Source organism: Pseudonocardia sp. P-1, assembly GCF_058111925.1.
Genome location: NZ_CM176614.1, coordinates 2,998,513 through 3,054,773 on the forward strand (window position 1 = coordinate 2,998,513; position 56,261 = coordinate 3,054,773).

At 73.8% G+C, this 56,261-nt stretch carries 55 protein-coding genes and 1 tRNA gene (2 of these 56 only partly in view); 33 read left to right on the forward strand and 23 right to left on the reverse strand.

The window, feature by feature from the left end; translation table 11 throughout:
- Positions 1-621, forward strand: partial view of a M18 family aminopeptidase gene (locus AC0GKK_RS14670; protein WP_224403906.1) — the end only. Its footprint begins 645 nt before the window's first position; only the last 621 of its 1,266 coding nucleotides appear in the window; its start codon lies off the left edge, out of view; its stop codon occupies positions 619-621.
- Positions 622-630: 9 nt separating this feature from the next.
- Here the strand turns inward: AC0GKK_RS14670 and AC0GKK_RS14675 are convergent, their stop codons facing one another.
- Positions 631-1,038, reverse strand: a complete 408-nt coding sequence (locus tag AC0GKK_RS14675) for a YccF domain-containing protein (protein ID WP_476653343.1) — start codon at positions 1,036-1,038, stop codon at positions 631-633.
- A gap of 111 nt (positions 1,039-1,149) precedes the next feature.
- On the opposite strand from AC0GKK_RS14675, the gene AC0GKK_RS14680 reads away from it, so the two are divergent.
- Genes AC0GKK_RS14680 through AC0GKK_RS14690 form a run of 3 tightly spaced genes read left to right on the forward strand, consistent with a single transcriptional unit; the run spans position 1,150 to position 2,777 of the window.
- A complete protein-coding gene (locus AC0GKK_RS14680) occupies positions 1,150-1,980 on the forward strand; it encodes an oxygenase MpaB family protein (protein WP_224403907.1) in 831 nt (276 codons plus the stop codon).
- 60 nt (positions 1,981-2,040) lie between these two features.
- Positions 2,041-2,508: a DUF2975 domain-containing protein gene (locus AC0GKK_RS14685; protein WP_208818653.1), complete on the forward strand. Its 468-nt coding sequence runs from the start codon at positions 2,041-2,043 to the stop codon at positions 2,506-2,508.
- Positions 2,508-2,777, forward strand: a complete 270-nt coding sequence (locus tag AC0GKK_RS14690; RefSeq protein ID WP_208818654.1) for a helix-turn-helix domain-containing protein — start codon at positions 2,508-2,510, stop codon at positions 2,775-2,777. Before AC0GKK_RS14685 ends, AC0GKK_RS14690 begins: the two co-directional genes overlap by 1 nt.
- Here AC0GKK_RS14690 and AC0GKK_RS14695 read toward each other — a convergent pair.
- Positions 2,761-2,910, reverse strand: a complete 150-nt coding sequence (locus AC0GKK_RS14695) for a hypothetical protein (RefSeq protein WP_346102441.1) — start codon at positions 2,908-2,910, stop codon at positions 2,761-2,763. The genes AC0GKK_RS14690 and AC0GKK_RS14695 overlap by 17 nt on opposite strands.
- A 30-nt stretch (positions 2,911-2,940) precedes the next feature.
- Between AC0GKK_RS14695 and AC0GKK_RS14700 the strand changes: the two genes are divergently transcribed.
- Positions 2,941-3,342, forward strand: a complete 402-nt coding sequence (locus AC0GKK_RS14700; RefSeq protein ID WP_208818656.1) for a DUF6924 domain-containing protein — start codon at positions 2,941-2,943, stop codon at positions 3,340-3,342.
- A gap of 62 nt (positions 3,343-3,404) precedes the next feature.
- Here AC0GKK_RS14700 and AC0GKK_RS14705 read toward each other — a convergent pair whose 3' ends face one another.
- Entirely contained in the window at positions 3,405-3,905 is a 501-nt protein-coding gene (locus AC0GKK_RS14705) for a DinB family protein (protein ID WP_489881866.1), read from the reverse strand.
- A 94-nt stretch (positions 3,906-3,999) separates the two neighbouring features.
- Between AC0GKK_RS14705 and AC0GKK_RS14710 the strand changes: the two genes are divergently transcribed.
- Positions 4,000-4,437 carry an SRPBCC family protein gene (locus tag AC0GKK_RS14710; RefSeq protein ID WP_405420436.1) on the forward strand — a complete coding sequence of 146 codons (438 nt, stop codon included), beginning with the start codon at positions 4,000-4,002 and terminating at the stop codon, positions 4,435-4,437.
- 53 nt (positions 4,438-4,490) lie between these two features.
- Positions 4,491-4,913 (forward strand): DUF6194 family protein, encoded by a 423-nt coding sequence (locus AC0GKK_RS14715; RefSeq protein ID WP_489881867.1) that lies wholly within the window; start codon positions 4,491-4,493, stop codon positions 4,911-4,913.
- A 55-nt stretch (positions 4,914-4,968) separates the two neighbouring features.
- Here the strand turns inward: AC0GKK_RS14715 and AC0GKK_RS14720 are convergent, their stop codons facing one another.
- Together AC0GKK_RS14720 and AC0GKK_RS14725 are read right to left on the reverse strand one after the other, a co-directional pair.
- Positions 4,969-6,294: an ISL3-like element ISPfr2 family transposase gene (locus tag AC0GKK_RS14720; RefSeq protein WP_489881868.1), complete on the reverse strand. Its 1,326-nt coding sequence runs from the start codon at positions 6,292-6,294 to the stop codon at positions 4,969-4,971.
- 284 nt (positions 6,295-6,578) lie between these two features.
- Positions 6,579-6,890, reverse strand: coding sequence for a putative quinol monooxygenase (locus AC0GKK_RS14725; protein ID WP_154076176.1), 312 nt, complete (start codon positions 6,888-6,890; stop codon positions 6,579-6,581).
- A gap of 107 nt (positions 6,891-6,997) precedes the next feature.
- Between AC0GKK_RS14725 and AC0GKK_RS14730 the strand changes: the two genes are divergently transcribed.
- Together AC0GKK_RS14730 and AC0GKK_RS14735 are read left to right on the forward strand one after the other, a co-directional pair.
- The gene (locus AC0GKK_RS14730; protein WP_482636257.1) at positions 6,998-7,939 is read left to right on the forward strand and encodes a GlxA family transcriptional regulator; all 942 of its coding nucleotides are present in this window, start codon (positions 6,998-7,000) and stop codon (positions 7,937-7,939) included.
- A gap of 599 nt (positions 7,940-8,538) precedes the next feature.
- Complete coding sequence (locus AC0GKK_RS14735) at positions 8,539-8,874, forward strand: tyrosine-type recombinase/integrase (protein ID WP_489881869.1); 336 nt, start codon at positions 8,539-8,541, stop codon at positions 8,872-8,874.
- Between the two features lie 87 nt (positions 8,875-8,961).
- Here the strand turns inward: AC0GKK_RS14735 and AC0GKK_RS14740 are convergent.
- Positions 8,962-9,047 (reverse strand) — tRNA-Ser (locus AC0GKK_RS14740).
- A gap of 23 nt (positions 9,048-9,070) precedes the next feature.
- Positions 9,071-9,805: a class I SAM-dependent methyltransferase gene (locus tag AC0GKK_RS14745; RefSeq protein WP_489881870.1), complete on the reverse strand. Its 735-nt coding sequence runs from the start codon at positions 9,803-9,805 to the stop codon at positions 9,071-9,073.
- Between the two features lie 81 nt (positions 9,806-9,886).
- Here AC0GKK_RS14745 and AC0GKK_RS14750 point away from each other — a divergent pair, with 81 nt between their 5' ends.
- On the forward strand, positions 9,887-10,753 hold the full coding sequence (locus AC0GKK_RS14750) for an AraC family transcriptional regulator (RefSeq protein ID WP_489881871.1): 867 nt from the start codon (positions 9,887-9,889) through the stop codon (positions 10,751-10,753).
- 80 nt (positions 10,754-10,833) lie between these two features.
- On the forward strand, positions 10,834-11,769 hold the full coding sequence (gene ypfJ / locus AC0GKK_RS14755; RefSeq protein WP_251783211.1) for a KPN_02809 family neutral zinc metallopeptidase: 936 nt from the start codon (positions 10,834-10,836) through the stop codon (positions 11,767-11,769).
- Here the strand turns inward: ypfJ and AC0GKK_RS14760 are convergent.
- Positions 11,766-12,458, reverse strand: a complete 693-nt coding sequence (locus tag AC0GKK_RS14760; RefSeq protein ID WP_482636250.1) for a GNAT family N-acetyltransferase — start codon at positions 12,456-12,458, stop codon at positions 11,766-11,768. The two genes, ypfJ and AC0GKK_RS14760, sit on opposite strands and share 4 nt — an antisense overlap.
- 54 nt (positions 12,459-12,512) lie before the next feature.
- On the opposite strand from AC0GKK_RS14760, the gene AC0GKK_RS14765 reads away from it, so the two are divergent.
- From AC0GKK_RS14765 to AC0GKK_RS14790, 6 genes are all read left to right on the forward strand, one after another.
- Complete coding sequence (locus AC0GKK_RS14765; RefSeq protein ID WP_346102419.1) at positions 12,513-13,499, forward strand: NAD(P)H-quinone oxidoreductase; 987 nt, start codon at positions 12,513-12,515, stop codon at positions 13,497-13,499.
- Positions 13,500-13,514: 15 nt separating this feature from the next.
- Positions 13,515-14,063 carry a bacterial proteasome activator family protein gene (locus AC0GKK_RS14770; RefSeq protein WP_224403916.1) on the forward strand — a complete coding sequence of 183 codons (549 nt, stop codon included), beginning with the start codon at positions 13,515-13,517 and terminating at the stop codon, positions 14,061-14,063.
- Between the two features lie 87 nt (positions 14,064-14,150).
- The gene (gene wzm / locus AC0GKK_RS14775; RefSeq protein WP_083474460.1) at positions 14,151-15,017 is read left to right on the forward strand and encodes a galactan export ABC transporter permease subunit Wzm/RfbD; all 867 of its coding nucleotides are present in this window, start codon (positions 14,151-14,153) and stop codon (positions 15,015-15,017) included.
- 6 nt (positions 15,018-15,023) lie between these two features.
- Positions 15,024-15,776, forward strand: a complete 753-nt coding sequence (wzt, locus tag AC0GKK_RS14780) for a galactan export ABC transporter ATP-binding subunit Wzt/RfbE (protein ID WP_083657998.1) — start codon at positions 15,024-15,026, stop codon at positions 15,774-15,776.
- Entirely contained in the window at positions 15,773-16,678 is a 906-nt protein-coding gene (gene glfT1 / locus AC0GKK_RS14785) for a galactofuranosyltransferase GlfT1 (protein ID WP_073573814.1), read from the forward strand. The genes wzt and glfT1 overlap by 4 nt, the downstream gene beginning before the upstream one ends.
- 177 nt (positions 16,679-16,855) lie before the next feature.
- Positions 16,856-17,869 carry a type IV toxin-antitoxin system AbiEi family antitoxin gene (locus AC0GKK_RS14790; protein ID WP_489881872.1) on the forward strand — a complete coding sequence of 338 codons (1,014 nt, stop codon included), beginning with the start codon at positions 16,856-16,858 and terminating at the stop codon, positions 17,867-17,869.
- 24 nt (positions 17,870-17,893) lie between these two features.
- On the opposite strand, the gene AC0GKK_RS14795 is transcribed toward AC0GKK_RS14790, so the two are convergent.
- The gene (locus tag AC0GKK_RS14795; protein ID WP_179761409.1) at positions 17,894-18,349 is read right to left on the reverse strand and encodes a GtrA family protein; all 456 of its coding nucleotides are present in this window, start codon (positions 18,347-18,349) and stop codon (positions 17,894-17,896) included.
- Positions 18,350-18,509: 160 nt separating this feature from the next.
- Here AC0GKK_RS14795 and AC0GKK_RS14800 point away from each other — a divergent pair, with 160 nt between their 5' ends.
- From AC0GKK_RS14800 to AC0GKK_RS14815, 4 genes are read left to right on the forward strand one after another with little or no spacing between them, the layout of a single operon-like run.
- Positions 18,510-19,121 (forward strand): hypothetical protein, encoded by a 612-nt coding sequence (locus tag AC0GKK_RS14800; protein WP_100879197.1) that lies wholly within the window; start codon positions 18,510-18,512, stop codon positions 19,119-19,121.
- Entirely contained in the window at positions 19,118-19,435 is a 318-nt protein-coding gene (locus tag AC0GKK_RS14805) for a transcriptional regulator (protein ID WP_489881873.1), read from the forward strand. Before AC0GKK_RS14800 ends, AC0GKK_RS14805 begins: the two co-directional genes overlap by 4 nt.
- Complete coding sequence (locus AC0GKK_RS14810; protein WP_489881874.1) at positions 19,432-20,304, forward strand: ABC transporter ATP-binding protein; 873 nt, start codon at positions 19,432-19,434, stop codon at positions 20,302-20,304. Before AC0GKK_RS14805 ends, AC0GKK_RS14810 begins: the two co-directional genes overlap by 4 nt.
- The gene (locus AC0GKK_RS14815; RefSeq protein WP_178376629.1) at positions 20,301-21,041 is read left to right on the forward strand and encodes an ABC transporter permease; all 741 of its coding nucleotides are present in this window, start codon (positions 20,301-20,303) and stop codon (positions 21,039-21,041) included. The genes AC0GKK_RS14810 and AC0GKK_RS14815 overlap by 4 nt, the downstream gene beginning before the upstream one ends.
- A gap of 15 nt (positions 21,042-21,056) precedes the next feature.
- Here AC0GKK_RS14815 and AC0GKK_RS14820 read toward each other — a convergent pair whose 3' ends face one another.
- Together AC0GKK_RS14820 and AC0GKK_RS14825 are read right to left on the reverse strand one after the other, a co-directional pair.
- A complete protein-coding gene (locus AC0GKK_RS14820; RefSeq protein ID WP_405420450.1) occupies positions 21,057-21,659 on the reverse strand; it encodes a DUF1707 SHOCT-like domain-containing protein in 603 nt (200 codons plus the stop codon).
- 17 nt (positions 21,660-21,676) lie between these two features.
- Positions 21,677-23,473: a hypothetical protein gene (locus AC0GKK_RS14825; protein ID WP_482636247.1), complete on the reverse strand. Its 1,797-nt coding sequence runs from the start codon at positions 23,471-23,473 to the stop codon at positions 21,677-21,679.
- 52 nt (positions 23,474-23,525) lie between these two features.
- On the opposite strand from AC0GKK_RS14825, the gene dprE1 reads away from it, so the two are divergent.
- Both dprE1 and dprE2 read left to right on the forward strand, forming a co-directional pair.
- A complete protein-coding gene (gene dprE1, locus AC0GKK_RS14830) occupies positions 23,526-24,932 on the forward strand; it encodes a decaprenylphosphoryl-beta-D-ribose oxidase (RefSeq protein ID WP_489881875.1) in 1,407 nt (468 codons plus the stop codon).
- Positions 24,933-24,952: 20 nt separating this feature from the next.
- Positions 24,953-25,708: a decaprenylphospho-beta-D-erythro-pentofuranosid-2-ulose 2-reductase gene (dprE2, locus tag AC0GKK_RS14835; protein ID WP_405420457.1), complete on the forward strand. Its 756-nt coding sequence runs from the start codon at positions 24,953-24,955 to the stop codon at positions 25,706-25,708.
- Between the two features lie 12 nt (positions 25,709-25,720).
- Here dprE2 and AC0GKK_RS14840 read toward each other — a convergent pair whose 3' ends face one another.
- The 3 genes from AC0GKK_RS14840 to AC0GKK_RS14850 form a co-directional block, all read right to left on the reverse strand.
- Positions 25,721-26,371 carry a nitroreductase family protein gene (locus AC0GKK_RS14840; RefSeq protein ID WP_489881876.1) on the reverse strand — a complete coding sequence of 217 codons (651 nt, stop codon included), beginning with the start codon at positions 26,369-26,371 and terminating at the stop codon, positions 25,721-25,723.
- Positions 26,372-26,381: 10 nt separating this feature from the next.
- A complete protein-coding gene (locus tag AC0GKK_RS14845; protein ID WP_489881877.1) occupies positions 26,382-27,068 on the reverse strand; it encodes a class I SAM-dependent methyltransferase in 687 nt (228 codons plus the stop codon).
- Positions 27,069-27,309: 241 nt separating this feature from the next.
- The gene (locus AC0GKK_RS14850) at positions 27,310-29,484 is read right to left on the reverse strand and encodes an acyltransferase family protein (RefSeq protein WP_489881878.1); all 2,175 of its coding nucleotides are present in this window, start codon (positions 29,482-29,484) and stop codon (positions 27,310-27,312) included.
- A gap of 330 nt (positions 29,485-29,814) precedes the next feature.
- Between AC0GKK_RS14850 and AC0GKK_RS14855 the strand changes: the two genes are divergently transcribed.
- Positions 29,815-33,039 (forward strand): arabinosyltransferase domain-containing protein, encoded by a 3,225-nt coding sequence (locus tag AC0GKK_RS14855; protein WP_489881879.1) that lies wholly within the window; start codon positions 29,815-29,817, stop codon positions 33,037-33,039.
- Between the two features lie 55 nt (positions 33,040-33,094).
- Positions 33,095-34,999: a glycosyltransferase gene (locus AC0GKK_RS14860; protein ID WP_489881880.1), complete on the forward strand. Its 1,905-nt coding sequence runs from the start codon at positions 33,095-33,097 to the stop codon at positions 34,997-34,999.
- On the opposite strand, the gene AC0GKK_RS14865 is transcribed toward AC0GKK_RS14860, so the two are convergent.
- The 5 genes from AC0GKK_RS14865 to AC0GKK_RS14885 all read right to left on the reverse strand — a co-directional run bounded on the left by AC0GKK_RS14865 (position 34,956) and on the right by AC0GKK_RS14885 (position 43,010).
- A complete protein-coding gene (locus tag AC0GKK_RS14865; protein ID WP_489881881.1) occupies positions 34,956-35,615 on the reverse strand; it encodes a hypothetical protein in 660 nt (219 codons plus the stop codon). The two genes, AC0GKK_RS14860 and AC0GKK_RS14865, sit on opposite strands and share 44 nt — an antisense overlap.
- A gap of 61 nt (positions 35,616-35,676) precedes the next feature.
- Positions 35,677-38,604 (reverse strand): arabinosyltransferase domain-containing protein, encoded by a 2,928-nt coding sequence (locus AC0GKK_RS14870; protein WP_489881882.1) that lies wholly within the window; start codon positions 38,602-38,604, stop codon positions 35,677-35,679.
- Complete coding sequence (locus tag AC0GKK_RS14875) at positions 38,601-40,604, reverse strand: glycosyltransferase (RefSeq protein ID WP_489881883.1); 2,004 nt, start codon at positions 40,602-40,604, stop codon at positions 38,601-38,603. The genes AC0GKK_RS14870 and AC0GKK_RS14875 overlap by 4 nt, the downstream gene beginning before the upstream one ends.
- A gap of 181 nt (positions 40,605-40,785) precedes the next feature.
- On the reverse strand, positions 40,786-41,901 hold the full coding sequence (locus tag AC0GKK_RS14880) for an iron-containing alcohol dehydrogenase family protein (RefSeq protein ID WP_489881884.1): 1,116 nt from the start codon (positions 41,899-41,901) through the stop codon (positions 40,786-40,788).
- Entirely contained in the window at positions 41,898-43,010 is a 1,113-nt protein-coding gene (locus AC0GKK_RS14885) for a mandelate racemase/muconate lactonizing enzyme family protein (RefSeq protein WP_476653312.1), read from the reverse strand. Before AC0GKK_RS14885 ends, AC0GKK_RS14880 begins: the two co-directional genes overlap by 4 nt.
- Before the next feature lie 170 nt (positions 43,011-43,180).
- On the opposite strand from AC0GKK_RS14885, the gene AC0GKK_RS14890 reads away from it, so the two are divergent.
- The gene (locus AC0GKK_RS14890; protein WP_253067714.1) at positions 43,181-43,963 is read left to right on the forward strand and encodes an IclR family transcriptional regulator; all 783 of its coding nucleotides are present in this window, start codon (positions 43,181-43,183) and stop codon (positions 43,961-43,963) included.
- On the opposite strand, the gene glf is transcribed toward AC0GKK_RS14890, so the two are convergent.
- Positions 43,964-45,190 carry a UDP-galactopyranose mutase gene (glf, locus tag AC0GKK_RS14895; protein ID WP_489881885.1) on the reverse strand — a complete coding sequence of 409 codons (1,227 nt, stop codon included), beginning with the start codon at positions 45,188-45,190 and terminating at the stop codon, positions 43,964-43,966.
- A 109-nt stretch (positions 45,191-45,299) separates the two neighbouring features.
- Between glf and AC0GKK_RS14900 the strand changes: the two genes are divergently transcribed.
- The 4 genes from AC0GKK_RS14900 to AC0GKK_RS14915 all read left to right on the forward strand — a co-directional run bounded on the left by AC0GKK_RS14900 (position 45,300) and on the right by AC0GKK_RS14915 (position 52,390).
- Positions 45,300-47,384: a DUF6541 family protein gene (locus AC0GKK_RS14900; RefSeq protein ID WP_489881886.1), complete on the forward strand. Its 2,085-nt coding sequence runs from the start codon at positions 45,300-45,302 to the stop codon at positions 47,382-47,384.
- A 135-nt stretch (positions 47,385-47,519) separates the two neighbouring features.
- Positions 47,520-49,736 carry a DUF6541 family protein gene (locus AC0GKK_RS14905; protein WP_489881887.1) on the forward strand — a complete coding sequence of 739 codons (2,217 nt, stop codon included), beginning with the start codon at positions 47,520-47,522 and terminating at the stop codon, positions 49,734-49,736.
- A 27-nt stretch (positions 49,737-49,763) separates the two neighbouring features.
- A complete protein-coding gene (locus AC0GKK_RS14910) occupies positions 49,764-50,528 on the forward strand; it encodes a class I SAM-dependent methyltransferase (RefSeq protein ID WP_073573795.1) in 765 nt (254 codons plus the stop codon).
- A gap of 2 nt (positions 50,529-50,530) precedes the next feature.
- Positions 50,531-52,390 carry an arabinofuranosyltransferase gene (locus AC0GKK_RS14915; protein ID WP_489881888.1) on the forward strand — a complete coding sequence of 620 codons (1,860 nt, stop codon included), beginning with the start codon at positions 50,531-50,533 and terminating at the stop codon, positions 52,388-52,390.
- A gap of 4 nt (positions 52,391-52,394) precedes the next feature.
- Here the strand turns inward: AC0GKK_RS14915 and AC0GKK_RS14920 are convergent, their stop codons facing one another.
- The gene (locus tag AC0GKK_RS14920) at positions 52,395-52,793 is read right to left on the reverse strand and encodes a VOC family protein (protein WP_489881889.1); all 399 of its coding nucleotides are present in this window, start codon (positions 52,791-52,793) and stop codon (positions 52,395-52,397) included.
- Between the two features lie 30 nt (positions 52,794-52,823).
- Positions 52,824-52,970: a hypothetical protein gene (locus AC0GKK_RS14925; RefSeq protein WP_489881890.1), complete on the reverse strand. Its 147-nt coding sequence runs from the start codon at positions 52,968-52,970 to the stop codon at positions 52,824-52,826.
- On the opposite strand from AC0GKK_RS14925, the gene AC0GKK_RS14930 reads away from it, so the two are divergent.
- The 3 genes from AC0GKK_RS14930 (at position 52,957) to AC0GKK_RS14940 (ending at position 55,325) form a co-directional block, all read left to right on the forward strand.
- A complete protein-coding gene (locus AC0GKK_RS14930; RefSeq protein ID WP_489881891.1) occupies positions 52,957-53,838 on the forward strand; it encodes a glycosyltransferase family 2 protein in 882 nt (293 codons plus the stop codon). The two genes, AC0GKK_RS14925 and AC0GKK_RS14930, sit on opposite strands and share 14 nt — an antisense overlap.
- Before the next feature lie 149 nt (positions 53,839-53,987).
- A complete protein-coding gene (locus tag AC0GKK_RS14935; protein ID WP_489881892.1) occupies positions 53,988-54,200 on the forward strand; it encodes a hypothetical protein in 213 nt (70 codons plus the stop codon).
- A gap of 636 nt (positions 54,201-54,836) precedes the next feature.
- Complete coding sequence (locus tag AC0GKK_RS14940; RefSeq protein ID WP_489881893.1) at positions 54,837-55,325, forward strand: DUF8728 domain-containing protein; 489 nt, start codon at positions 54,837-54,839, stop codon at positions 55,323-55,325.
- Positions 55,326-55,391: 66 nt separating this feature from the next.
- Here the strand turns inward: AC0GKK_RS14940 and AC0GKK_RS14945 are convergent, their stop codons facing one another.
- Positions 55,392-56,261 carry the 3' portion of a glycosyltransferase family 2 protein gene (locus tag AC0GKK_RS14945; protein ID WP_489881894.1) on the reverse strand. 21 nt of this gene lie beyond the right edge of the window, so 870 of the gene's 891 nt are visible here — the last part of the coding sequence; the start codon falls outside the window, past its right edge; the stop codon is at positions 55,392-55,394.

Sequence of the window (56,261 nt, forward strand, 5' to 3'; positions counted from 1 at the left end):
CGCGACGACGAGCTGCTCGCCGCCCCGCGGCTGGACAACCTGGCCTCGGTGCACGCCGGGATCAGCGCGCTGCTCACCGCCGTCGAGCGCGACCCGGGCACCGTTCCGGTGTTCGTCGGCTTCGACCACGAGGAGATCGGCTCGGCCAGCGCGACCGGCGCGGCCGGGCCGCTGCTGGAGACGGTGCTGACCCGGCTGGCCGGCGGTTTCGACTCCCGGCACGCGGTGTTCGCCCGCTCGCGCTGCCTGTCGGTGGACGTCACGCACGCCGCGCACCCCAACCACCTGGACAAGCACGACCCGGACCACCTGTCGGTGCCGAACCGGGGGCCGTCGCTGAAGGTCAACGCGGTGCAGCGCTACGCCACCGACGCGCCGGGTGCGGCCGCCTGGAAGCGGGCCTGCCGCACCGCGGACGTGCCGAACCAGGTGTTCGTCTCGAAGAACACCGTGCCGTGCGGATCCACCGTCGGGCCGATCATGGCGACCCGGCTGGGCATCCGGACGGTCGACGTCGGCATCCCGGTGCTGTCGATGCACTCGGCGCGTGAGCTGTGCGGGGTGCACGACCCGGGCCTGCTGGCCCGGGCGGGTGTGGAGTTCCTGACCGACGCCGGCTGAGGCCCGCAGTCAGCGCAGCACGGGCCGCCCCGGCATGGAGGTGTCGCTGTCCACGATCCGCGACCCCAGCGGCAGCAGCGACACCGGGATGAGCTTCAGGTTCGCCCAGGCCAGCGGCAGGCCGACGATCGTGACCGCCAGCGCGATCGCCGTGCCGATGTGGCCGATGACCAGCCACCAGCCGAACAGCACGATCCACAGCACGTTGCCGATGGTCGACGCCGCCCCCGCGGTGGGGAGGCGCACGACGTCGCGGCCGAACGGCCACAGCGCGTAGAGCCCGATCCGGAACGAGGCGATCCCGAACGGGATGGTCACGACCAGCACGCAGGCGACGATCCCGGCGAGCATGTAGCCGAGGAACAGCCAGAAGCCGGAGAGGACCAGCCAGACCACGTTCAGGATGAGGCGGAGCATGGCTCCGGCATGCCCGAGCTGTCCGGTTCCCCCTCCGGGATGTCCCGGAGGCCGACCCCGGATCCGGTGATCGACGTGCGCTCCCGCCCCGCGCGGGGTGTCCTGGAACACATGGTGGATCACGGTCTGTTCGGCCCCCGCTCGGTGACGTGGCGGGTGCACCTCGAACCCGTGATGTGGGTCGCCGGGATGCGCGCGCTGCTGCTGCAGTCACTCGACCCGCGGGTGATGCGCGGGACGTACCAGAACTCGGCGCTGTTCGACCCGAAGAAGTCCTACGCGCGGTTCCGGCGGACCGTCGAGTTCGTCGGGACCCGCACGTTCGGACCGCGGGCCGACGTCGACCGGGCCGGCGCCCGCGTCCGCCGACTGCACGCCGGGCTGCGCGGGCACGACCCCGACAGCGGCGAGAGCTACCGGATCGACGCCCCGGAGGGCCTGCTCTGGGTGCACGCTGCAGAGATCGAGTCCTACACCGACGTCGCCCGCCGGTCGGGTCTGCTCGACGACGACTCGGCGGACGCCTACGTCGCCGAGAGCGTCCGGGCCGCCGAGGTGGTCGGCATCGACCCGGCGACCGTGCCGTCGTCGGTGGCCGAGATGGCCGAGTACATGGCCGCGGTGCGTCCCCGGCTGCGGATGACCGACGAGGCCCGTCGCGCGGCCGGGAACCTGTTCGCCCCGCAGGGCGCGGCGCCGCTGCCGGTCCGGCTCGGGATCGCGGGCCTGTCCACCCTCGCCCTGGCCACGCTGCCGCGCTGGGCCCGGCGCCTCTACGGGCTGCCCGGCCTGCCGACGACCGACTGGTCCACGACGCTCACGCTGCGCGGGCTCCGCACCGCCGCCGGGGTGCTGCCGGACGTGCCGGGGCCGCCGGAGATCGAGGAGGCACGACGGCTGGTGCGCGCCGCCCGCCGGACGGAGGCCGACCGCGCCGGGTGACCGCCGTCGGCGCCGACGAAATCTCTTGACTCTCGATGGATACCTGTCGATACTCGATAGATGTCACCGGCGCTGATCCAGACGTTGCGCGTCGCCCTCGTCCTCACCGGGCTCGGCACGCTCGCCACCCAGGTCATCCTCACGGCCACCGCGTGGAACGCGGGCCTGGCGGGGGCACCGCCGGTCCCCGGACTGCTGCACGTCGTCGCCGTCGTCCTGGCGATCGGCTGCGTGCAGGTGGGGCTGGTCGCGATCTGGGTACTGCTGTCGATGGTGCGCCGCGACGCGATCTTCGACGAACGGGCCTTCCGCTGGGTGCCGGTCCTCGCGCTGTCCGGACTGCTGGCCGGGGTGCTGACCGGGGCCGTCTGCGCGCACATCGGAGAGCTCGACGACGCCCCCGGCCTGATCCTCGTCGGCGGCGGTCTCGGCGCCGCGGGGATCGCGTTCGCCCTGCTCATGGTGGTGATGCTCGGCCTGCTGCGCAACGCCACCGCGCTGCGTCGCGAGCTGGAGCAGGTGGTCTGATGGCGATCGTCGTCGACATCGACCTGATGCTCGCCCGCCGGAAGATGGGGGTCGGGGAGTTCGCCGTCGCCGTCGGGATCAGCCCGGCCAACGTCGCCGTCCTGAAGAACGGCCGGGCCAAGGCCGTCCGGTTCGCGACGCTCGACGCGATCTGCCGGGTGCTCGACTGCCAACCCGGTGACGTGCTGCGCCACGTCCCCGACGACCTGCCGGACGCCGCGCCGGGCCGCACCCACCGCGGCGCGCACGAGGTCACGTCCGACCCGTGACCTCCTCGACGACGCTCGCCCCGATGCCCGGCCGCGACTCCCACGCCCAGGTCTCGTGCGAGCGCATCCCACCGTCGCCGGAGTTGCTCACGCCGGCGAACCGGCGGCCGTCCACGCTGGGTGCGCTGCTCACCCGGTCACCCTGTCACGGAGGATGACGGCCGTGGAGTTCCCCGAGACGCGCCGCACGCCGCTGGTCCGGACGTGCACCGACACCGGCGAGGGCCCGTGGAACGAGCTGCTGGGGATCCTGCGGGCGACCGGTACCTCGTTCGACGTCGTCCTGGAGGACCTGTTCACCGACTGGCCGGTGGAGCGGGTGGTGACGTCCGCACTGGAGGACGGGCTGGCCGGGCGGCACCCGCTGCTGCTGGTCGTGGACGAACGTGCGCTGGCCGACCACGACTTCCCGGTGGTCGTCGCCGACCTGCGGGGTGAGCCGGGCCGGACCTTCCGGATCGCCGCCGCCGTGCTCTCCGGCTTCCCCTCGCCGCGCGCCGGGTTCGCCGACCACGCCGACCACGCGGAGCTGCAGCCCGACCGGACGTTCCGCGGGTTCTGCTGACGATCACGACCGTCGGTCCGGCGCGCCGGTGACGCCGCGTTCCGCGGAACGCGGCCGGGACCTCAGACGCCGGTGGCCCCGTCGATCCGCTCCCGGACCAGGTCGGCGTGCCCGGTGTGGCGGGCGTACTCGGCGATGACGTGGGTCAGGACCCACGTCACCGACACCGCGTGCCCGTCGAGCGTCCCGGTGCCGTCGGGCCCGGTCGCCGCGACGACCCGGCGGGCATGGGCGACCTCGTCCTCCCAGACGGCACGGGCCCCGGCGATACCGGCGTCGCCGGGCTCGAAGCCGCCGTCGTGGCCGGTCCCGGGCTCGCGCGGGTACAGCGGCGACACGTCCGCACCGCCCAGGACCTGGCGGAACCAGTTCCGCTCGACCGCGGCCAGGTGCTGGACCAGGCCCAGCAGCGTCAGCGACGACGGCGGCACCGACGCCGACCGCAGCTGCTCGTCGGTCAGTCCCTCGCACTTCCCGACGAGGGTGACGCGGTAGAAGTCGAGCCAGGCGATGAGCGTGGTGAGGGCGTCGGCCTGCATCGGGGGGAAGGCGCGGTCGGTCATGCCCGCGATCGTGTCAGCGGGGTCCGACACCGGGCCGCTCCCCCCGGCGCGGCGCCGGTGCTTCACTCCGCTCGTGACCGACACTTCGCCGACCGTGGTACGCAGCAGCCGCGAGATCGCCGCCGCGCCCGGGACGATCTTCGAGCTCGTCGCCGACCCCGCCCGCCAGCCCGAGTGGGACGGCAACGACAACCTCGCCGAGGCCGCCCCCGGCCAGCGGGTACGCGCCGTCGGCGACGTCTTCTCGATGCTCCTGACGCAGGGCACCGTCCGGGACAACCGGGTGGTCGAGTTCACGGAGGGACGACGGGTGGCCTGGCTGCCGTCGGAGCCGGGCAGCCCGCCGCCCGGACACCTGTGGCGGTGGGAGCTGGAGCCGGTCGACGCCGGCAGGACCCGCGTGACGTGCACCTACGACTGGACGGGCCTCGACCCGGACGACGCCTTCCGGCAGCGGCGGGCCCGGGCCACGACCGCCGACCGGCTGCGCGCCTCGCTGGACCGGCTCGCCGTCGTCGCCGAGAGGATGTGATCTGCAGCACACACACCGGACGAGCGATCATGGAGAAGTGCTGCCCTGGCGGCATGGATGCCGAACAGGTGATCGCCGTTCTCGCCGGGTTCCCCGGCACTCGGATCGTGGAGGGCAACGGGGACGCGTTCGCGATCCACGACCCGGACCACGACTACGAGCAGCGCCCCCGGCAGGGCTGGGCGACCGTCGTGCGGTCCGACGTCAACGACGCCGCGTCCGAGCTCGACCGGCCGGGCGCGTTCCGGCTCAATATCGGGCTGCCCACCGCGCGCTACCGGGAGCTGTTCCCGACCGATCCGGGCATCGACCCGGCCACCCCCGACGTGCTGTTCCCACATCCCGTCTACGCGGCATACCAGTGGGTGGCGGTGGTGGAGCCGGACACGACCTGGCCGCGGGTGCGGGAGCTGCTCGACGACGCGAACGACTTCGCCGTGCGCAAGCACGGGAACGCGGTCCGGCGGCGGGGGTGATCGGCGACGGCCGTGGCGGAAGCGGGGGGATTCGAACCCCCGGTCCTTTCGGGGCTCATCCCAATCGGGGGTGTAGGAGTTGGGGTCTGAAGCCGCCGGTCTCGAGCAGGCTTCGGGCGATGTAGTTGGTCAGGTTGCGGAACCCGAGTGCGGAGCCGCGCAGGTGTTCGAGCCGTCCGTTGCGCGCCTCGGTCGGCCCGTTGCTGGTGCCGGGTCGTTCGAAGTAGGCGAGCACGTCGGCGGCTCGCTTCTTCAGGGTCCGGCCCAGGGTGGTGAGCTCGGTGAGCACCTTGGGGACGCCGGCGCTGAGGTCGGTGATCAGCTTCTCCATGAGCTCGCGGCCACGTTGCCGGTCCTCGTGGCGATAGGCGGCGATCATGCGCTGGTAGACACCCCAGGTCGCCTCGACCTCGACGTGAGCGTCATCAACGAACAGCGCGCATAGCCTGTCGCTCTGCTTGTCGGTGAGCAGGTCCGCGCCGGTGTGCAGCGTGCGCCGCGACTTGTAGAGCGGGTCGTCCCTGAACCCACGGTGCCCGTGGATCGCGAGTTGGACCCGGCGCCGGCACCTGTCGAGGGCGTCACCGGCCAGGCGCACGACGTGGAAGGGATCCATCACCGTGACCGCGTCCGGGATCTCCTCCGCAGCGGCGGTCTTGAACCCGGTGAAGCCGTCCATCGCGACCACCTCGACCGCGTCACGGAAGGCGTCGTCGCGGTCGGCGAGCCAGGTCTTGAACGCCGCCTTCGACCGGCCCTCGACCATGTCCAGCAGCCTTGCTGGGCCGGCGCCATCGCGGACCGGGGTGAGGTCGATGATCACGGTGACGTACTTGTCGCCACGCCTGGTGTGGCGCCAGACGTGCTCATCGACGCCAATGACCTTCACGCCCTCGAACCGCGTGGGGTCGTTGATCAGCAGCCGATTGCCTTCGGCCAGGACCGCGTTGTTGGCGGTGTCCCACGCGACCCCGCGTCCCTCGGCGACACGGGCGACGGTGAGGTGTGCGACCACGATCCCTTCCAGCGCCCACCGCAACCCGGTGCGCGAGAGCTTCGCGCGTGGCTCCGCCGCGGCGCTGGTGTCTTGGCGCCACACGTGTCCGCAGTCGGCACAGCGGTAGCGGCGCACTACAACTTCCAGCACGGTCGGTCGCCAGCCCAGCGGCTCGTGGGCCAACCGCCGGATCACGGTGTCACGAGCAGCGCCTTCGCTGCCGCACCGTCGGCAAGACTGATCTGGTTCCACCACGCGGCACGCGAGGACCGCACGATCCGGTTCAAGTCGTTGCCCGGTCACGCTCAGACCGAGGCCGTCGAGTCGAGCGAAGGCGGTCAGGTCAGGGCGGCCGAACCCGGCCGGCGGGGTAGCGTCGGACACGTCGAGGTCTTTCGGATGGATGGCGTAGGAACCTCCGTCGTCGGGAGACCTCGACGTCTATCTGCGGACCGACGCGCCCGGCCGACCTACACCCTCATCTGGGAAGAGCCCGCAAAGCCGACGTGATTAGGTCGTCGGTTCGATTCCGACAGGCGACTCCGGCGAACAGTCCCTGACCTGCGCAAACGCAGGGCAGGGGCGGTTCGGTTCTGGTGGTGGTGCGGGTGTCGAGGCGGTCGGGTCCGACGGCTCGGCGGGGCGCGATCGTCTCGTGCGTTGGCGGACTACGGGAGCTTGGACGCGAGGACGTCGGCCGGCAGGATCTCGGGTGCTGCGCCGAGGAGGTGCTGGTTGGCCATCAGGGCTGCGACGATGGCGCCGTTGGCGTGGGCGTCGCGAGCGGCCTCGTCGGGGAATGCATCGAAGATCCAGAAGGTGTCGGCGTGGGTCCTAGCCGCGAACCAGACAATCGTTCCTACTTCTTCGTTGGCGAGTGCGACAGCGCCGGCGAGCAGATCGGCGAGCGCGTCGTGCTGTCCATCGGCCGCGACGATCTTGGCGACGAAGGCATACGGAAGTGATGCGGGTGTGGACATGAGGGGTTCTCCTTGAAGTCGGGGTTCTTCGTGGGGCGAGTTCAGCGTATGACGAGCGATGGCCGGTGGGGAGTGGCGTATACGGCAGTATTGCTATCGTTCGCGTCATGCGTATCGGACTGATCGCGATCGACGGCTGCTTCGGTTCGGCGGTCGCGTCGGTCATCGACATCGTGCGGGTGGCCGACGGAGCCCGCGGCGATGTCGACCCGCGGATCGACCCGATCGAACTCGCCATCCTCGGACCGAAACGGCGAGTGACCACGACGGCATCGATGACCCTGTCGGTGGACCACCCGCTGTCGGAGTCCGCAGAGTTCGACGTGGTCGTCGTCCCTGCGCTTGGAACCCTCACGGCCGCCGCGACCCACGACGCCCTCCAGAGCCGAGATGCTCGTTCGGTCATCGCCTCACTCGGGCGCCTCGACGACGCGACCACCCGGATCGCCGCGGCGTGCACCGGCGTGTTCGCCGTCGCCGAGACCGGACGGATGCATCATCGGCGGGCGACGACCAGCTGGTTCCTGGGGCCGGAGTTCCTGAAGCGCTATCCGACCGTCGCCCTCGATCTCGACACCATGGTCGTGGTCGACGGGAACCTCGTCACCGCCGGCGCCGCCTTCGCCCACATCGACCTCGCGCTCTCACTCGTGCGATCGATCAGCCCCGACCTGGCCCAACATGTCGCCAAGCTCCTCATCATCGACGAGCGCCCGTCGCAGGCGGCCTTCGTCGCCTACGAACATCTCCGGCACGAGGACCCGATCGTCGTCGAGTTCGAACGCTTCGTGCGCGTCCGCCTGGACGAACCGTTCAACGTCGCCGTCGTCGCGCAGTCGCTCGGCACCAGCCGGCGCACCCTCGAACGACGAGTCCGTGCGGCGCTCAACCTCACTCCGCTCGGCTTCGTCCAACGGCTTCGCATCGAACGAGCTCGGCACCTCTCAGCAACCACGGACCTCACCTCCGCCGAGATCGCGCGACGGGTCGGCTACGCGAACGCCGAGACTCTGCGCTCCCTCCTGCGCAGGGAGCGACGCCGTTCCTGACCTATCGCCATGCCTGTAGCCGGTGTCCTAGCTAGCGCTCGGTTGGAACCACCTCTCAGCACGTCGCGTCGACGCTCCTGCGTCGCCCCTGGACGACCCACTCGACACGCCCGCAGCACAGGCCATGTGACGTGCCCCGGCTTCCCGGACGGTCGGGGTTGGGTGGCTGTGATGTCGCTGCGTTCTCGTCGAGGGGGTCAGCAGACCCGATCAGGGTCGATTGGGATGAGCCGCGAAGGCGGTCAGGTCAGGGCGGCCGAAGCCGGCCGGCGGGGTAGCGTCGGACACGTCGAGGTCTTTCGGATGGATGGCGTAGGAACCTCCATCGTCGGGAGACCTCGACGTCTATCTGCGGACCGACGCGCCCGGCCGACCTACACCCTCATCTGGGAAGAGCCCGCAATCGCCTACGCCCGAAATGGGCTCACGGCTGCGACGGGACATGCGGACGGAAGCAGGCCGGCCGCTGTCCTCACCGACTCGCTCTGCGGCCCGAGACCGCGGAGACGAAATCGGAGGCCGGCCGCCGGGGAATCGGTCTGCCCGATCCGCTCGTCAAGCTGCTCCGGGAACACGCCAACGAGCAGTACGACGAGCGTGTGCGGGCTGCCGACCTGTGGGTGGACACCGACTACGTCTTCACGACCGAATTCGGCACCGTCCTGCACCCTCGAACCGACAACAAGAACTGGAAGCAGCTCCTCGTCTCGGCGGAAGTCCCGGAACGGCGGCTGCACGACGCTCGACACACCGCCGCGACAGTCCTGCTTCTGCTGGGGGTGACCGAGCGGGCCGTCATGGGCGTGATGGGCTGGTCGAACACCGCGATGGCTGCGCGGTACCAGCACCTCACGTCAGCGGTGCGGCAGGACGTCGCCTCACGGATCGGTGGGCTGCTCTGGCAGACGTCCGACGGGCCGCCGACGACCGTCTGAGAAGGCGGAATGCCACCACAACTGCAACCGCCGCGGGTTCCCGGAGGTCCGGGAGCGCGCGGCGGTTGCGTCTTTGCAGGTCAGAGATGGCGGAAGCGGGGGGATTCGAACCCCCGGTCCTTTCGGACGCCCGCTTTCAAGGCGGGTGCATTCGGCCGCTCTGCCACGCTTCCGCACGGAAGGGTAACGGGACCGCTCAGCGCTCCGCGCGGTAGTAGGTGACCGGCCCCATCCTGGTCGTCCCGTGGCCGACCACCGTCGCGTCGGTGAACCCCGCGGCCGCGAGCAGCTCCGGCACCGGCTGCTGCGCCCCGTGACCGTGGCCGTGGCCGCCGTGGCCGTGGCCGCCGTGATCCCTGCGGGCGCCGTGATCCCTGCGGGCGCCGTGCCGGGAGCGGCGGCGGGCCGGGTCGAGGCGGGCCAGCAGCGACAGCACCCTGTTCACGGTGCGCATCCGTCCGTCGGTGCGCGGGTCGTGGTCGAGGTCGACCAGGTGCAGGCTCCCGCCCGGCGCCAGGACGCGGTGCGCCTCCCGCAGTGCCGCGACCCGGGCGTCGGCGGCGATGTGGTGCAGCATCAGCGAGGAGAGGACCCGGTCGACGCTGCCGTCGTCGAGGGGCAGGTCCTCGGCCACACCGACCTGCAGCTCCAGCTCGACGCCGGCCTCGGCGGCCTTGCGGCGGGCCATGGCGACCGCCTCCGGGTCGGGGTCGACGCCGCGCACGGTGGCCGTCGGAACGGCCTCCGTGGCGCGCAGCAGGACGTTCCCGGTCCCGCAGCCGATCTCCAGCACGCGGTCCCGCGGGCCGATGCCGGCCTGGGCCAGCAGACGCCAGTACATCGGGACGGCGCCACCGAGCCGGGCCACGGTGTCGTAGCCGGGCAGCAGCCGCGAGCTGACGAGCGCGGGCGTGTGGGCGTGCGTGGTCATCGCTCCCCCTGGGGACGAAGTTCGTGTTCACGATCGACTCTGCTTGCCATCTGAGCTGCCCACAAGGCACGATCCGTGGTCGTGGTGGGACGAAGTTCGGACGTTCCGCTGGTCGGTTTCGTCCACTCACCGGTGCCGATCGCGGTGCAGCACACGGCCCGGCCCTCGGCGCTGCCGCGGGTGCGTGGACCGCACACGCACGACTTCCTGACGCTGGTGCACGTCGTCCGCGGCGCCGGCACGTACCGGATCGACGGGCACACCTGGCCCCTCGGCGAGGGCGACGCGCTCGTCATCGCGCCCGGCGCGGTGGTCGAGCACCCCGAGGAGCCCGAGTCGCCACCCGGTGAGATGTGGTCGGTCGTGTTCCCGGCCGAGGCGGTCGCGTCCACGTCCTGGCGGGACCACCCGCTGCTGGCACCGTTCGTGGGGCGTCACCGGGGTGGCGGGCAGCGGCTGAGCGTCCCGCCCGCGGACCGCGCGGCCTGGCGGACCCGCTTCACCGACCTCGACGACGAGCTGACCCACCGCCGCGACGGTCACGCCGAGGCCGCCCGCGCCCACCTCACCCTGCTGCTGGTGGCACTCGGCCGGCTCGTCGACGACGTACCCGCCGAGTCGGGCGACCCGCTGCTCGCGGCGGTGTTCGCCGTCGTCGAGGAGCGGTTCGCCGGCCGGCTGTCGCTGCGCGACGTCGCCGCGGCGGTCGGGCTCACCCCCGGGCACCTGACGACCGTCGTCCGGCGCGGGACCGGGCGGACCGTCCAACAGTGGATCACCGAGCGCCGGATGCGGGAGGCACGGCGACTGCTCGCCTCCACCGACCTCCCGGTCGCCGAGGTGGGCGCCCGGGTCGGCTACCCCGACCCCGGCTACTTCGCCCGCCGCTTCCGGGCCGCGCACGGAATCGGCGCCGCGACCTGGCGGGCCGGCTCCGGGGCCCCCTGACGGGTGGCGGGGGGCGCCCGCGCCGGTGCGGTCCGGCGCGGTGTGGTGGGATTCCCCCGGTCTCATCTCGGGAGGACGACGTGCGGTTCGACGAGAACGCCCGGCTCGACACGTCCGGTGTGGACGACCTGCGCGGATCCGGCGGTGGCCGGGGCGGCGGGGTCGGCGGCCGGGTGGCAGGCGCGGGCGGCGGCCTGGGCCTCGTCGGCGTCATCCTGTACCTGCTGCTGTCGAACTTCGCGGGCGTCGACATGTCCGGCATGGGCGCGGGCGGCGGCTACCCGGGGCTCGACCAGGTCGGCTCCGGCCAGACCGCGGACAACTCGTCACTGCAGCAGAACTGCGCCACCGGCGCCTCGGCGAACACCTCGACGGACTGCCGCGTCGTCGCCGTCGTCAACTCCCTCGACGACTTCTGGGCCACCCAGTTCTCCTCCGGCTTCACGACGCCGCGGACGAACTTCTTCTCCGGTGGAGTGAGCACCGACGGCTGCGGCTCGGCCTCGTCGGACAGCGGGCCGTTCTACTGCCCGGCCGACTCCGAGATCTACATCGACCTCACCTTCTTCCAGGAGCTGCAGACCCGCTTCGGTGCGCAGGGCGGACCGTTCTCGCAGGCCTACGTGATGGCCCACGAGTACGGCCACCACATCCAGAACCTGCTCGGCACCAACCGCAGGGCCGGCAACGACACCGGCCCCACCTCCGGCTCGGTGCGCCTGGAGCTGCAGGCCGACTGCTACGCGGGCGTCTGGGCGAACCACGCCACGACGACGCCCGGCCCGTCGGGGCGGCCGCTGATCAGCGAGCTGAACCAGTCCGACATCGACGCCGCCCTCGACACCGCGTCCCGGATCGGCGACGACTACATCCAGTCCAACCTGGGTGGCGGCCGGGTCGACGAGTCGCAGTTCTCGCACGGCAGCTCCGCGCAGCGCGAGAAGTGGTTCACCACCGGCCTGCAGAGCGGCAACCCCGACTCCTGCGACACCTTCGCCGCGCGCAGCCTCGACTAGGGCCGCCCGGCCGGCGGATCGGCGGCCAGGAACCCCGCGAGATCGTCGGTGTAGCCGGCGACGCACAGCTCCCACCCGGGCCGCACGAACGCCTCCCGCGTGAGCAGCACCCGGTACTCGGTGACCCGGGCGTCGCCGTGGTCGATCGTGGCGGTGCCGTCGTCGCGGTACCCGAGCCGGGCCGACACGGCCGCCGACCTCGGGTTGCCCTCGACGTACTCCGAGCGCGCCACGAGCGCGCCGAGGTGGTCGAAGGCGAAGGCCAGCACCGCGGCCCGCATCTCCGTGCCGTAGCCGCGCCCCTGCGCCCGTCGCACCAGGTACGAGCCGGTCGCGACCTCGCGACGCACGCCGAACCGGTCTCCCACGACGTCCTGCAGGCCGACCACCCGGCCCTCGGCGCGCACGACGAACTGCAGCGTCCACCAGTCCGGCGACGCCCTCGCGCGGTTCGACCAGACGTACTGCGCGATGCCGCGCCCCAGGTGCCGCGGGTCGGCCCGGGTCCACGGGACGCGGAACGGCATCTCCGACGACGGGTGGATCCCGCTCTCGTGCACGGCCGCGATCAGCTCCCGGACCGACGCGTCGTCCTCGACGCGCAGCTCCAGGCGCGGGGTCCGCAGGGTCAGCCCGGACATCGGCCACGGGTCGGGCACCGGGTCGATCGGCGCGGGGAGCACGTCCATCGGTCGACCGTGCCGGATCGCCGACGGGCGCGCCACGGAATACCGTCGGCTCCCATGTGGGCGATCACCCTGACCGAGTACGGCGGACCCGAGCAGATGACGTGGGCGGAGGTGCCCGACCCCGAGCCCGGCCCGGGCGAGGTCGTACTCGACGTCGTCTCCTCGGCCGTCAACCGGGCCGACCTCCTGCAGGTCCAGGGGAACTACCCGGTCCCGCCCGGCGCGTCGGAGATCCTCGGCCTGGAGTGCGCGGGCCGGATCGCCGCGCTCGGTGACGGCGTGACCGGCTGGTCGGTCGGCGACGAGGTGTGCGCCCTGCTCGCCGGCGGCGGCTACGCGACGAAGGTCGCCGTCCCGGCCCCGCAGCTGCTTCCCGTTCCCGCGGGCGTCTCCCTGGAGGAGGCGGGCGGCCTCCCCGAGGTCGCCTGCACCGTCTGGTCGAACGTGTTCCTGGAGGGCCGGCTCGCCGAGGGCGAGACGTTCCTGGTCCAGGGCGGCTCGTCGGGTATCGGAACGCACGCGATCCAGGTCGCGAAGGCGCTCGGCGCGCGCGTCGCCGCCACCGCGGGCCACGCCGACCGGCTGCAGTTCTGCCGCGACCTGGGCGCCGACATCGTCATCGACTACCACGACGACATCGCCGAGGAGCTGAAGAAGGCCACCGACGGCCACGGCGCCGACGTCATCCTCGACAACATGGGCGCCAAGGGCCTGGCGAACAACCTGTCCGCGCTGGCCCGCGACGGCCGGCTGATGATCATCGGGATGCAGGGCGGGGTGAAGGCCGAGCTGAACATCGGCGCGCTGCTGGCCAAGCGCGGCCACGTCTCGGCGATGGGCCTGCGCGGCCGCCCGGTCGACGGTCCGCACTCGAAGGCCGAGATCGTCGACGGGGTCCGCGAGAACGTGTGGCCGCTGTTCGCCGACGGCCGGGTGAAGCCGGTGATCTTCGAGCGGTTCGCGATGTCCGACGCCGCCGACGCGCACCGCAGGCTGGACGCCGGTGGGGTGACCGGCAAGCTCCTGCTCGTGAACTCCTGAGCGGGCGGGTCCAGAATGGCGGGCATGAGCGACGAGCAGGAGACCCCCGGGGACCGGGTCGTGGTGGTCGGCGCCGACGGGCGTCCGGTGGGCATGGCCTCGGTTCCGCAGGACGACGAGGGTCAGAGCCCCGCGTCGATGGTGGAGCAGCCCGCGAAGGTCATGCGGATCGGCACCATGATCAAGCAGCTGCTCGAGGAGGTGAAGGCCGCACCGCTGGACGAGGCGTCCCGCGAGCGGCTCAAGGAGATCCACGAGAACTCCGTCAAGGAGCTCGAGGAGGGCCTGGCGCCGGAGCTGCGCGAGGAGCTGCAGCGGCTCAGCCTGCCGTTCACGGCGGACACGATCCCGTCGGAGGGTGAGCTGCGGATCGCCCAGGCCCAGCTGGTCGGCTGGCTGGAGGGCCTGTTCCACGGCATCCAGACCGCGTTGTTCGCCCAGCAGATGGCCGCGCGGGCGCAGCTGGAGCAGATGCGTCGCGGGCTGCCCCCGGGCGTCGGCGGTGGGCCGGAGCAGGGCGGCGTCCCCGAGGGCATGGGTCGCGGGACCGGGCAGTACCTCTGACGCACGACGACGACCTGCGGTTTCGCGGTGTCCCGGCCGGGGCCTCCCCTGCCGGGCCCGCGGACGGCGTCTGAGTACCCTCACCGGGTGGCCGTGACCGTGACCGACGAGCCGGGTGACGTCGTCGACCCGTCCGAGGTGTCGAGCCCGCGCAGCTGGCGGCGGGCCTTCGCGGACCTCGCCCAGGGCTGGCGGCAACGGCCGCTGTGGGGCTACCTCGGCTGGCAGGACATCAAGCAGCGCTACCGCCGCTCCGTCCTGGGACCGCTGTGGATCTCGATCAGCATGGGCGTCATCGCCCTCGGCCTGGGGATCCTCTACTCGGCGCTGTTCCAGATCTCGCTGGCGACGTTCCTGCCGCACGTCGCCGTCGGGCTGCTGATCTGGAACTTCGTGTCCGGCTGCATCCTCGAGGGCAGCGAGGTCTTCATCGCCAACGAGGGCCTGATCAAGTTCCTGCCCGCCCCGCTGAGCCTGCACATCTACCGGCTCGTGTGGCGGCAGACGCTGTTCTTCCTGCACAACCTGGTCGTCTGGGTCGTGCTGATGATCGTGTTCCCGCATCCGCTGGGGCTGTCGACGCTGCTGGCGATCCCGGCGTTCGCGCTGCTGGCGGTCAACGGCGCCTGGGTCGCGATCCTCGCCGGGATCCTCGCGACCCGGTTCCGGGACATCCCCCCGATCATCGCCAGCGTCACCCAGCTGGTCTTCTACCTGACCCCGATCGTCTGGTCGGTCGACATCCTGAGCGACAACCCGGCCGCGCGCGAGCGCGCCCAGCTGGTCGAGCTGAACCCGGTCTTCCACTTCGTCGAGATCGTGCGCCAGCCGCTGCTCGGCCAGGAGATCGTCGGCCGGTACTGGCTGGTCACGGGCGTGATCACGATCGTCGGCTGGGCCGCGGCCCTGATCTGCCTGCGCAACTACCGCTCCCGCGTCGCGTACTGGGTGTGAACCTCTGTGACTGAACCCCGCATCCGGATCGACCGCGCCGCCGTCGACTTCCCGATCTTCGACGCCAAGACGCGGTCGCTGAAGAAGGCCGTCCTCGGCAAGGCGGGCGGCCGGATCGGCACCGACGCCAAGGTGCCGATCATCGAGGCGCTGCGCGACATCACCGTCAGCCTGGACAAGGGCGCCCGCGTCGCGCTCGTCGGGCACAACGGCGCCGGCAAGTCCACGCTCCTGCGGCTGATGGCCGGCATCTACGAGCCCACCCGCGGTCGCTCGCTGGTCCGCGGCAAGGTCGCGCCCGTGTTCGACCTCGCCGTCGGGATGGACCCGGAGATCTCCGGTTACGAGAACATCCTGATCCGCGGCCTGTTCCTGGGCATGACGCGCAAGCAGATGGAGGCGCGGATCGACGACATCGCCGCCTTCACCGAGCTGGGCGACTACCTGGAGATGCCGCTGCGGGCCTACTCGACGGGTATGCGGGTGCGGCTCGCCCTCGGCGTCGTCACCTCGATCGACCCCGAGATCCTGCTGCTCGACGAGGGCATCGGCGCCGTCGACGCGGAGTTCCTGAACAAGGCCCGCAACCGGCTCCACGAGCTCGTCGACCGCTCCGGGATCCTGGTCTTCGCCTCGCACTCCGACGAGTTCCTCGCCGACCTGTGCGACACCGCGCTGTGGATGGAGCACGGGACGATCAAGGAGTACGGCCCGCTGCACGAGGTCCTCGACCACTACAAGGGGCGGACCCCGTCGTGACCGGACCGCTCCCGCCCGGCTCGGTCGTCGGCGTCGTCGTCACGCGGCACCGGGCCGAGCTGCTCGTCGACTCGCTCGCGGCGATGGCGAAGCAGACCCACCCGCTGGCGCACCTGATCGTCGTCGACAACGGGCCTGACCTGCCCGCGCGTGACGCGGTCGAGGCCTGTCCGCTGCCGACGACGTGGCTCCCCTCGTGGTCCAACCTCGGCGGCGCGGGCGGTTTCGCCCTGGGGATGCTGCACGCACTCGCCATGGGCGCGGAGTGGATCTTCCTGGCCGACGACGACGGCCACGCCGCCGACGAGTCCACCCTCGCCACGCTGCTCGACGTCGCGTCGCGGCACGGGCTCGCCGCGGTGTCACCGGTGGTCGCCGACAAGGCCGACCCGGACCGCCTCGCCTTCCCGCTGCGCCGCGGCGTCACCTGGCACCGGTCCCGCTCGGCGCTGGGCCCCGACGACCTGCTCCCCGGGATCGCCTCGTTCTTCAACGGCGCCCTCTTCCGGGCCTCCACGCTGGAGGTCATCGGGGTGCCGGACCTGCGCCTGTTCGTCCGCGGCGACGAGGTGGAGATGCACCGCCGGATGGTCCGGTCCGGGCTGCCCTTCGGCACCGCCCTGCAGGCCACCTACCTGCACCCCTACGGCTCCGACGAGTTCAAGCCGATGCTGGGCGGGCGGCTGCACGCCCAGGACCCGGGCGACGAGGTCAAGCGCTACTACACCTACCGCAACCGCGGCTACCTGATGTCCCAGCCCGGGATGCGGAGGATCGGCCTCCTGGAGCTGCCGAGGTTCGCCTGGTACTTCCTGGTGACGAAACGCGACCCGCGCGCCTTCCGCGACTGGCTGACCCTGCTCCGCCAGGGCCGCCGCGAGCAGTTCCACCGCGCCCCCTGACCGTCGCCCCCACAGCCCACGATCTGGCGTGGCGACCGGTGACGTCGTGCGGCGACCACCGCGGCGGGTGCCGCGGGATGTGACGGGTCGCCACGAACCTGTCCACAACCGGCAGGTTCATCCACAGGGCGGTGGGGATGTCGGTGGCCGGCGCCGGGCGGCGGCAGTGTCGGGGGCATGGATCGCCTCGACCACGTGCCTCCGGATCCGGCCGGGCTCCTGCACCGGTCGGCGTTGCTGGGCGCCGGCCTCGCCGTCGACGAGATCGACCGCCTCGTCCGCGCCCGCGTGCTCGTCCCGGTCCGGCGGGGCTCCTACCGGCTCGGTGACGACCAACCGCGCTCGCCGGTGCAGGCCCACCTGCTCCGAGCCCGGGCCACCGCGCCGCACCTCGCTCCCGGCTCGGTCCTCGGCCATGTCACCGCGGCCCTCGTCCTCGGGCTCCCGGTCTGGAACCTGCCTCTCGATCGGGTGCACGCCGTACGGGAACGCAGCACCGGTGGCGGCCGGAACCGCCATGGCACCTCCGTGCACCGGGCTCCGCTACCGGCCGACGACGTCCGCGAGCTCGACGGCCTGCTGGTCACCTCGCCGGCCCGGACACTCGTCGACCTGGCTCGGACGGTACCTGCCGAGCAGACGCTGGTGACGGTCGATGCGGCCCTGCACCAGTACGTCCGGCCGCGACCACGGTCCGAGCCCCGGCCGGCCGGCGCGACAACGGTCGACGAGCTGTCCGAGGTGCTCTCCCGGTTCGGCGGACGCGTCGGTACGCCCGCGGCACGGCGTGTCATCGCGCTGGCGGACGCCCGCTCCGAGAGCCCCGGTGAATCGCGTAGCCGGTTCCGGATGCACCTCGCGAGCCTCCCGGCCCCGGCGACCCAGTGGGAGGTCCCCGGTCTGCCGTTCCGCACCGACTTCGCCTGGCCGGAGCACGGAGTGGTCGGGGAGTTCGACGGCCGGGTCAAGTACGGCCGCTCGCTGCGGTCCGGTCAGGATCTCCGTGAGGTGCTCTGGGAGGAGAAGCGGCGGGAGGACCTCATCCGTTCCGCGGGCCTGACCGTCGTGCGATGGGTCTGGTCCGACCTCGCCGACGGCAGCATGGTCGCCCGCCTCGCCCACGGTCTCGGGACCACACGGCACCCCGTCACGTCGCGTGGCACCCCACGCGGCGGTCGCCGCGCGACGTGACCGGTCGCCACGCTCGATGCGGGGTCAGTTCTTGAAGATGACCCAGCGCAGCATGACGAAGTTGATCGCGGTGGCGGTGCCCTGCGCGACCAGCCAGGCGAGGCTGGTGTCGTAGGTCAGCGGTGGCAGCAGGTGCAGGACCAGGGAGTTCACACCGACGTTCACGGCGAAGGTCGTGCCGTAGAGGGCCACGAAGCCGGCGAACCTCGCGCGGCCGCCGGTGTTCGCGCCGGTGAAGGTGAAGCGCTTGTTGAGCAGGTACGCCGTCGTCGTACCGAGGATGAAGCTGATGCCCTTCGCGAACGGCACCCACAGGCCCGCGTTCAGGAGCAGGTGGTAGACGCCGAAGTCGACGATCGCGGAGAGCACACCGATCGCGACGAAGCTGCCCAGCTGGCGGACGAGGCCGAGGCGCGGGGCCGGGCCGTCGGCCGGACCGGTGGCCGGGGGCTCGGCCCGGGTGGGCTCGGTGGCGGTCACCCATCGAGGGTAGCGGCGCACGCCGCAACGACCGCGTCGACCCACCGGAGCGCAGGCCGTGCCCCTCCGAGCTGCCGATCCGTTCTCGACCGTGGACAAGGCAATGCACTTTGCAGTACAAAGTGAGCGACAGAGCAAACCAGTTGGCAGTGGGGGAAGCATGCAGGACCGGACGGACACCGACGTCGACGACCAGCCGCCGCGCTCACCGGCCGACGCGCTCGCGATCATCGAGCGTGAGCAGGCCCGGCAGATCCCGCCGTACTGGATCTTCTATCTGATCTGGGGCGCGGCCTGGGCGGTCATCGGGCTCGCCTGGTTCGCGAACGGGACCGGCGCGGTCACCGCGGCCACCGCGGGCGTCCTCACGGGGCTGGCGATCGCCGGGGGGTCGATCGCCAGCGGCCTGGTCGGCGCCCGGATGGGACGCGGCGTCACCGGGCCGAGCCAGCTGCACGGCGCCCTCTACGGCTGGGTGTGGCCGGTGGCGATGATCGGGGTCGTCGCGCTGACGGTCGGTCTGGGCCGGCTCGGGGCGCCGGTCGGGTTCGCCATGCCCGCGCTGTTCGTGTTCGTCACCGGCGGCCTGTTCGCGGTCGGGGCCGCGGTCTGGCGCAACATCCCGGACTACGCGCTCGGGCTCGGCCTGCTGGTGCTCGGCGCGGCGCTGCCGTTCGTCCCGGCGCCGTGGCACGCGCTGACACTGGCGGTCGTCGGCGGTGGCGCCCTGGTCGCCACCGGGCTGTGGACACGGGCGCGGGCGGTCCGGTGACCGAGCTCGACCCCGTCATCCACGCCCAGGCCCGGCTGCGGGTCACCGCCACCCTCGCCGCCCTCGACGACGGCGACCGCATGACCTTCCCGCGGCTGCAGGAGCTGCTCGGCATGACCGCGGGCAACCTGTCCACCCACCTGCGCAAGCTGGAGGAGGCGGGCTACGTCGCGATCACCAAGACCCACCAGCGGCGCACCCCGGTGACCTTTGTCGAACTGACGAGAACGGGCAGGCGGGCCTTCGAGGACTACACGGCCGCGCTGCGGGCGCTGCTCGACCCGGCGGCCGACCCGTCGGAGGTGCCGTCGTGACCGCACCGGTGGAGCTGCACGGGGTGACCCGCCGCTACGGCGACACCGTCGCCCTCGACGACGTCGACCTCGTCCTGGAGCCCGGCAGCCTGACCGGCCTGCTCGGACCGAACGGGGCGGGCAAGTCGACGCTTGTCAACCTCGTGTCCGGGCTGCGCCGACCGGACACCGGCACGGTGCGGCTGTTCGGCGGGGACCCGCGTGACGCGGCGAACCGGGTCGCGCTGGGCACCACCCCGCAGCAGACCGGGCTGCCCGACACACTGCGCGTCGGGGAGATCGTCCGGTTCGTCGGCGCCCACTTCCCCGACCCGGTCGGTGCCGGTGAGCTGCTGGGGCGCTTCGGCCTCGACGGGCTGGAACGACGCCAGGCGGGCGGGCTGTCCGGCGGCCAGAAGCGCCGCCTCGCGCTCGCGCTCGCGTTCGTCGGCCGGGGTCGGCTGGTGCTGCTCGACGAGCCGACGACCGGCCTGGACGTCGAGGGCCGCCGCGCACTGTGGGACACCGTGCGCGCGTTCCACGCCGGCGGCGGGACGGTGCTGCTGACCACCCACTACCTCGACGAGATCGAGTCGCTGGCCGAGCGCGTCGTCGTCCTGGCGGGCGGGCGGATCCGCGCCGACGGCGACGTCGACGCCGTCCGCGGAGCCGTCCGGGTGGGGCGGGTGTCCTTCCGCGCGGCGACCCTTCCCGACCTGCCCGGCGTCGAGCGGACCGAGCGCGACGGCGACCTCGTCACCCTGCACACCGCCGACGCCGACGAGCTGGTCCGCACCCTCGTCCGGCACGACGTGCCCTTCACCGGCCTGTCGGTGTCCCGGGCGTCGCTGGAGGACGCGTTCCTGACCCTGACCGGAGGCCCGTCGTGAGCATCGCCGCAGCGCACGCCCGCTACCTGATCCTGGAGCAGCTGCGGATCCCCGTCGCGGTGCTGTCCACCGCGCTGTTCCCGGCCCTGACCCTGTGCTTCTTCGTGCTGCCGTTCGACTGGGGCGACGACCCGGTCGCGGTGACCCGCTCGGTCGCCCAGCTCGCACTGTTCGGCGTGCTCAGCGGGTTCCTGTTCACCTTCGGTGTGGGCGTCGCCGACGACCGCGAGAAGCCGTGGGATCCCTACCTGCGCACGCTGCCCGCCCCCGCGTCGGCGCGGGTGGTCGGCAGGCTCGCGGTCGGGGTGCTGTTCGCGCTGCTCGGGATGCTGCCGGTGGTCGTGCTGGGGGCCCTGCTCACGCCGGCGTACGTGGAACCGGCGCGGCTGCCGTTCGCGTTCGTGACGCTCCTGGTGGCCGGGCTGCCGTTCCTGTTCGGTGGGCTCGCGATCGGCTACTCGCTGCCGACCAAGGCCGCGCTGCCGGTGACCCAGCTGGCGTTCTTCCCGATGGCGTTCGGTGGCGGCCTGCTGCTGCCGCCGGAGCTGTTCCCCGGCTGGCTGGCCCGCGCGACCGAGGTGCTGCCCACCCGCGGGGCCCGTGACCTGCTGCTCTGGTCGCTCGGCGGGCCGGTCCCGAGCGGTCTGGCGCTGGGCGCGTTCGCGGTGTGGACGGTCGGGCTGGCGCTGCTGGTGGGCTGGGCGTACCGCCGCGACGAGGGGCGCCGCTTCCGGTGAGCCCGGTGGCGGCGCTCAGAAGTGGCGGCCGGCGAAGGTGTAGCGGGTCCGCACCGTGACCGAGCCGGCGGCCGTCCGGCCGTAGACGCGGAAGTGCGGGCGGCCGTGGACGGCCCGGCTGGGCATCTTCGAACGGACCGAGCCGTACTGGGAGACGAGGCCGTCGACGTCGGCGGTGGCGTTCTCCGGGACCAGCAGCCGGGCCGACCCGGCGCCGAGCTCCAGCTCCACCTCGACGACGGGCATGGGCAGCTGCGCGTCGCAGAAGTCCAGCAGGACCGGGCCGAGCGAGGTCTGCACCCGCAGCCGGGCCGGGACCGCCCAGTCGCCGCGGCGCTTGACCCCGCCGACACCGCCGCGCAGCACCGTGGGCGGGCCGACCGGGGTGGCCAGGACGTCCGCGGACAGGTCCAGCGGGTCCCCGGGCAGGTCGGACAGTACGGGGAGCAGCTCGGAACCGAACCGGGCGCCGTAGACGACCGACAGCCTCTCCTGCAGCTCCTCGACCGAGATCCGGCCCTCGGCCATCGCACGGTTGAGCCGCGTCGCGGCGCGCTCGCGGTCGGCGTCGGAGATCCTGATCTCCCGACCCTCTCCGGGTAGCCGCGCACCGGTCACCCCACCAGGGTAAACACCTATCCGACGGGTGCGGCGTCCGGCAGCCGGAACAGCCACACCCCGCCGTCGAACCGGCCGGGGTCGCCGGTGACCCGCCGGGTCCAGGCCAGCGCACGGGCCTCGTCGCCGCCGGCGTACCCGGGGACGAACGCGACCGCGGTGATCCCCAGGTCGCGCAGCTCGCGGTGGGCGGCGGCGGTGTAGTCGTCGCTGGGGTCGTTCTTGCCGTCGGCGACCCACTGCGCCCCGATCTGGTACCGGTTCCAGCGGGACTGGATGGCGACGTCGTCCTCGGGATCGGAGGCGATGAAGTAGCCGCCGCGGATGCGGAACGACGGGCCGGAGGCGGCCTGCCAGCGCAGGCCCTGCGCGCCGTCGTCCCAGGCCGCGGTGATCCGCGGGTAGATCTCGACGACGTCGGCCGGGCCCAGCGGCGCCGCCCCGGCCGCGAAGAAGGCGGGTACCGGCGCGGGCCGGACCTCCTGGGCGTCGGCGGGCAGCCAGGACACCACCGCCAGCGCGGCCAGGGCGACGGCACCGACCGCCGTCGCCGGGGTGTCGAGCGGCATCCGGTCCACCCACAGCGCGACCACGACGGCGACGCACAGCGCCGTCACCACCTGGATCCGGACCGGCTCGACCTCCGACAGCAACGGGACCTCGGCGAACCCGAGCCAGGGCAGCGGGATCCCCGTGTAGTCGCCCAGCAGCACGACACTCGTGCCGAGCGAGGCGACCCAGGACAGGAACCCGACCGCGGCGACGACCCGCAGCGTCGTCGACCGGACGACCAGCACCGCGACGACGACCAGCGCCAGCACGGCGACGCCGACGTAGCCGCCCTGTTCGCCGATGTGGCCGCCGAGTTCGGTGCCCGCGCCGTCGGGCACCGCCCGGACGGCGGTCAGCCGCGTCGGGACGAGCAGGTTCGCCAGGTCCGCGCCGGTGGCGTGCACGTTGCGGATCGCGCCGCGCGGGCGGTTCGGCCCGGCCAGCACCAGGTACAGCGGATAGGCGCCGAGCACCACGAACACCCCGACGCAGGCCAGGCCGGCCCGGACCAGCCCCGGCAGGTGCGCGCGGACCCGGCGGGGGAACCGCAGCGCGAGCACCACCGCGGTGACGACCAGGAAGATCACGCCGATGGCGAGGGTCTGGGTGTAGAGGACGAGCTGCCCGACCAGCGCGAGTCCGGTCAGCGCCCCCACGAGCCACGGGCGACGCAGCGGGCCGCGCGCGAACAGGTGGTGCGCGACGAGCAGCAGCAGCGGCGGCAGCAGCGACCACGTGAGGTTGAGGTGCCCGGCGATCGCGTGCGCCAGATGGAACGGGGAGAACGCGTACAGCGCGCCGGCGATCCCGCGGGCGACCCAGCCGCGGGTGCCCGCGCCGACGTACGGGCCGAGCGCGGCGACCAGGACCAGTCCGGACACGACCGGGCCGAGGACCAGCCCGACGTTGAACGCGGTCACCGAGCCCGCGACCAGGGTCACCGGGGCGAGCGCCAGCGCCAGCAGCGGCACCGCGGTGTTCCACAGCGCGTTGAGCCCGTACGGCCAGTGCATCCAGTCGGTGACCAGCGGGTTCTCCCCGTGCGTCACGGCGAACGGGAACCAGTGGAGCCACCAGGCGAACATGTCGGCGTCGGCGGTGACGTGCCCGATCAGCAGACCGCCCGGGGCGGCGAGCACCCGGCGCTGCAGCCACAGCGAGACCAGCAGGTAGCCGAGCCCGAGCAGCACGTACAGCCCCGCGGTCGCGCCCCGGCGCCGTGCCGGGGGCAGCGGGAGGCGGACCTGCCGCTCGTCGAGCACCCGCCCAGGGTCGCACCCGTCGTCGTCGGTGGCCCTCGCTACCCTGGCGACGATGACGGACACGACCGTTCCCAGCAGCACCAGGACCGACGCCCCGGCGCGGCGGACCGCCTTCCTGCACGGCTGGGGACGGACCGCGCCGACGGTCGCCCAGCTCCTCACCCCGCGCGACGCCGAGGACGTGGCCGAGGCCGTCCGCACGGCGGGCGAGCGCGGCGTGATCGCCCGCGGGCTCGGCCGGTCCTACGGCGACCCGGCGCAGAACGCGGGCGGTGTCGTCCTCGACATGCCGGGCCTGAGCCGGATCCACGCCATCGACCCGGACACCGGCGTCGCGGACGTGGACGCGGGCGTCAGCCTGGACCAGCTCATGCGCGCCGCGCTGCCGCTCGGGCTGTGGGTCCCGGTGCTGCCGGGCACCCGCCAGGTCACGATCGGCGGGGCGATCGGCGCCGACGTGCACGGCAAGAACCACCACACCAAGGGCAGCTTCGGCAACCACGTCGAGTGGTTGGCGCTGGTGACCGCGGACGGCTCGGTCCGCGAGCTGACCCCGTCCGGGCCGGACTCGGAGCTGTTCTGGGCGACCGTCGGCGGGATGGGCCTGACCGGCGTCATCGTGCGGGCCAGGGTGCGGCTGCACCGGACCGAGTCGGCGTACTTCGTGGTCGACACCGATCGCACCGACGACCTCGACGGCCTGCTGGAGCTGCTCACCGACGGCTCCGACGACACCTACGGCTACTCGGCCGCCTGGTTCGACACCACCGCGACCGGCGCCCGGATGGGCCGCTCGGTGCTGACCCGCGGCTCGCTCGCGACCGTCGACCAGCTCCCCGCGAAGCTGCGGTCCGAGCCGCTGAAGTTCGACGCGCCGCAGCTGCTGACCTTCCCCGACGTCTTCCCGAACGGGCTGGCCAACAAGCTGTCGCTGACCGCGTTCTCCGAGCTGTGGTTCCGCAAGGCCCCGAAGCGCCAGCGCGGCTCGGTGCAGAACATCACGGCCTTCTACCAGGTGCTCGACGTGTTCGGGGACTGGAACCGGGTCTACGGCTCGAAGGGCTTCCTGCAGTACCAGTTCGTCGTCCCGATGGGGGCGGAGACCGAGCTGCGCCGCATCCTCGAGAAGATCGCGGCGTCGCCGCACAAGTCCGGGCTGAACGTGTTCAAGCGCTTCGGCGCGGGCAACGACGCACCGCTGTCGTTCCCGACCAAGGGCTGGACGATCACCGTCGACTTCCCGATCGCGAACGGGCTGTCCCGGTTCTGCACGGAGCTCGACGAGATGGTGCTGGCCGCCGGCGGGCGGCTGTACCTGGCGAAGGAGTCGCGCACGTCGCCGGAGGCCTTCGCCGCCGGCTACCCGCGGTTCGCCGAGTGGAAGGCGATCCGCGACGGCGTCGACCCGACCGGCGTCTTCGCCTCCGACATGTCCCGCCGCCTCGCACTGACCCTCTGACGTCCGGAGCCAGCACCATCATGATCGACGCAGTCGGCAATCCGCAGAGCATCCTGCTCCTCGGCGGCACCTCCGAGATCGGCCTGGCCACCGTGCGCGCGTTCGCCGCGGACCGCCCGTTGCGGGTCGTGCTCGCCGCCCGCCCCGGCCCCCGGCTCGACGTCGCCCGCGCCGAGCTCGAGGCGCTCGGGTGCGGCGTGGAGACCATCGAGTTCGACGCCAGAAGCATCGAGACCCACCCCGAGGTCGTGAAGAAGGCCTTCGCGGGCGGGGACATCGACGTCGCCGTCGTCGCGTTCGGGCTGCTCGGCGACAACGAGAAGGCCTGGACCGACGTCGACCACGCCGTCGAGCTGGCGCAGGTCAACTACACCGCGACCGTCTCCACCGGGGTCGCGCTGGCCGAGCGGTTCCGCGAGCAGGGCCACGGCTCGCTCGTCGCGATCTCCTCGGTCGCCGGGGAGCGGGCCCGCCGCTCGAACTTCGTCTACGGCTCCACCAAGGCCGGGATGGACGCGTTCTACACCGGGCTGACCGAGGCGCTGCGCGAGTTCGGCGTGACCGTGACGATCGTCCGGCCCGGCTTCGTGCACTCGAAGATGACCGAGGGCCTGGACGCCGCACCGCTCGCGACGACCCCGCAGGCCGTCGCCGACGTCATCGTCGACGCGGTGCGGACGGGCAAGGAGCTGGTGTGGGCACCGGCGCCGATGCGCTTCGTGATGAGCGCACTGCGCCACGTGCCCCGGCCGATCTTCCGCAGGCTCCCGATCTGATCCGGGGGCGGCCTACCAGCCGTCGACGTGCAGGACGGTGTCGAGCGGCTGGCGCTTCGCGGGCTTGAACGTGTCGCCGGTGTAGTACGCGACCGGCAGCAGGACGCCCTGCCGCACGTTCTCCGGGATGCCCAGCAGCTCGGCGATCTCCTTCTCGTACTGCAGGTGCAGCGTCGTCCAGGCGCTGCCCAGGCCGCGCGCACGCAGCGCGAGCTGCAGGCTCCACGCGGCCGGGAGGAGCGACCCCCACATCCCGGCCTGGTTCGACGCCGGCAGCTCGGCCTCCGCGTTCATCGCGCCGATGACCAGCACCGGGACCTCCCCCATCCGGTCCGCGAGGTACTGCGCGCTGTCCGCGACGCGGAGCTGGGTGGCGTCGCGGTCGGCGTCGCCGTGGGAGCGGGTCGTCGGGTACTGCGAGGAGTTCCGGTAGGCGGTGAACGCCTTCCGGTAGTACTCGCCGACGGCCTTGCGCTTCTCGGCGTCGGTGAGCACCAGCCAGTGCCATCCCTGCTGGTTGGAGCCGCTCGGGGCCTGCAACGCGACCTCGAGGCTCTCCCGGACCACCTCCAGCGGCACCGGACGCTCCAGGTCCAGGCGCTTGCGGACCGATCGGGTGGTGCTGAGCAGCTCGTCGGGCCCGAGTGGCAGCACATCGCTCATGCCCTGCACGCTACGGCGCCGCCGGCCTCCTCGCGATGATCACCGCGCGCTCCCCTGCGCCCACCTCGCACGTGAGGCGCCCCGCTGACCGCTGCGCACGGGTCGCGGCCAGACGCGGGTCGGCCCAGGTGGGGACACCGCCGTAGGGGCCGCGGGTCAGCCCGTCGGAGCCCTCCCGGACGATCTCGAACCCGGCGTCGACGAGGATCTCCCGGATCCGCAGGTGCCCGCGCGGGACGCGGGGCGGCACCCAGCGGGCACCGGCCAGCTCCCGGCCGCGGCCCTCGGCGTCGGCGGCGACGACGAGTGCGCACCCGCCCGGCTCGAGCGCCTGGAACCAGCCGCCCGGGCCGAGGTCACCGGCCAGCGCCGCGTCCGGGAGCCGGTCGAGCACCTCCACCGCGGTCAGCGACGCGACCGGCCCCGGCAGGGCATCCAGGGTCAGGTGCACGGGGCATCCCGGCGCGCCCGCACGCATCGCCCCGGCCTCGGCCTCCGAGCCGGCCAGCCCCGAGACCGGGCCGAGCCGGGCCAGCCCGGCGAGCAGGACCCCGCCGGCACCCGCGACGTCGAGGTAGGGGCCGCGGCCCAGGTGGTGGCGGGCCAGGCGCAGGTACCAGTGCAGCGCGGCCCGCTCCGGCGGTGCGGCACCGGCGGGCTCGGGCAGGTCGGCGAGGGGCGGGGTCGTGGGGATCATCGGTCCATCGCGTCGGTGGGCGGGGCCCGTCCTGGTCGCGACGGGCGGGCCCGTCCATTGTCGCCGACGCGGCGTGCCGCGGTGTCCGGGCACCGGCGTCACGTCCCGGGCACCGGGATGCGGCGGCACCGGACCGCTCCCCCGGTGCGTGGACCACCGCCGGTCTTCCTGTCCCGCGGGACAGGATCGGCGGACGCGGCCGTGCCCCGGACCACGGTGGTGGTCCGGGGGCAAGGCCGTGTCACCCGCTCCCCAGCGGAGTCTCAGGCCCCGTGCGCCGGCTTCTTCCGGCGGCGACGGGCCGCGGCGGCACCGGAGGCGGCGACGATCGGTGTCGCGGCGCTGGCGTGGGCGTCGTCGCGACGACGGGCGGCCCGCCCGCAGTTCTCGGCGCCGGTCCGCGTGCCGGGCAGTGCCGACGCGGAGCGCATCGCCCGCGGTGCCGGGACGACACCGCGGTCGTCGGCGAGCCCGCGGGCCGCGATGTGCAGCGACCGCAGCCGCTCCATCCGGTCGGCACCGGTGGTGGTGCCGGTGCCCTCGACGACCGGGGTGAACAGGTCCCCGCCGGTGCCGGCGCCGCCGCTGCGCATCCGGGCGACGGCGACGAGGTCGGCGGACAGGTCGCTGCGCCCGGCGCCGTCGAAGTCGGCGGCGCAGGCCGCGGCCAGGCGCTCGAGCACCCACCGGGCCGAACCGGCCGGGCCGGGACGTCGATCTCGGCCGCGGCGGGCACGTCGGCGGGGTCGGCCTCGGGGCGTCGCGGTGCCCGGGTGGGCAGCGCGGGCGCCGGGACGACGATCGGGTCGGCCGGGGCCGGCTCGGACGCCGGGGCGGTGGGCTCGGGCTCGGCGACCGGCGCGGACGGGGCCGCGACGGGCGGGACGACCGGCAGGGCGGCGGTCCGCGCGTCGTCGGCCGGGGCCTGCTCCGGCGCCGTGGTGGGGGTCCAGCCCGACGTCGTGGCGACGGCGGGGCCCGCCGAGCGGCGGCGGACCACCGGCAGCGCCTCCGTCACCGAGGGCACGTCGCCCTGCTGGACCGGCGCGAACGGCTGCGCCGGGGCCGACGGCTGCGACGGCACGGACCGCGGCGCCATCCGCCGGGCGGGCACGGCCGGAGCCGCGGCGGCGGGACCGGCGGTAACCGGGGCGGCGGACACGACCGGCAGCACCGAGGTCACCGGCTCGTCGGTGATCATCGGCAGCACGGAGGTCTCCGGGTCACGGCGCGCCGCGTCGTTGTCCACGACGCGGCGGGCGGCCGGGACCGGGTCGGGGGCGACGACCGCCTCGACGGCCTCGGGGGCGGGCCGGGTCCGGCCCCGCATCCACCGGCGCGCGGGACGTTCGACGAGCGAGTACAGCAGGTGTGCCACGGGCAGAGTCCCCACGAAGACGGTGAGTGCGATCAGGTGCCCCGTCTCCCCGCCGCGGGGGAGGACACCGGAGTCGCTCAGGAACCAGAAGATCTCGAACATCGGGATGTGGACCAGGTAGAGGGCGTAGGAGATCCGCCCTCCGTGCACCATCGGGCCACGGGTCAGCAGGTGGTGCACCGGTCCGCGGTCGGCGAGCGCGAGGGCTCCGACCAGGACCGGGAAGGCGACGACGGCCAGGCCGTGCAGCCCGCCGCCGACGACGGACCCCGCCAGGAGGACGAACGGCACCGCGGCGACGGTCGCCGTCGCCGTCGCCGAGGCCGAGGAGCGGACCCGTTCGGTGGTGCGCAGCCGCCGCACGGCCAGCATCGCCAGGACACCGGCGGAGAACCCGCCGAGGATCCGGACCAGCCAGCTGTAGGGGTAGTACGGCGACCCGACCACGAGGAACGCGGCCGCCATCGGCGCGGTGCACAGCAGCGACCCCGCCGCCAGCACCCCGAACGGCAGGTTCCGCAGCCGGAAGAACCCGAGCGCCAGCAGCGGGAACAGCAGGTAGGCCAGCCACTCGGCGCTGATCGACCACGTCGGGCCGACCCAGGACGCGCCGTCGAGGTACTGCTCGTCCCACATCTGCACCAGGAACAGCTGCTCGAGCCACGCGCCGACGCCGATCGACGGCTGCACCGCCTGGTAGGCGACGTCGGTCGTCGACCCGAACAGCAGTCGCGCCACCAGCCACACGCCGAAGAGGTGGAACACCACCGCGTAGGCGGGCCACATCCGCGCCGCGCGGGCCCACACGAACCCGCCCGCGTCCCGCAGTCGCAGCCGCGGGCCGAGCCGGTCGAGGTAGGTCCAGGCGATGACGAAGCCGCTCAGGACGAAGAACAGGTCGACGCCGAGCGCACCCTGTGTGATCAGCGGTCCGAGCCAGCCGTTCACCGTCTCCACACCCGCCATCGGGGTGAAGTGGAAGTGGAACGCGACGACCCAGAGCGCGGCGACGATCCGCAGCCCCGTCAGCGCGAGCACCTCACCGCCACCGTTGCCTCCACATCGGACGGACGAACCATCCTGTTCGGGAGTGGTTCCGCCGGCGGCGGACGCGGCGGTGGCCGGGTCGTCGGCCGTCGCTCGCGAATCGGTGCAGATGCTCACACCGGGGCCAACGAGGCGAGATCACCACCGTCACCGGTGACACCCGAACAGTGCCCGAATGTCGCAGCTGATCACATATAGTGATCAGAACCCGGAGTGATCGACCTTGAGAACCCGGGTGGGTGGACTACGCCGGACGGGTGGACGGCCGGGGGTCACGGGGGGATCACAGTTGATCACCGGGTGGCGTCTAGCCTCGGGCGTGTGCTGACCGCCGACACGGAGGCGGATCCCCGTCCGGGATCCGGCCCCACCGACCGCCGGTCGCGTCCGACCGACCGCCTGCTCGCCGCCGTGCTGGGCCTGCTCTCGGCGGTGCTGGCGCTGGCGATCCCGTTCCTGCCGGTCGTGCAGAACACGGCGACCGTCAGCTGGCCGAACGCCACGACCGGCACCGCGCCGCTGAACGCCCCCCTGGTCGCGTACCGGCCGGAGAGCCTGACGGCGACGATCGGCTGCGACGCGATCCGCAGCCTCGACGACCGCGGGCCCGGCCGCGCGACCGTGCTGTCCACGACGCCCACCGGCGCCCCGGACGGCGACACGGTCGGGCTGCGCATCGCCGTCGCCGACGGGGTGGTCACCCTCGACAACCGCGGTCAGCGCATCGCCACCGCGCCGCTGCCCCCGCCGGGCGCGCCCTGCGCGCTCACGTTCACCTCGGACTTCGACGCGACGACGGCGACCCTGGGCGGGGCCACGCTCTACGAGTTCGCCGGCGACGGCCGTCCGCAGCTCACCGGGATCCACTCCGACCTCGACGCGGCCCGCGACCCGATGGGCGGCACGAGCGTCCGGTTCGACACCGACAACCGCTACGACACCGACGCCTCGACGCTCAAGCTCGTCGCGGGCGGTGTCGCGATCGTCGCGCTGTTCGGCTCGCTGTTCTTCCTGCGCCGGATCGACGACGCCGACGCCCGCCGCGTCGTGCACGGCCGCCGGCTGGCGCGCCGGCTGCGCGGGCAGGACGACCTGCGCGACGCCGTCGTCGTCGGCGTGCTGGTCGTGTGGGCCCTCATCGGGTCGATGACCAGCGACGACGGCTACATCCTCGACATCTCCCGTGGCAACGACACCGCCGGCTACATCGGCAACTACCACCGCTGGTTCGACGTCCCCGAGGCGCCGTTCGGCTGGTTCTACCAGCTGTACTCACTGTGGAGCGGGGTCTCGGAGTCGGTGCTGTGGCTGCGCGTCCCGGCGCTGGCGATGGGCGTCGCGTCGTGGTTCCTGATCAGCCGGGCGCTGCTGCCGCGCCTCGGCACCCGGGTCCGGCGCAGCCGCTCCGCGGGCTGGGCCGCGGCCGGGGTGTTCCTGTGCTTCTGGCTGCCGTTCAACAACGGGCTCCGCCCGGAGACCGTCGTCGTGATCGCGGCGCTGGTGTCGTTCGTGATGCTGGAGCGCGCCCTGGCCACCCGGCGGCTGCTGCCGGTCGCGGGGGCACTCGTCGCGGGGGCGTTCGCCGTCGCGGCGACGCCGACCGGTCTCATCGCGCTGGCCCCGTTCCTGGCCGCGGCCCGGCCGCTGCTGCGGCTGTTCACCGAGCGGATCCGCACCACCGGGTGGGCGGCCACCCTCGGCCCGCTGCTCGCGGCCGGTCTGATCGTGCTCACCGCCGTCTTCGGCGACCAGACCCTCGCCACCGTCGCCGAGGCCACCCGGGTCCGCCAGGACATCGGCCCGAACCTGCCCTGGTACCAGGAGCTCGCGCGCTACGACCTGCTGTTCAGCGACAGCCGCGACGGCTCGCTGCAACGCCGATTCCCCGTCCTGCTGCTGTGGCTGTGCATGATCGTCTCGACGATCGTGCTGCTGCGCCGCGGCCGCATCCCGGGCGCCGCGCTCGGGTTCTCCCGGCGACTGCTCACGAGCACCGCGCTGTCGTTCGCGGTGCTGGCCCTGACCCCCACGAAGTGGACGCACCACTTCGGCGCGTTCGCCGCGCTCGCCTCGGGCGTCGCGGCGCTGGCCGCGCTGGCGACGAGCACCGGTGTGCTGCGCTCGCGACGCAACCAGGCGCTGTTCCTCGGCGCGGTGCTCGCGGTGACCGGTCTGGCGTTCCGCGGCCCGAACACCTGGTGGTACGTCTCGAACTGGGGCGTGCCGTGGTTCGACAAGCCGGTGTCGGTCAGCGGGATCCAGGCGACCACGGTGCTGCTGGTCCTGGCGTTCCTGTCGCTCGTCGTCGCCGGGGTGGAGCACCTGCGCTCGACCTCCGGGGTGCCGCGCCCGGTCCGGCGGACCCTCGGGCGTCGGCGCGGCCGGATCGGGACCGTCCAGGCCGTCCGGCTCGGGTCGGCGCCGATCGCGGTGATCTGCGCGTTCATGGTGCTGTTCCAGGTCGCCTCCCTGGCCAAGGGCATGGAGAAGCAGGCGGGCTCCTACTCCCTGGGCGCCGACGTCCTGACCGACCCGACCGGGTCGCGCTGCGGGCTCGCCGGGCGCATCCAGGTCGAGACCGACCCGGCCGCGAACGTGCTGCCCGTCGCGCCGGAACCGGCCGGTGTCCCCGACCCCGGTCCCCTTGCCGAGGGCGTCACGCCCGACGGCCTGCCCCCGACCGGACCGGGGTCGCTGCGCGACAACAGCGGCGACGGCGACGACCGGCCCGGCGTGACCGGTACCGGCCCGCTGGCTGGGCCGGTCATGGGCAGCTGGTCGCCGGACCCGGAGAACGTCGGCGACTACCGCTCGGTGTGGCACGCGCTGCCCGCCGCGGCCCGCGACGGCTCCGCGCCGCTGGTGCTCGGCGTCGCCGGGACGATCGGCGGCGGCAACACCGTGACCCTGCAGTTCGCCCGCGACGGCGCGGTCGTCGACGAGATCGAGCCCGGTGGGGCCGTCAGCAGCACGTCGGACTACTCCGGCGGCGCCTCGGGCGGCCAGGCGTGGCGGGACCTGCGCGTCGACCTGGCGGGCCGTCCGGCCGCCGACGCCGACCGGGTGCGGGTGATCGTGTCCGACCGCGGCATCGGGGCCGGGTCGTGGGTCGCCGTCTCCCAGCCCCGGGTCCCGCGGCTGACCCCGCTGACCACGATCGCCGCCCGCGGCACCGCGTACCTGGACTGGGCGACGTCGTTCGTGCACCCCTGCGTGCAACGCTTCGGCGTGCACCGGGGCATCGCCGACGTGCCGGTGTTCCGGATGCTCGCCGACCCGCAGCAGCGCACCGTCGCCGACGAGTGGGGCCGCAGCCGGTTCGGCGGCCCGCAGGGCTGGCTGCTCCGGACCGCCGCCCAGCGCTACGTCCCGACCTACCTGCCCGGTGCCTGGGACTTCGACTGGGGCCAGGTCCGGCTCGTCGAGCCCTACGACCCGCGGGCGGTCCCGGCCCCGGTGCAGGAGGGCGACCGGACCCTGTGGGGCTGGCAGCAGGTCGGGCAGGCCGGGGCTCCGTCGCCGGACCCGACGCCGTTGCCGGGCTGAGGCCCCGGCAGACTCCGTGATGTCCGATCCGAGACGTGAGGCGAGAGCGAGAGCCATGCTGGACACCGCCCGGCCCCTCCGCGGGGGCGAGCCCGCCCCGGCCGACGACCCCGCCGGCGGGACCCGCCCCGGACGGCTGGTCGTGCAGCGTGGCCCCTTCACCGGGCCGACGCACCTGGTGCCCGAGGACCTCTACGCCGAGGTCCTGCGCGGCGCCGCCCGCCGTGAACGGGACCTGATCGAGCTGGTCCCGGCCACCCACGTCACCACCAACACCTACTGGGGGCGGTTGCACGCCACCTACTGGCAGCGCTGGACCGCGGTGCCCGAGGTCCGGGTGACGCTGCGCGCCACGGGCCGCGGCCGGGTGTGGCTGATGGCCTCGGACACGAACAAGGTCGCCCGTGCCGTCGCCACCACCGGGGTCGACGCCACCGGGAGCACCACGGTCGAGCTGACCGGGGCGATCGACCGCTTCGTCGACGGCGGCGGGCTCTGGCTGGAGTTCGCGACCGACACCGGCACGCTGACCGTGTCCGACGTCGAGTGGACCGTCGCGGTGCCCCGCCCGCCGCGGCCCACCTCGATCACGATCTGCACCTACAACCGCGTCGAGGACTGCCTGAACACGCTGCAGGCGCTGCTCGACGACCCGGCCGCACTGGCCCGCGTCGGATGCGTCCGCGTGGTCGACCAGGGCAGCGACCCGCTGGAGTCGCGCGACCGGTTCGCGACGCTGGCGGCCGCGTTCGGCGACCGGCTCGCCTACCAGCGCCAGCCGAACCTGGGCGGCGCGGGCGGCTTCACCCGCGGCCTGTACGAGGCGACCGCGGGCGACCCGGCCGACGACCACGACGTCCTGCTCATGGACGACGACGTGCTGCTCGACCCGGAGATCGTCGTCCGGCTGACCGGGTTCGCCGCCTGCACCACCGCGCCGACGATCGTCGGTGGGCAGATGCTGAACCTGCTGCACCCGGGCCACGTCCACATCACCGCCGAGTACGCCGAGCCCGAGAGGCTCCGCGTCGGCAAGCCCGTGCCCGGTGCCCTGGAGGAGGGCTTCCTCCTCGGCCGCGACGAGCGGCTGCTGCCGATCGTGCAGGAGCAGCGGGTCGACACCGAGTACAACGGCTGGTGGTCCTGCCTGATCCCCGCACCGATCGTGCGGGCCATCGGCTACCCGCTGCCGCTGTTCTTCCAGTGGGACGACGTCGAGTTCGGCTACCGCGCCCGCGAGCGCGGCTTCGCCACGGTGTCGCTGCCCGGGGCCGGCGTGTGGCACGCCGACTTCGGCTGGAAGGACTGGGACGAGTGGCACCGCTACTTCAACCAGCGCAACGGCCTGATCACCGCCGCCCTGCGGACCGGCTTCGACCGGCGCACGGTGTCCGCGACGGTCGTCGAGCTGCTGGCCCAGTACCTGGTCGCGATGCAGTACGGGCTGGCCGCGACGCTGCTGACGGCGGTCGAGGACTTCCTGCGCGGCCCGTCGGTGCTCGACGACGGCTCCGCCTCCGCGGCGGCGGAGATCCGCCGGATCCGCGCCGCCTACCCCGAGACGACGGCCGTGCCGCTGGCGGAGGCCGGGCTCGACGTGCGCGAGTCCGTGGTGCACCTCGCCGGGGGCAAGCCGTCGAAGATCGTGCGGACCTGGGTGAAGCGCGCCCTGCTGCAGGCCACCGGGCGGGTGCCGTTCCGTTCCGGGATGGTCCCGGCCGGTGAGGCGCACTGGTGGCACGTGTCGCTGTTCGAGCGCGCGATCGTCACCGACATGGCCGAGAACGGCGTCCGCATCCGGACCCGCGACCAGGAGCGGCTGCGCGAGCTCACCACCCGCGGGGTGCACACGGTGCGCCGGCTGTGGAACGAGGGGCCGCAGGTCGCCCGGGAGTGGAAGGCCGCGGAACCGCGGCTCACGTCGCGGGAGACGTGGGCGCGGCTCTACGACGCGGTCTGATCTGTCCGCGCGGGCGTCCGAGGAGCACCGCGATCAGCACCACGACCGAGGCGACCGGGGCCGGGTGCCCGAGCAGGAACCCGGCCACCAGGTCGACGACGACGGCCGCGCTCGCCGCCGCGAACATCCACCGTGGACCGGTCACCGGCCGGGGCCTGTCCGCCGACCAGCGGGTCCGGCCCCACGGCTTCGCGACCGACAGCCACGCCTGGAACGCGATCGCGGCGACCATGAGCAGCGTCAGCGGGAGCAGCTCGGGCGGCGGCGACCCGGTCGGGTCGGCGTGGGCCGCGTCGAGCCGCGTCGAGATCACCCCGATCCCCAGGTAGAGCTGGGCCAGGGTGATCCCGAACTTCGTCGCGACCCAGCGGTGGAGGAAGAAGCCGTAGGGCGTCGCGGCGGCGAGCACCGTCCCGGTCAGCGCGGAGCCGACGGCGAGCGGGGCGAGCAGCACGGCGTCGAGGTGGTGGGCCCCGAGCAGCGCCGCCGGGCGGGCGGCCGGGTCGCCGCCCAGGACCTGCAGGACGGCGAGCGAGGCGGCCAGGGCAGCCCAGCCGACCGAGGTGAGCACGTGCAGCCAGACGGTCGTCCGCCGCCAGGTCGTCGTCGAGAACATCGGGTGAGCACACCGGATCCGGCGGCCGAGCGGCTCCGGGGTCGCCCGGAGCCCCCCCGGGTCAGCCCAGGAAGTCCCGTCCGGTGTAGTCCTTGTCGGCCAGGGTCGGCAGCCGCTCCCAGCCCCACCGTCGCTGCGTCCCGACGGTGAGGTCGTAGCCGTCGGTCGGGTGCTCGTAGCGCACCCGCTCGACGTGCGCGGGCGCGAACATCGCGCGCCCGCCGGGCGGATCGAGCCGCGAGGGCAGCTCGTCGAAGGTCGCGGTGCGACCGATCCCGGCGAGGGTCCCGCCGTTCGCCGGGAAGAACGCGGTGGCCTCGGTCGCGCCCTCCAGGTCGTCGCCGGTGCGCAGCCGCCACTGGGGGGCCTGCGCGATGCCGTGGCGCACCGCGATCTGGTCCTGGCAGGGCCACAGCACCGCCGAGGCCTGGTCGGCGAACACCGGGGCGTCGCCGAGCACCGTGCGGGCGGGCAGGTCGCGGGCGGGCCGCGGGGCGCCGACGGCGAGCCAGGTGTCCGGCCCGTCGATCCGGTCGTCCACGACGACCCGGACCCGGTCGGCGGGGCCGGGCAGGGTCACCGCCACGTCCCGCCAGTCGGCGACCTTCGTCCCCGGCAGGTCGACCGTGGCCGTGCCGGCGCCGGACTCGACCCGCACGGCCTGGTCGCCGCGCAGGTCCCCGGTGAGGGGCAGGATCAGCCGGGTGGTCCCGGCCGGGACGGGGAACCAGCCGGCGTCGAGGGTGCCGGTGCCGGCGTCCTCGGTGTGCCAGACGGGGCCGGGGATCGACGGGCGGTCGGGCGGCGGGCCGTCCCGCATCACCCCGGTGAGACGGGGCGGGTCACTCGGGAGCGCGGGCGTCGCGTCACCGGGGACGGTGACGGTCAGCGCGTCGGCCAGCCCGCAGCCGTCGCCGGTCAGCATGGCGAGGTTCATCGAGGCCACCGACGCGCCGGGGGCCTGGTGTACCGGGGCGACGACGAACACCGCGAGCATCAGCGCGACGCCGCCCGCCGTGGCGACGCGCAGCACCGCCCGGTCCGGCCGGGGCGTGCTCCCCCGCCGCCGGGCCCACCACAGCGCGGCGGCGACCACGAGCAGCCACAGCAGCGGGCTGCGCAGGTACAGCGGTCCGAGGTGCGGTGCGAGGACCTGCTGGTGGATCGGCGCGTCGACGACCGAGTGGTTCCCGAACGGCTGCCCCCAGTCGGAGAACGGTCGCCACAGGTTCGGGCCGGCGTAGATCACCGCGGCGACGACGCCGAGCACGGCCGTCCCCACCGCGACGAGCCGGGCCGGGGCGCGCCGCGGCAGCGGACCGCGGGCGAGCGCGATGCCGAGCAGCAGCGTCGCGGGGGCGGCGACGGCGCCGAAGTGGTTGACCCACTTCGTCGGGCTGACGGCGACGGCGACGAGGCCGAGGGCGGTGGCGGCGAGCGCGAACCCGAGCGCCGAGCCCAGCGGGCCGCCGGTGCCGCGGCGCGTCGCGAGCCGCACCGCGCCCAGCGCGACGACGGCGACGGTCAGCAGGACCGGCAGACGTCGTCCCCAGGTGCCCTGGTCGTCGGGGCCGAGGAGGTTGGCGTAGTGGACGTACTCCGAGTACCACTGGTACTGGAAGTAGTACCAGCGGTGCACGGCGACGGACTCGCGCACGTCGGCGAGGGTCTGGTCGGCCAGTCCGAGCGGCACGACCACGCTCGCGGCGGCGAACGCGACGGCGGCCGTCGCGAGCCGGGTGGCCCACGGCGCGTGCGCGAGGTGCCACCACACCAGCGGCAGGGCGAGCAGCAGCGGCATCGCGGCGACCAGCGCGGTCGGCGCGGTCGTCACCCCCACCACCGCGACGACGACGGCCGGCGCGAGCAGCCCGACCGCCCCGGTGCGGCGGGCGGCGGCGACGAGCAGCAGCGCCCCGGCGGCGGCCGCGGTCCCGGCGGGCTCGGGGCGCAGCGCGATGCCGTAGGGCAGGAACCAGGCCAGGTGCGCGACGGCGAGCGCGGCGACCACCCCGGGCCGGACGCCGGCCCGGCCCGCGAGCGCGGCGAGGGTGTAGCGCAGCAGCACCCAGGTCAGCAGACCCAGCACGACCGGCACCACGCGCAGCGGCCCGAGGCCCCAGCCGACGAGGCTCCCCCACCACTGCAGCAGGTACTGGCTGGTCGCGAACGGCGCCTCGGTGACGTCGAGCTGGTAGATCGCGTTGCCGATCGTCCCCGTCCGCGCGCCCTGGCGGGCCATCAGCGCGTACCAGGAGTCGTCGATGTTGAGCGGCCCGAGCACCGCCCAGGCACAGCTCACGACCAGCACCACGAGGTCGGCCGGACCGGGGCGGACGGGCGCGTCGAACACCCGGCGGGTGCCGGTCCAGGTCCGCACGGCGACGGCGAGGGTGGCGGCCAGCGCGAGCAGGTGCGCGACGAGCAGCGCGACCTTCAGCGGCGACGGCGACGACGCGTAGCGCGCGTCGGTGTGCAGGGTGACCGCGAGCCCGGCCGCGGCGGGCCCCGTGACGTCGGTGGCGAACTCGGCGACCTGCGGCGGTGCGACGTCGAGGCGCTCGGCGAGGATCGCGCCGTCGCGGGCGACGACGGTGCCCCCGTCCGCGGAGGTCACCTCGAACACGCAGCCCGACCCCGCGGCCGCGGTGGCGAGCACCCGGTCGCCGGTGCGCAGCGTGAGCGTCCCGCCGGCCACGCTCGCGACGAAGCCCGGCGCGGTCACCGGGTTCTCCTCGGCGGCGGGCATCGTCCGCAGCACGTCGCCCTCGCCCAGGGCGGCCGCCGCGGCGCACGGGACGGTCGCGGAGAACTCCAGCGGCCGGTACGGCGAGAGCGGCAGCACCGTGCTCGCCGGTGCCTGTCCCGCCCGGGGCCAGGTGACGACCGGGTCCTCGGCGTCGACGGGGGCGAGCGCGGCGGCCAGGCCGAGCAGGCAGGTGACGACGCCGAGCAGGAGCAGCAGCGGCCCCCGGCGGGCGGGGCTCACTCGAAGATCTGCTTCCAACCGTCCTTGCCGGTCAGCACGGGCGCCGCCGCCCGGTAGCGGGCGCGCAGGCCGTCCCAGTCCGCCGCGACGGCGCGGTGCAGCCGGAACGACTCCGCGACCATCTCCTTGAACATCGCCGGGTCACGACGGCGGAAGGTCACCCCGCGGCCGTCCGGGGTGGACACCGTCGCGGAGTCCAGGCCGGCCAGCACGAACCACTGGGCGTTCTTCCACGGCACGTTGCGCTGCGGCCGCTCGCGCAGCGCCGGGTCCGGGGTGCGCAGGTTGCGCAGCACCCCGCGGGCGAGCCCGACCGCGGCCTTCGCCCGGCCCACCGGGGGCTTCGGGAACAGCTGGGCGCCCAGCGCGTCGAGGTCGGCGAGCGGCACCTCGGTCGCCGAGTCGAGCGGGCGGCCGTCGTCGTACTGCGCCCGCAGGGCCCGGATCTCGTCGAGCACCACGGGCAGCTTCGGGAACAGTGCCTCGGGGCCCGCCAGGAAGTCGGTGAAGCCCTTGATCTGCAGCGCGACCGCCGAGTACTCCATGAGCATCAGGTGGCGCAGGGTCCGCTTGAAGGTCTCCTTCAGCATCGCGCGCGGGTCGTCCGGGCCGTGCAGGGCCGCGGCGACGAGCCGGTTGCGGTAGTGGAAGTAGGCCTGCCAGTCCGAGGAGTCGTCCTTCTCGATGAAGGACATGTGCCAGATCGCGACGCCCGGGACGGTCGCGGTGCGGAACCCGGCGGCGCGGGCGCGCAGGCCGTACTCGGCGTCGTCCCACTTGATGAACAGCGGCAGCGGCAGCCCGAGCTGCTCCGCGGCCCGGCGCGGGATCAGGCACATCCACCAGGCGTTGTAGTCGACGTCCACGCGGCGGTGCAGCCAGCGGGTCTGGCGCAGGGTGCGGGCGGCGAGGTCGTGGTGGGCCTCGGTGTCCGGGGCGGGGCGCCACAGGAACTGGTTGCGGTCGACGACCTCGCCCATGGTGGACAGCTGCGAACGCGCCTGCAGCGACAGCATCTGGCCGCCGACGAGCATCGGCTCGCGGGAGAACCGGCTGAACGCGATCGCGCGGAGCACCGACTCGGGCTCGAGCAGGATGTCGTCGTCCATGTAGAGGATCTGCTCGCAGTCGATCCCGCCCGCGTGCGGGCCGGTACCGTGCAGGACCTCGTACATGATCCGGGCGTAGCCGCCGGAGCCGCCCAGGTTGGGCTGGTCGATGATCCGCAGCCGGTCGCCGAGCGCGGCCGCGGCCTGCTCGTAGCCGGCCTCGTCGCGGACCTTGCGGGTGCCCTGGTCGGGGAGGATCACCGCGGTGATCGCCTCGAGGACCTGCGGGTCGGAGCCGAGCGCGGTGAGCGTGGCGACGCAGTCGGCGGGCCGGTTGAACGTCGGCATCCCGACGACGACGGCCGCGCGGCCCGGCGCGTCGTGCGGGGCGTGCCAGCCGCCGCCGTGCAGGGTCAGGTCGGCGTCGTCGGTGGACAGGTCGAACCAGTACCAGCCGCCGTCCTCGAAGGGCCGCAGGTCCAGTTCCAGGGTGACCCGGCGGCGCCCGGAGACCACCTCACCGGCGACGACGATCTGCGACCCGTCGGCCTTGGTGCGGTAGACGTCGACGCGGCCCGAGCCCTCCAGGTCCAGGCGCAGCTCGATGCTGGTGAGCGTGGACCAGGCCCGCCAGTAGCCGGCGGCGAAGGCGTTGAAGTAGGAGCCGAAGGAGACCTCGGTGGCCGCGGGGACGGTGGCGCTGGTGCGGTCGAGGATCCGGGTGCGGCGGCCGCCGATGGTCGACACGGTCAGCGAGAGCGGACGCGCGTCCTCGTCGGCCAGCGGCTCGACCGGGGCGAGCGTGGTGCCGGGGCACTCGTCGAGGTAGAGCGCGCGGACGGCGGTCGGGTCGGCGGGCCGGGGCAGGACCACCCGCTGCAGCAGCGTCTCGCCGCTGGTCGTCGCCGGAGTGGTGGGGGACACCTGACCTCGCTGGTCCGTCGTGGTCATCGCAGGAGCTGCCTCTGTCGTCGCGGGGGCGCGGGGGTCCCGGGCGGCGGCGCTGCCGGTCCGCCCGGGTCCGGGTGGAGTCGTGCGCGAGCGTAGCCGCGGGCGGTGCGGGAGCCGGGAGGCGGGCGGGCGCGGCGGGGAAGCGGTGTGGATCGTCCGGTTCCCGCCCCGGCTCTGCGCCCTACCAGGCCGCGTCGAGGATCTCCCGCACGTCGTCCTCGGTGGGAGTGCGCGGCGCGTTGGCCGTCACCGGGTCGGCCACGGCGGCGGCCGCCAGCACCGGCAGCAGCCCCCGGTCCACGCCGAGCTCGTGCAGCGGGCGCCGGACGCGGATGCCCTCGACGAGCGCGGCGATCCCGGCGACGGCGTCGGCGGTCCCCAGCGCGGCCCCGGCGCGGGCGTACGCCTCCGCCGCCGCGTCGGCGCTCCAGTGCATGACCTGCTCGTTGACCGACGCGAGCGCGACACCGTGCGGGGTGCCCGTGTGCGCGGTGACCGCGTGCGCGATGCCGTGGACCAGGCCCAGCCCGGACACGGTCAGCGCCTGGCCCGCCAGGTGCGCGCCCAGCAGCAGCTGCGCGCGGGCCTCCAGGTCGGTGCCGTCGTCGACGGCGACCGGCAGCCACCGGCCCACCAGCGCGACGGCCTGGGCGGCGGCGGCCTCGGAGACCGGGTTCGCGCCGCGGGAGGCGAGCGACTCGACGCCGTGGACGAGCGCGTCGAAGCCGGTGGCGGCCGTCGCCGCGGGCGGCAGGCCGACGGTCAGCTCCGGGTCGAGGACGGCGACGCGCGGCCGGACCGAGGCGTGGCCCAGGTAGACCTTCCGCTTGGCGCAGGTGTCCTCGACGACGCCGAACCCGTTGGTCTCCGCGCCGGTCCCGGCGGTGGTGGGGACCGCGATCAGCGGCAGCCCCGCGACGGGGGAGGACCACAGGTCGTCGGTCGCGCGGGCGCCGTGGTGGGTGGCGAGCAGCGCGATGCCCTTGGCCGCGTCGAGCACCGAGCCGCCGCCGATCGCGACGACCACGCAGGAGCCGAACGCGCGCAGCGCCGTCGCGCCGTGCTCGACGGCCGTCGTCGACGGGTTGGGGCCGATCCCGTCGAACACCTCGGTCCACAGCCCGGCCGCGGTGAGGTCGCCGACGACCCGGTCGACGATGCCGGTGGCGCGCAGCCCGGCGTCGGTGACGACGAACGCCGCCGCCCGACCGAGGCCGTCGACCAGCGCGGGGACCCGGGCGACCGCGCCGGGACCGAACTCCAGGGCGCAGGTCGCCTCGACCGTGAACCCGTTCACCGGACCCGCCACCGTGCGATCGCCTCCTCGTCGAGGGTGAACCCGAGGCCGGGGGCGCTCGGGACCGCCAGCATGCCGTCGTCGCCGACGGTCAGGGGTTCGGCCAGCGGGAAGTCGCGACGCGCCGGGGTCCAGTCCGGCGGGTCGTAGGGGAACTCGAAGAACGGGCCGCCGCCGACGCCGGCACAGACGTGCAGGTTCGCGAGCACGCCGATGCCGTTCGTCCAGCTGTGCGGGGTGAACGCGCGGTGGCGCAACAGGGCGAGCTCGGCGAGGGTGCGGACCCGGCTCATCCCGGCCGCGAGGACGACGTCGGGCTGGTGGACGTCGAGGACGTCGTCGTCGAGCAGGCGCAGCAGCTCACCGAACGAGCGCTGCATCTCCCCCGCGGCGATCCGCAACCCGGGGTTGTCGGCACGCAGGGTGCGCATGCCGTCGGCGTCAGCGTAGGGCAGCGGCTCCTCGACCCAGAAGACCCCCAGGTCGGCGAGTCGCCGGACGAGGCGCCGTGTCGCGGCGAGGTCGGTGGCGGGGGCGACGTCGCCGGCCATCCGCCACGCCTGGTTGAGATCCACCATGATCGCGAAGTCCTCGCCGAGCGCCTCCCGGACGGCCGCGACGGCGCCGATCCCCTCCTCGACCCGGTCCCGGTCGATCCGGATCTTGACCGCACGGAAGCCCTCCTCCGCGACCCGGTGCGCCACCTCGGCGCGCTCCGCGGGCGGGCGCAGCACGCAGAACGACGCGTAGGCGGGCACGGCGTCGTAGGTACCGCCGAACAGGGTCGCGACGGGCAGGCCGGCGACCTTGCCCGCGAGGTCCCACAACGCCGCCTCCAGCGGCCAGTAGTGGCCGCCGTGCAGCGCGCAGGTCTCGATCGCGCGGACGTGCCGGGCGATCGCGAGCGGGTCGGTGCCGACGAACAGGTGCCGGTAGGCGTCGAAGCCGTCCATGGTGTCGCCGGAGCCGATGCCGACGACGCCGTCGTCGGTGTGGACGCGCACGATCGTCGCGTCGAACACGGTGCGGGGCTCGGGGTCCCAGGCGGCGCGCAGCGGCGGGTCGAGCGGGAGGCGCACCCGGTCCAGCGTGATGTCGGTGATCTTCATCGGGTCCGGGGTGGTGTCGGGAGCTGGTTCCGGCTCGGGGTGCGATCGGGGGCGGTGCACCCCGAGCCGGTTGGTCCCCGAATGTAGGAAGTCGGCACGGCCGCGGCCAGGGGCCACCGGGAATCGAGATCATCGTTGCGCTGAGGGCAACCGGGACTAGCGTCGCCGGTGTGCACAACGGCTACGGGCTCGGCCGCGACGTCGCGCTGCTGGAGGCGCTCGCCTCGGACGAGGCCGTGCGCACCGACGGGTTGGGCGTCGCCGCGGTCGCACGGCTGACCGGGCGGGAGAAGAGCCAGGTCTCGCGCGCGCTGCGGGCCCTCGCCGACGCCGGGCTCGTCGAGCGCGACGAGGACACGCTCGTCTACCGCCTGGGGTGGCGGCTGTTCTCGCTCGCCGCGCGGGGCACGGGCGGCCGGCTGACGGCCGTCGCCGAGCCGGTGCTGCACCGGCTGGCCGCCGAGACCGAGGAGACCGTGCACCTGTGCGTGCTCCGCGACGACGCGCTGCTGACCGCGCGGACGGTGTCCGGGCACTCGTTCCGCACGACCGGCTGGGAGGGCAGGCGCGCGCCGCTGCCGTGCACGTCGGCGGGCCGGGTGCTGCTCTCCGACGCGACCCCCGACGAGCTGTTCGTGCGCTTCGGCGCGGTCGAGGACCTGGTGCCGGACTACCCGCACTCCCGGGTCCGGACGGTCCCGCAGCTGTGGCAGGCGATCCAGGAGGCCGCCGAACGCGGCTGGGCGGTGTCCCACGAGGAGTTCGAGCCCGGCGTGGCCGGGGTCTCCGCACCGGTGCGCGACTTCCGCGGCCGGGTCGTCGCGGCGCTCAACGTCTCGGGGCCGACCGCCCGGCTGGACGGCCGGTTCGACGAGACGGGTCGGGCGACGGCGGCCGCCGCGGCCGCGGTGTCGGCGGAGCTGGGGTGGACGCCGGGGCGTTCCGCCCCGTGATCAGTCCTCGGCCTCGGTGCCCGACAGCGGGCGCCCCTCGGTGAGGTGCGGGACGAGGCGGTTCTCGTACATCGTCAGCGCCGACCCGATGGCCATGTGCATGTCGAGGTACTTGTAGGTCCCCAGCCGCCCGCCGAACAGCACGCCCCGGTTCGCGGTCTCCTTGCGGGCCAGCTCGCGGTAGCGGTCCAGCTTCGCCCGGTCGTCGGGGGTGTTGATCGGGTAGTACGGCTCGTCCCCGGACTCGGCGAAGCGCGAGTACTCCCGCACGATGACCGTCCTGTCCTTCGGGTAGTCCCGCTCGGGGTGCATGTGGCGGAACTCGAGGATCCGGGTGAAGGGGACCTCGGCGTCGTTGTAGTTGATCACCGAGGTGCCCTGGAAGTCGCCGGTCGGCTCGACCGACATCTCGAAGTCCAGGGTGCGCCAGCCCAGCTCGCCCTCGGCGTGGTCGAAGTACCGGTCCAGCGGTCCGGTGTAGACGACCGGCACGTCGGAGGGCAGCTGCTCGCGCACCGCGAAGTAGTCGGTGTCGAGCACGACGTCGATGTTCCCGTGGTCCGCCATCCGCTCCAGCCAGGCGGTGTAGCCGTCGGTCGGCAGGCCCTCGTGGGTGTCGTTGAAGTAGCGGTTGTCGTAGGTGTAGCGGACCGGGAGCCGGGTGATGATCGAGGCGTCCAGCTCGGTGGGGTCGGTCTGCCACTGCTTGGCGGTGTAGCCCTTGACGAAGGCCTCGTAGAGCGGGCGCCCGACCAGCGAGATCGCCTTCTCCTCGAGGTTCGCGGCCTGCCCGGTCTCGACCTCCGCGGACTGCTCGGCGATCAGCGAGCGCGCCTCGTCGGGGGTGTGGGCCTTCCCGAAGAACTGGTTGATCAGCGCGAGGTTCATCGGGAACGCGTAGACCTGCTCGCCGACCCGGGCGAACACGCGGTGCTGGTAGTTCGTGAAGCTCGTGAACCGGTTGACATAGGCCCACACGCGCTCGTTCGAGGTGTGGAACAGGTGCGCGCCGTACCGGTGGATCTCGATCCCGGTCTCCGGCTCGGCCTCGGAGTAGGCGTTGCCGCCGATGTGGTTCCGGCGCTCCAGGACCAGGACGCGCTTCCCGAGGCCGTCGGCGACGCGCTCGGCCACGGTGAGTCCGAAGAACCCGGACCCGACGACGATCAGGTCGTAGCTGCTCAGGTCGTAACCGTTCAGGTCGGCACTGTCGACGCTCACGGCCATCGAGGGTAGGGCAGGCGTGATCCGGGGCACCCGGCGGCTTCGGTACCCTCGCAGGCAGGTCGGAGAAGCGGACGTATCCGGCACCGTCGTGGCCCGAGGAGAAAATGGCGTGAGCTGGCTGTCCGCCGTCCCCCTCGTGCTGCTGGCCGCTGCCTGGGTCACGCTCCCGGGGCTGGTCGTCGGCCTCGCCGCCGGCCTGCGCGGGATCGCCGCCTGGGGCGCCGCCCCGATGCTGTCGGTCGGCGTGATCGCCGGGTCCGCCGTCGGCGCGAGCATGCTCGGCGTGCCCTGGAGCGGGGCCACACCGGTCACCGCGGCGGCCGCGTTCGCACTGCTCGTGGTGGGTGTGCGACGGCTGGTGCTGCGCCGCCCGCTGCTGCCGCGGCCCACCGTGGTGCGGGCCGCCGCCGGGGAGTCGGTCCGGACACTGCTCCGCGGCGGACCCGACCGGCGCTGGACCGGGCTCGCCGCGCTCGGTGGGCTGACGATCGCCGCGGTGCTGGGCCTGCGGGCCGTGCTGCGCGGGATGGACCGTCCCGACGCGCTGTCCCAGACCTTCGACGCGAACTTCCACTACAACGCCGTCGCCCGGATCCTCGGGACGCACGACGCGTCGTCGCTCACCGTCGGCGGCCTGGTCAACTCCCCCGGTTTCTACCCCGCGGCCTGGCACGACGTCGTCTCGCTGGTGGCGCCGCTGGCCACCGGGCCGGGCGGGATCGTCGTCGCGTCGAACGTGGTCGCGCTGGTCACCACGCTGCTGGTGTGGCCGCTGTCGGTGCTCTTCCTGGTCCGCACCCTGGTCGGGCGCTCGGCCGGTGCCGCGCTGGCCGCGCCGGTGCTCGCGCTCGGGTTCGTCGCGTTCCCGTGGACGCTGGTCACCTACGGCGCGCTGTGGCCGAACCTGCTGGGCGTCTCGCTGGTGCCTGCCGCGCTGGCCGCGACAGCGCTCGCCGCGCGGCCGGGTCTCGGGCCGGACCCGGTGTCGCCCGCCCGGCCGGGCCCGTACCCCCCGGGACGGGTGGCGCGCTGGTTCCCGGCGGGGGCCGCCGTCGTCGCGCTGGGGTTCGCGCACCCGAACGCGCTGTTCGGCGCCGTGGTCGTCGCGGTACCGCCGATCCTGTGGGGCCTCGCGGGCGCGGTGCGCCGTGGGCTGCGCGGCGGCGTGTGGCCCACGGTGCGCGCGGTCGTCGCGGTACCGGTCGTGCTCGCCGCGCTCGGCGGCGTCGCCTGGTTCATGTTCGTCTCCCCCGCCCTCGACGGCATCCGCGGCTACTACTGGGAGCCGGAGGTCTCGGTCACCGACGCCGTGTGGAACGCGGTGCTGCACAACCCCGAGGACAACGCCCCGGCGTGGTCGATCGCGGTCCTCACGGTGGCCGGGGCGGTATGGGCGCTGCGCCGGGCCCGCACGTCCTGGCTGGTCCCGGCGCACCTGCTCGTCTGCACGCTCTACGTCGTCGGCGCCACCACGTGGTCCTCGGTGTGGACCGGGGTCTGGTACAACGACTCGCCCCGGATCGCCGCGCTCGTCCCGGTGACCGCGGCCCCGCTGGCCGCGCTCGGCCTGGTGGCGCTGTGCTCCCTGGCCCGCACCCTCGCCTGCCTGGTCCGCGACCGCCTCACCCGGGCCGCGCCCGCCGTCGCCGGGCTGCCCCGGCCCCGGGCCGCGGTGCTCGTCGCGATCGGGGTGATCGCCGTCGTCGTCACCTCGGGCGGGCTCTACCAGCGCTCGCACATCGACTCGCTCGCCGCGATCTACCAGACCCCGGAGGAGGTGCTGGTCGGTCCGGAGCAGGCCCGGTTCCTGCGCGAGGCGGGCGACCTGCTGCCGTCGGACGCGGTGGTGGCGCAGAACCCGTGGGCCGGCACCGCGATGCTGTGGCCGCTCACCGACCGGCAGGTGCTGTTCCCGCACCTGACCGGGGTGTGGTCACCGGACCAGCGGATCATCGCCGAGCGGCTGCGGGACGCCTCGAACGACCCGGCGGTCTGCGCGGCCGTCGCCGAGACCGGCACCGGCTACGTGATCACGGCGCCGCCCACGTTCTGGCAGCCCGACCCGCTGGCCGCGCAGTGGCCGGGCCTCGACGACCTCGCCGACGCCGACGGGTTCGAGCTGCTGGCCCGCGACGGCGACAACGCGTTGTGGCGTATCACCGCCTGCGACGCGGGCCGGGTCGTCGGCTCCTGATCACCCGGTCGGGCACGGGACCGGCGGGGCCGTAGGACCGCCGGTAGTCTCCGAGACCGGCCAGCGCCGGTGAATCGGGTCCGGTGGGTCGTCGACGGCTCCGGGTTCGGCGCCGGGAGAGGAGCCGCGACCTCGATGGCCGGACCCACCTGGCTGTCCGCGCTGCCCACCGCACTCGTCGCGGTGTTCTGGGTGGTCGGGCCCGGTCTCCTCGTGCTGCGGGCGTGCGGGGTCCGCGGGATCACCGCCTGGGGCCTGTCCCCGCTGGTGTCGACCGCGGTCGTCTCGTCCTCGGCCGTGCTCGCGCCGCTCGTGGGGGTGCGCTGGGGGCCGTGGGTGCCGCTGGGCGCCGCGGTCGTGCTCGCGCTGCTCGGCGGGCTGTTCCGGGCCTTCGTCGCCCGCCGCCCGGCCGGCAGCGCGCTGCACCGGGGCTGGCGGACGGCGCTGCGGTCGTGGACCCCGGGCCGGCGGATCCGGGCCTCGCTGGCCCGCCTCCGCGCCCCGAAGGGCCGGTTCGCGAAGCGCCCCGAACCGATGACGACCGCGATGCCCCAGGTGTGGCGGACCTCCGCCCAGCGCGCGGGCACCGACGGCCGCCGGGCCGGGATGGCCGCCGCGGCCGGTGTCGTCGTCGCCGCCGGGCTGGCGTGGTGGACGGTGGTGCTGGGGTTCGGCCCGGTGGACGCCCTGTCCTCGACCTACGACGGCGTCTTCCACTACAACGCCGTCGCCCACATCCTGCAGTCCGGCGACGCGTCGTCGCTGACGCTGGGCTCGCTGACGAACCCGTCGTCGGCGGTGGCGCTGTACCCGGCGGGCTGGCACGACCTCGTGTCGCTGGTCGCGATGCTGTCCGGCAGCGGGGTCCCGGTCGCCACCAACCTGACGGCCTGGGTCGTGGCGGGGGTGGTGTTCCCGCTGTCCGTGGCGGCGCTGAGCCGCCAGGTCATGGGCCCGTCGCCCGGTGCCGCCCTGGTCGCGCCGGTGCTGGCCACCGGGTTCACCGCCCTGCCGTGGGCGCTCATGTCGTTCGGGGTGCTGTGGCCGAACCTGCTCGGGGTGGCACTGCTGCCCGGGTACCTGACATTGCTGCTGGCCGTCGTCGGGGTGGCCGAGCGCAGCGTCATCGGCGCGGCCGGCGCGGCGACCACCCTGGTCCTGACCCTGCCCGCGCTCGGTCTCGCCCACCCGAACGCGCTGTTCAGCCTCGCGGTGCTCGGCCTGTTCCCGGTGCTGTGGGGCATCGGCGTGCTGGCCCGGCGCCGGCTGCTCACCCGCCGGTTCTGGCAGCCGGTGGTGGCCGTGGTCGGCGTCGCCGGGATCGTCGCCGCCGTCCTGTGGTTCATGACGGCCTCACCGCTGACCGCCGGGGTCCGCAGCTTCGACTGGCCCGCGTTCACCGACGTGCCGACGGCGATCGGTCAGGTGCTGTTCAACTCCTCCAACGGCCGTCCCGACCTCGTCGTGCTGTCGGTGCTGGTCGTGATCGGCGCGGTGGCCGCGCTGCGGCACGTCGCAACGTCGTGGCTGGTGCCCGCGCACGTCGCCTCCGGCGCGCTGTACGTGCTGGCCGCGGCCGACGACGGCACGACCTCCGCCGCCCTCACCGGTGCCTGGTACAACGACTCCTACCGGCTGGCGGCGATGGTGCCCGTCACCGGGGCCGTGCTGGCCGTGGTCGGGCTGTGCGCCGTCGCGTCGGTCGTGCGCCACGTGCTGCTGCGGATCCAGCCCACCGCGGCCCTGGCCCGTCGGCGGGTGGTCGCGCCCGCGCTCGCGGCGGTGCTGCTCGCGGTGGTCGTCGCCACGACCGGCGGGATGTCGGTGGCGACACACGCCGACGTCCTGGCCGGGCCGTACCAGCGGCCGTCGGACGCCATCCTCGAACCGGGGCAGCGCGAGTTCCTCGACGAGGTCGGGCGGATCGTCGGCCCCGACGACGTCGTGGCCGCGGACCCGTTCACCGGCAACTCCCTGCTGTTCCCGCTCACCGGGCGCCGGGTGCTGTTCCCGCACCTGATCGGGAACTGGACCCCGGAGCAGATCCTGCTGGCCACCCGGTTCCGCGACGTCGGGACCGACCCGACGATCTGCACGGCGGCCGCCGACCTCGGCGTCGACTGGCTCCTGACGGGGCCGATCACGTTCTGGCCGAACCACGGGGGCGCCCGCTGGTACCCGGGGCTGCACGACATCGCCCCGGTGCCCGGGTTCGAGCTCGTCGCGACGGGCGGGGGCCAGGAGCTGTGGCGGCTCACCGCCTGCGCCCCGGGCGCGCCGGTGACCCCCGGGGCGCAGGCGTTCGCCCCGCCCGGTCCGGACGGTGCGCCCTCGTCCCCGTACGGTGGGTGACCCCCCGACGCCCTCGACGGAGACCACGTGACCGACCTCCCCGAGTACGAACGCTCCCTGCGCATGGTGGAGCGGCGGACGCTCGCCACCGGGTTCGCCCGACAGATCGCGATCACCACCGAACCCTTCCTCGACCTGCCGTTCCGTGACGCACGGGTGGTCGATCTCGGCTGCGGCTACGGCTACACCGCACTGGAGCTCGCGGGGCTGTGCCGGGAGGTCGTCGGCATCGAGCCGAACGGCGCGCTGGCCGCCGAGGCGACCCGGCTGGCCGCCGAGGGCGGGGCCGACAACTTCACGTTCCGTGTCCAGGGCATCGGCGAGTTCGGCCACGGCGACGACGCCGGTTCCTTCGACGTCGCCGTGCTCGACAACGTCCTGGAGCACCTCGACGACCAGCCCGACGCGCTGGAACGGATCGCGTCCTGCCTGCGGCCCGGCGGAGTCGCCTACATCCTGGTGCCGAACCGGTGGTGGCCGATCGAGGCGCACTACGCGCTGCCGTTCCTGGCGTGGCTGCCGCTGCCGCTCGCGACCCGCTACCTGCGCTGGTCCGGGCGCGGCAGCGACTACACCGACGCCAGCTACGCCCCGAGCTACCTGCGGATGCGCCGGCTCCTCGCGCGCCGCCCCGACCTCGACGCCCGCTTCACCGTGCCCGGCGACGTCAGCCTGGCCGAGGGCGGCGGGTCGCGGCTGTACTCGCTGGGCGTCTCGGCGCTGCGCCGCTTCCCGGCGTTGTGGGCGATCTCGAAGGCGTTCCTCGTCGTCGCTGTGAAGAAGCAGCCCTGACCGTGGCGCGACGGCTCCTCGCCGCGGCCGACCTGGTCGTCGGCCCGGTCGTCGCCGTCGGGGTCGTCGCCGCGGGGCTGCTGCTCGCAGACCGGATCACGGTCCCGGCCGGGTCGAACGTCGGGCTGGCCCTCACCGCGACCGGTGGTGCGCTCGTCGCCGCGGTGCTGGCCGCCGCCGCGTGGAGCCGGTCGCCGCTCGTCGCCGCGCCGCTGTCGTGGGTGGGGCTGGCGGCCCTGCCCGCGCTGCCGCTCACGCTGTTCCTGGCGAACACCCCGCACTACCTGTTCGGGGTCGGCGGGGACCAGCAGTTCCGGGTCGCGTTCCTGACCCGGTTCGCGGACTCGGCGCGCCTCGCGGACTTCGCCTACGCCGACATGCCGCCGTACTACCCGGCCGCGTGGTTCTGGCTCGGCGGGCGGGCCGCGGCGCTGCTGGGTGTCGACGCCTGGGCGTTCCACAAGCCGTTCTCGATCGCGACGCTGGCGGTCACCGCCGTCCTGACCTACGCCCTGTGGGCACTGGTGACGTCCCGCCCGCGGGCGGTCGGGGCAGCCGTGGCGACCACCCTCGCCGGCTTCGTGACGCTGGCCGCGTACTCGCCGTACTCGTGGCTGACCGCGGCGCTCGTCCCGCCGCTGGCCGTGCTCGGGCTGCGGCTGGTGCGCCGGGACGGGGGCTCGTGGGTCCGGACGGCGCTGCTCACCGGTCTCGTCCTCGGGCTGGCCGCGGTCACCCACACCCAGATCCTGGTGTTCGCCGGGTTCGTGCTCACGGTGCTGGCCGTCGACGGCCTGGTGACGCGGACGACGCGGCCCGCGACGCTCGCGGTGACGATCGTCGTGGTCGTCGCCGCGGCGCTGCCGCCGGCCCTGGTGCACTGGCTGCCGTACCTGCTGGCCTCGGCCGGGCAGCCCACCTACAGCGCGGGCCAGCACTTCCTCGCCGAGGCGGGGTCGCGCTGGCCGCTCCCGATGCTGGAGGCGACCCCGGTCGGGGCGCTGTGCCTGCTGGGCACGGTCTGGATCGTGGCGCGGTTCCGCTCCTCGCCGGTCGCCCGCGGCCTCGGGATCACCGTGGCCTGCGGCTACGCCTGGTACCTGCTGTCGACGGCGGCGCTGGCATTCGGCAGCACGCTGCTGGCGTTCCGCATCCAGCCGATCCTCACCGCGGCACTGGCCTGTGGTGCGGTCTGGGCGGTCGCCTCACTGACCGGCGTCCTGCGCGACCGGGGCGTCCGTGCCGGGACCTGCGCGGCCGTGGCGACGGCGCTGGCCGCGGCGGTCGTCGTCGGGCAGGTGCAGTCCGTCCCGCAGGACTACGGGTGGACCGGGACGGCCCAGGACTACCGGCCCGACGGGACGCGGCCCGACGGGACGCGGCCCGACGGCTCGCGGGACCCGGCGGACGCGAACGCCTGGCTCGGGGACCTGCACACGACGATCGACGGCCTGACCGGCCGCCCGCCGCGGGAGGTCGTCGTCGCGAGCGCGAACGCGACCCTGCTCAGCTACGTGCCGTACTTCGCGTTCCAGGCGTCGCAGCCGCAGTACGCGAACCCGCTAGCGGACTACCCGGCCCGCACCGACGAGGCCCGCCGCTGGGCGGCCGCGGCCGACCCGGGCCGGCTGCTCGACGCGCTGGACCGGGCCCCGGAGCGGGCACCGTCGGTGTTCGTCCTGGACCGGGCCGCGGACGGGACCCTGCGGCTGCCGCTGTCGCAGGACCGGTTCCCCGACCCGCGCCAGGGCGCCGAGCCCGCGGTGTTCGCCCCGCAGCTGTTCGACGACCCGGCCTGGCAGCGCCGCGACGTCGGCCCCTACGCGGTGCTGGTCCGGGCCGGGGTTCCCCCGGTGCCCTGACGCCTCAGGCCTCGACGACGGTGATCACGTTGCCGTCCGGGTCGCGCAGCATGAACAGCCGCGGGACGCCGGGGGTGCCCTCGGTGGGCAGCGGCTCCAGGTCGGCGACGCCGACCTCGGTCAGCCGGGCGTGCTCGGCGGCCAGGTCGGAGGTCTCGACGCCGATCGCGCTGCCGCCGGGCTCGTCGAACATCGGCGGGTTGAGCGCGAGCCGCGCGGTCGAGCCGGGCGGCGCGACCTCCAGCCAGCGGTGCTCGCCGTTCTCGCCGAACCGGGTGTCGCCGCGGACCTCGAACCCGAGCACGCGGGTGTAGAAGTCCAGGGCGGTGTCCTGGTCGGCGACGGTGAACATGACGACGCCGATGTTGTTCAGGGTGGTGGGGCGCTGCGTGGGTGTGCTCATGTCCGGTACGACCGGCCGGGCCCGCAGAACTCATCGTTCCGGAGCGACACCGCCGTTCACCCGGGCGCGCCGCACCTTCTCGTCAGTTCGCCGCACCGAGATGCGATAGACCTCGTTGAACTTGGACAGGGTATCGCCAAGATCGGCGAAGAGACGGGGACCGATGACACTGAACATCCTGCTGCCCTTCTACGGGGACGCCCGGCTGTTGCGACTCGCGGTGGAGAGCGTCCGTGCCCAGCACGACCCGGCCTGGGAGCTGCTGGTGATGGACGACGCCTACCCCGATCCCTCGGCTTGCTCCTGGATCTCCGGCATCGGCGACCCCCGCATTCGGGTCCTCCGCAACGAGACGAACCGGGGGGCCAACGCGAACTACCAGCGGTGCCTCTCCCACGTCACCCACGACTGGTTCACCGTCATGGGGGCCGACGACGTCATGGCGCCGGACTACCTCGACGTTGTGAAGGAGGCGATCGCCGCTGTGCCGGACGCGGGGATCGTCCAGCCAGGCGTCACCGTCATCGATGAGCACGGACATGACGTCGTCCCGCTGGCGGACCGGATCAAGGCGCACTACCGGCCTCGCCACCGGGGTCGCACGGAGCTCCGCGGCGAGGAGCTCGCCACGAGCCTGCTCCGGGCCAACTGGACCTACTTCCCGTCCCTGTGCTGGCGGAGGTCGGCGCTGCCGGAACACGGGTTCCGAAGGGGCCTGGACGTGGTCCAGGACCTGGCGATGATCCTGGACGTGGTCGGCGCGGGCTGGTCGATGGTGCTCGACGACCGGCCCTGCTTCCGGTACCGCAGGCACACCGGCAGCGACTCCGCGGTGAGGGCCCTCGACGGCACCCGATTCGCCGAGGAACGGGCGTTCTTCGCATCGACGGCACGCAAGATGGACGAGCGGGGCTGGCACCGGGCGAGCCGCGCGGCCCGGCGGCATCTGACCTCCCGGCTCAACGCGGCGAGCCTCATGCCGGTGGCGTTGCGGACGGGCCGTTCGTCGGACCTTCGGGCGTTGAGCCGCCACCTCGTGGGGTAGCCGTGTGACCCCGCCGCCGGGCTCCCGGCGACCACCCGTTCGGGGAACAGTGTCGGCATGCTGCGTGCACCGCCGCTGATGCGGGGCCCGCCACGGATGCGCGTCCCGGGCGGCTCCGTCGCCGGTGTCCGGCGCTCGTCCTGGCCCTGGTGGTCCTCGGAGCCGGGCTGTGGGCCTGCTGGTCGTTGACCGTCGACGACGCCTACATCACCTATCGGTACTCGACGAACCTGGCGCACGGGTTCGAGCCGACGCGGAACCCCGGCCAGGACTCTGTGGAGGGCTACACGAACTTCCTCTGGATGCTCGGGCACGTCCGTGGGTCTGGCTTGGGGTCCCGCTTCCGCTGGTCTCGAAGGTGACCTCGGCGATCTGCGCCGCCCTGATCGGGTGGATCCTCGTCACGGAGCCACGGACGAGGCCCGGTGCCGCGGTCGCGATCGGCGCCTTCGTGCTGTTCCTCCCGACCTGGATCCACGTCGACGCGGGTCTGGAGACGGCACCTTTCGCTCTGGTGGTGCTGCGTGGGATCGTGCTGTCCGCGCGGCTGCTGCGCGACAATGACACCCTGTGCGCCGATGGGAGCGGCCGCTTCTGTTCCTGGTCGCCGGCATGCTCGGGCGGACGGCATCCTGGCCCGCGCTCCCCCGCTGCTGGGTCTGGGCCGTGCGGCGCCGGGGACGCCCGGGTACCTGGCTCTGGCTGGGTTCGGCCGTCGTCGGCGTGTCCTACACGGTCTGGCGGTGGTCGTACTTCGGTCATCCGCTCCCCCACACCTTCTACGTAAAGGTCGGGGTCGAGGCTGCAACCGACCTAAGCTGGGGCACAACGACGGGCATGCTCTTGCTCCCGCTGTTCCTCCTGGCCATCGCGTCCGCCGTACCGCGGGCGACGACTACCTGTCGCGTTTCGCGTGGCTCGGCTTCCCGCTGCTGTGCCTGGCCGCAGGATGGGCTCTCGACTCCGTACGGCAGCGGATCATCGCCGCGGTCCTGACCGTGCTCGCCGTCGCATGGACCTGCACGACGGGGTTCCTTCACCCGAACGGGCCCAGCATGGTCAACTACGGGCAGGATCTGCGCCGTGCGCACATCGCCATCGGGCTCGGCCTCGCTGATGCCGGGCTCGCCCTGGACCGTCGGACCGTGGCGATGACTGACGCCGGTGCGATCCCCTACTTCGCGGGCTGGCGGGCGACGGACTACATCGGCTTGCACGACGAGCAAATCGCGCACGGGACGAGCGCGACCGACGCTCTGCTGGCCGACCGGCCGACCGGCCGACCGGCCGACGTCGCCACGGGTTCCACCCCGAAGATGCCCCGCAGGACCTGGAGCACCGATCTGCCGCGCGTCGTCGGCGACCGCGATCTCGTCGCCGTCGCCCGGCTGGGCCGGACTGATCCGAGCAGGTCTACGCCGACCGGGATGTCGCCCCGGAGCTGCGTGCGACGCTCGGACGGCGGCACGCCGAGGGTGCGGCGATGACCGACGGCCGGTACGAACAGACCTACGACCGCTGGCTGGACCGTCTCTTCGAGTGTCGCCGGCCGGTCACCGGGTCAGGAGGTGCCCGCCGAGCGCGCGCATCGCGGCCGAGTCACGCCGGGCCAGGGCCCCCGGCAGCTGGACGGCCGCGTTCAGCCGCGAGGACAGGTGCCCTCGGGCCGCCCGGGCCGCGCGGTGCCACCCTCGCGCGTCCATCCGCAGGGCCTCGGCACGGAAGTAGCGGCGCTCCTCGGCAAAGCGGTTGCCCGCGGCCGCGCCGGTGCCGGAATCGCTGGAGCGGTGGCGCCGGTAGCGAAAGCAGACGTGGTCGTCGACTACGATCGAACCGCCCGCCACCACGACGTCCACCGGCAGGGCGAGGTCGAACACGTCTGCGGACTCGGGCACACCGACCGCGCGGACCGCGGCGGTCCGCCAGCACAGCGACGGGTTGTAGAGCCAGTTCCCCCGCAGCAGACGAACCGCGAGATCCTCGCCGGAGACCAGCCGCGGTCCAGTCCCGCCGGGCGCGATCATCGCCTTCACTCGGTCCGCGAGAGGACGGACGGGTTGCTCGTCGGAGTCCATGACCGCGACACCGGGCTGGACGACGGCGGCGGCCGGCCAGCGCTCGTGCAGCCGCAGCACCGTGTCGAGGAAGTCGGGCAGCATGAGGTCGTCGGCGCCCATCATCACGAAGTACGGCAGCTCCACCAGGTCGATGCAGTACCGGTTGTTGGGCTGTGCGCCGAGGCGCTCTGGGTTGCGCCGGTAGCGCACGCGGTTGTCACGGAGTGCGTCGAACCAACGGCCGACGGACTTGTCCGGGTAGCCGTCGTCCACGACGGTCAGCCGCCAGTCGGTGCGATGCTGCTGCTGGACGCTGCGCACCGCACGTTGCAGGAGTTCGGGGTCGCCGTAGAAGGGCAGCATCAC

Coding starts and splice junctions, on each gene's coding strand:
- AC0GKK_RS14730 (WP_482636257.1), top strand. CDS start 6,998: ATGCGTATCGGACTGATCGCGATCGACGGCTGCTTCGGTTCGGCGGTC.
- AC0GKK_RS14745 (WP_489881870.1), bottom strand. CDS start 9,805: ATGACCACGCACGCCCACACGCCCGCGCTCGTCAGCTCGCGGCTGCTG.
- AC0GKK_RS14715 (WP_489881867.1), top strand. CDS start 4,491: ATGGATGCCGAACAGGTGATCGCCGTTCTCGCCGGGTTCCCCGGCACT.
- AC0GKK_RS14705 (WP_489881866.1), bottom strand. CDS start 3,905: ATGACCGACCGCGCCTTCCCCCCGATGCAGGCCGACGCCCTCACCACG.
- AC0GKK_RS14885 (WP_476653312.1), bottom strand. CDS start 43,010: ATGAAGATCACCGACATCACGCTGGACCGGGTGCGCCTCCCGCTCGAC.
- AC0GKK_RS14685 (WP_208818653.1), top strand. CDS start 2,041: ATGTCACCGGCGCTGATCCAGACGTTGCGCGTCGCCCTCGTCCTCACC.
- AC0GKK_RS14760 (WP_482636250.1), bottom strand. CDS start 12,458: ATGGACGTGCTCCCCGCGCCGATCGACCCGGTGCCCGACCCGTGGCCG.
- AC0GKK_RS14765 (WP_346102419.1), top strand. CDS start 12,513: ATGTGGGCGATCACCCTGACCGAGTACGGCGGACCCGAGCAGATGACG.
- dprE2 (WP_405420457.1), top strand. CDS start 24,953: ATGATCGACGCAGTCGGCAATCCGCAGAGCATCCTGCTCCTCGGCGGC.
- AC0GKK_RS14865 (WP_489881881.1), bottom strand. CDS start 35,615: ATGTTCTCGACGACGACCTGGCGGCGGACGACCGTCTGGCTGCACGTG.
- AC0GKK_RS14800 (WP_100879197.1), top strand. CDS start 18,510: ATGCAGGACCGGACGGACACCGACGTCGACGACCAGCCGCCGCGCTCA.
- glf (WP_489881885.1), bottom strand. CDS start 45,190: ATGGCCGTGAGCGTCGACAGTGCCGACCTGAACGGTTACGACCTGAGC.
- AC0GKK_RS14860 (WP_489881880.1), top strand. CDS start 33,095: ATGCTGGACACCGCCCGGCCCCTCCGCGGGGGCGAGCCCGCCCCGGCC.
- AC0GKK_RS14790 (WP_489881872.1), top strand. CDS start 16,856: ATGGATCGCCTCGACCACGTGCCTCCGGATCCGGCCGGGCTCCTGCAC.
- AC0GKK_RS14875 (WP_489881883.1), bottom strand. CDS start 40,604: ATGACCACGACGGACCAGCGAGGTCAGGTGTCCCCCACCACTCCGGCG.
- AC0GKK_RS14930 (WP_489881891.1), top strand. CDS start 52,957: ATGACACTGAACATCCTGCTGCCCTTCTACGGGGACGCCCGGCTGTTG.
- AC0GKK_RS14920 (WP_489881889.1), bottom strand. CDS start 52,793: ATGAGCACACCCACGCAGCGCCCCACCACCCTGAACAACATCGGCGTC.
- AC0GKK_RS14690 (WP_208818654.1), top strand. CDS start 2,508: ATGGCGATCGTCGTCGACATCGACCTGATGCTCGCCCGCCGGAAGATG.
- dprE1 (WP_489881875.1), top strand. CDS start 23,526: ATGACGGACACGACCGTTCCCAGCAGCACCAGGACCGACGCCCCGGCG.
- AC0GKK_RS14675 (WP_476653343.1), bottom strand. CDS start 1,038: ATGCTCCGCCTCATCCTGAACGTGGTCTGGCTGGTCCTCTCCGGCTTC.
- AC0GKK_RS14905 (WP_489881887.1), top strand. CDS start 47,520: ATGGCCGGACCCACCTGGCTGTCCGCGCTGCCCACCGCACTCGTCGCG.
- AC0GKK_RS14840 (WP_489881876.1), bottom strand. CDS start 26,371: ATGAGCGATGTGCTGCCACTCGGGCCCGACGAGCTGCTCAGCACCACC.
- AC0GKK_RS14770 (WP_224403916.1), top strand. CDS start 13,515: ATGGCGGGCATGAGCGACGAGCAGGAGACCCCCGGGGACCGGGTCGTG.
- AC0GKK_RS14845 (WP_489881877.1), bottom strand. CDS start 27,068: ATGATCCCCACGACCCCGCCCCTCGCCGACCTGCCCGAGCCCGCCGGT.
- AC0GKK_RS14925 (WP_489881890.1), bottom strand. CDS start 52,970: ATGTTCAGTGTCATCGGTCCCCGTCTCTTCGCCGATCTTGGCGATACC.
- AC0GKK_RS14680 (WP_224403907.1), top strand. CDS start 1,150: ATGGTGGATCACGGTCTGTTCGGCCCCCGCTCGGTGACGTGGCGGGTG.
- AC0GKK_RS14725 (WP_154076176.1), bottom strand. CDS start 6,890: ATGTCCACACCCGCATCACTTCCGTATGCCTTCGTCGCCAAGATCGTC.